This window comes from Pseudomonas sp. LFM046, from assembly GCF_000949385.2.
In the GTDB taxonomy this organism is placed as follows: Bacteria; Pseudomonadota; Gammaproteobacteria; order Pseudomonadales; family Pseudomonadaceae; genus Metapseudomonas.
Genome location: NZ_JYKO02000001.1, coordinates 4462193 through 4518333 on the forward strand (window position 1 = coordinate 4462193; position 56141 = coordinate 4518333).

General features: G+C 63.6%; 53 protein-coding genes, 2 tRNA genes and 1 pseudogene (1 of these 56 cut by a window edge). 18 read left to right on the forward strand and 38 right to left on the reverse strand.

The features are described 5' to 3' along the window. Positions 1–98: 98 nt before the first annotated feature. Genes TQ98_RS20445 through TQ98_RS20455 form a run of 3 tightly spaced genes read left to right on the forward strand, consistent with a single transcriptional unit; the run spans position 99 to position 3617 of the window. A complete protein-coding gene (locus TQ98_RS20445) occupies positions 99–965 on the forward strand; it encodes a M24 family metallopeptidase (RefSeq protein WP_044871439.1) in 867 nt (288 codons plus the stop codon). Then, positions 962–2725, forward strand: a complete 1764-nt coding sequence (locus TQ98_RS20450; protein ID WP_103103026.1) for an SDR family oxidoreductase — start codon at positions 962–964, stop codon at positions 2723–2725. The genes TQ98_RS20445 and TQ98_RS20450 overlap by 4 nt, the downstream gene beginning before the upstream one ends. 10 nt (positions 2726–2735) lie before the next feature. Then, positions 2736–3617 carry a metal-dependent hydrolase gene (locus TQ98_RS20455; protein WP_103103027.1) on the forward strand — a complete coding sequence of 294 codons (882 nt, stop codon included), beginning with the start codon at positions 2736–2738 and terminating at the stop codon, positions 3615–3617. A 389-nt stretch (positions 3618–4006) separates the two neighbouring features. Here the strand turns inward: TQ98_RS20455 and rmuC are convergent, their stop codons facing one another. Together rmuC and TQ98_RS20465 are read right to left on the reverse strand one after the other, a co-directional pair. Then, positions 4007–5488 (reverse strand): DNA recombination protein RmuC, encoded by a 1482-nt coding sequence (rmuC, locus tag TQ98_RS20460; RefSeq protein ID WP_103103028.1) that lies wholly within the window; start codon positions 5486–5488, stop codon positions 4007–4009. A gap of 52 nt (positions 5489–5540) precedes the next feature. Continuing rightward, positions 5541–5861, reverse strand: coding sequence for a hypothetical protein (locus tag TQ98_RS20465; RefSeq protein ID WP_044871495.1), 321 nt, complete (start codon positions 5859–5861; stop codon positions 5541–5543). A 574-nt stretch (positions 5862–6435) separates the two neighbouring features. Between TQ98_RS20465 and TQ98_RS20470 the strand changes: the two genes are divergently transcribed. Together TQ98_RS20470 and TQ98_RS20475 are read left to right on the forward strand one after the other, a co-directional pair. Beyond that, complete coding sequence (locus tag TQ98_RS20470; protein ID WP_044871443.1) at positions 6436–6918, forward strand: GreA/GreB family elongation factor; 483 nt, start codon at positions 6436–6438, stop codon at positions 6916–6918. 29 nt (positions 6919–6947) lie between these two features. Further along, complete coding sequence (locus TQ98_RS20475) at positions 6948–7376, forward strand: hypothetical protein (protein WP_044871444.1); 429 nt, start codon at positions 6948–6950, stop codon at positions 7374–7376. Positions 7377–7842: 466 nt separating this feature from the next. Here the strand turns inward: TQ98_RS20475 and TQ98_RS20485 are convergent, their stop codons facing one another. The 4 genes from TQ98_RS20485 to TQ98_RS20500 all read right to left on the reverse strand — a co-directional run bounded on the left by TQ98_RS20485 (position 7843) and on the right by TQ98_RS20500 (position 14774). After that, complete coding sequence (locus TQ98_RS20485) at positions 7843–10920, reverse strand: error-prone DNA polymerase (protein WP_044871446.1); 3078 nt, start codon at positions 10918–10920, stop codon at positions 7843–7845. Beyond that, positions 10917–12332, reverse strand: coding sequence for a DNA polymerase Y family protein (locus TQ98_RS20490; protein WP_044871447.1), 1416 nt, complete (start codon positions 12330–12332; stop codon positions 10917–10919). The genes TQ98_RS20485 and TQ98_RS20490 overlap by 4 nt, the downstream gene beginning before the upstream one ends. A gap of 7 nt (positions 12333–12339) precedes the next feature. Further along, positions 12340–12954: a translesion DNA synthesis-associated protein ImuA gene (gene imuA, locus TQ98_RS20495; RefSeq protein ID WP_044871448.1), complete on the reverse strand. Its 615-nt coding sequence runs from the start codon at positions 12952–12954 to the stop codon at positions 12340–12342. 206 nt (positions 12955–13160) lie between these two features. Further along, the gene (locus TQ98_RS20500; RefSeq protein ID WP_044871449.1) at positions 13161–14774 is read right to left on the reverse strand and encodes a M28 family metallopeptidase; all 1614 of its coding nucleotides are present in this window, start codon (positions 14772–14774) and stop codon (positions 13161–13163) included. 268 nt (positions 14775–15042) lie between these two features. Between TQ98_RS20500 and TQ98_RS20505 the strand changes: the two genes are divergently transcribed. Then, the gene (locus tag TQ98_RS20505) at positions 15043–15750 is read left to right on the forward strand and encodes an SOS response-associated peptidase family protein (RefSeq protein ID WP_044871450.1); all 708 of its coding nucleotides are present in this window, start codon (positions 15043–15045) and stop codon (positions 15748–15750) included. A gap of 19 nt (positions 15751–15769) precedes the next feature. Here TQ98_RS20505 and TQ98_RS20510 read toward each other — a convergent pair whose 3' ends face one another. After that, entirely contained in the window at positions 15770–16630 is an 861-nt protein-coding gene (locus tag TQ98_RS20510) for a LysR family transcriptional regulator (RefSeq protein WP_044871451.1), read from the reverse strand. 302 nt (positions 16631–16932) lie between these two features. Here TQ98_RS20510 and TQ98_RS20515 point away from each other — a divergent pair, with 302 nt between their 5' ends. Further along, positions 16933–17319 carry a hypothetical protein gene (locus TQ98_RS20515; RefSeq protein ID WP_044871452.1) on the forward strand — a complete coding sequence of 129 codons (387 nt, stop codon included), beginning with the start codon at positions 16933–16935 and terminating at the stop codon, positions 17317–17319. A gap of 80 nt (positions 17320–17399) precedes the next feature. Here TQ98_RS20515 and TQ98_RS27690 read toward each other — a convergent pair whose 3' ends face one another. Further along, a complete protein-coding gene (locus TQ98_RS27690; RefSeq protein ID WP_146036032.1) occupies positions 17400–17738 on the reverse strand; it encodes a hypothetical protein in 339 nt (112 codons plus the stop codon). A 355-nt stretch (positions 17739–18093) separates the two neighbouring features. On the opposite strand from TQ98_RS27690, the gene TQ98_RS20520 reads away from it, so the two are divergent. Further along, a complete protein-coding gene (locus TQ98_RS20520; RefSeq protein WP_044871453.1) occupies positions 18094–18768 on the forward strand; it encodes an SOS response-associated peptidase in 675 nt (224 codons plus the stop codon). A gap of 391 nt (positions 18769–19159) precedes the next feature. On the opposite strand, the gene TQ98_RS20525 is transcribed toward TQ98_RS20520, so the two are convergent. Together TQ98_RS20525 and TQ98_RS20530 are read right to left on the reverse strand one after the other, a co-directional pair. Continuing rightward, positions 19160–19390, reverse strand: coding sequence for a hypothetical protein (locus TQ98_RS20525; RefSeq protein ID WP_044871454.1), 231 nt, complete (start codon positions 19388–19390; stop codon positions 19160–19162). 217 nt (positions 19391–19607) lie between these two features. Next, the gene (locus TQ98_RS20530) at positions 19608–19877 is read right to left on the reverse strand and encodes a hypothetical protein (RefSeq protein WP_044871455.1); all 270 of its coding nucleotides are present in this window, start codon (positions 19875–19877) and stop codon (positions 19608–19610) included. 130 nt (positions 19878–20007) lie between these two features. Between TQ98_RS20530 and TQ98_RS28175 the strand changes: the two are divergent. Together TQ98_RS28175 and TQ98_RS20540 are read left to right on the forward strand one after the other, a co-directional pair. Then, a pseudogene (locus TQ98_RS28175) lies at positions 20008–20115 on the forward strand (DNA-binding protein); the annotation flags it as partial. A 71-nt stretch (positions 20116–20186) separates the two neighbouring features. Beyond that, positions 20187–20438 (forward strand): hypothetical protein, encoded by a 252-nt coding sequence (locus TQ98_RS20540; RefSeq protein ID WP_044871456.1) that lies wholly within the window; start codon positions 20187–20189, stop codon positions 20436–20438. A 194-nt stretch (positions 20439–20632) separates the two neighbouring features. On the opposite strand, the gene TQ98_RS20545 is transcribed toward TQ98_RS20540, so the two are convergent. From TQ98_RS20545 to dapA, 6 genes are all read right to left on the reverse strand, one after another. Continuing rightward, a complete protein-coding gene (locus TQ98_RS20545; RefSeq protein WP_044871457.1) occupies positions 20633–20890 on the reverse strand; it encodes a bacteriocin immunity protein in 258 nt (85 codons plus the stop codon). A gap of 3 nt (positions 20891–20893) precedes the next feature. Beyond that, positions 20894–22534, reverse strand: coding sequence for an S-type pyocin domain-containing protein (locus tag TQ98_RS20550; RefSeq protein WP_044871458.1), 1641 nt, complete (start codon positions 22532–22534; stop codon positions 20894–20896). Positions 22535–23093: 559 nt separating this feature from the next. Further along, positions 23094–23183 (reverse strand) — tRNA-Ser (locus tag TQ98_RS20555). Positions 23184–23342: 159 nt separating this feature from the next. Beyond that, positions 23343–24212 (reverse strand): phosphoribosylaminoimidazolesuccinocarboxamide synthase, encoded by an 870-nt coding sequence (locus tag TQ98_RS20560; RefSeq protein ID WP_044871459.1) that lies wholly within the window; start codon positions 24210–24212, stop codon positions 23343–23345. Between the two features lie 88 nt (positions 24213–24300). Next, positions 24301–25419 carry an outer membrane protein assembly factor BamC gene (gene bamC / locus TQ98_RS20565; protein ID WP_044871460.1) on the reverse strand — a complete coding sequence of 373 codons (1119 nt, stop codon included), beginning with the start codon at positions 25417–25419 and terminating at the stop codon, positions 24301–24303. Between the two features lie 19 nt (positions 25420–25438). Continuing rightward, the gene (gene dapA / locus TQ98_RS20570) at positions 25439–26317 is read right to left on the reverse strand and encodes a 4-hydroxy-tetrahydrodipicolinate synthase (RefSeq protein WP_044871461.1); all 879 of its coding nucleotides are present in this window, start codon (positions 26315–26317) and stop codon (positions 25439–25441) included. A gap of 178 nt (positions 26318–26495) precedes the next feature. Here dapA and TQ98_RS20575 point away from each other — a divergent pair, with 178 nt between their 5' ends. Both TQ98_RS20575 and TQ98_RS20580 read left to right on the forward strand, forming a co-directional pair. Continuing rightward, positions 26496–27053: a glycine cleavage system protein R gene (locus TQ98_RS20575; protein ID WP_044871462.1), complete on the forward strand. Its 558-nt coding sequence runs from the start codon at positions 26496–26498 to the stop codon at positions 27051–27053. 13 nt (positions 27054–27066) lie between these two features. Continuing rightward, on the forward strand, positions 27067–27540 hold the full coding sequence (locus tag TQ98_RS20580) for a peroxiredoxin (protein WP_044871463.1): 474 nt from the start codon (positions 27067–27069) through the stop codon (positions 27538–27540). A gap of 49 nt (positions 27541–27589) precedes the next feature. Here the strand turns inward: TQ98_RS20580 and TQ98_RS20585 are convergent, their stop codons facing one another. Continuing rightward, on the reverse strand, positions 27590–28660 hold the full coding sequence (locus TQ98_RS20585) for an AI-2E family transporter (protein WP_044871464.1): 1071 nt from the start codon (positions 28658–28660) through the stop codon (positions 27590–27592). A 36-nt stretch (positions 28661–28696) separates the two neighbouring features. Beyond that, a complete protein-coding gene (locus TQ98_RS20590) occupies positions 28697–28948 on the reverse strand; it encodes a sulfurtransferase TusA family protein (protein WP_044871465.1) in 252 nt (83 codons plus the stop codon). A 156-nt stretch (positions 28949–29104) separates the two neighbouring features. Between TQ98_RS20590 and TQ98_RS20595 the strand changes: the two genes are divergently transcribed. Further along, positions 29105–30538, forward strand: coding sequence for a M48 family metalloprotease (locus TQ98_RS20595; RefSeq protein ID WP_044871466.1), 1434 nt, complete (start codon positions 29105–29107; stop codon positions 30536–30538). Between the two features lie 109 nt (positions 30539–30647). Here the strand turns inward: TQ98_RS20595 and nadA are convergent, their stop codons facing one another. From nadA to TQ98_RS20615, 4 genes are all read right to left on the reverse strand, one after another. After that, positions 30648–31706: a quinolinate synthase NadA gene (gene nadA / locus TQ98_RS20600; protein WP_103103030.1), complete on the reverse strand. Its 1059-nt coding sequence runs from the start codon at positions 31704–31706 to the stop codon at positions 30648–30650. Positions 31707–32243: 537 nt separating this feature from the next. Then, on the reverse strand, positions 32244–32537 hold the full coding sequence (locus TQ98_RS20605; RefSeq protein WP_044871469.1) for a hypothetical protein: 294 nt from the start codon (positions 32535–32537) through the stop codon (positions 32244–32246). A gap of 54 nt (positions 32538–32591) precedes the next feature. Further along, positions 32592–33599: a hypothetical protein gene (locus TQ98_RS20610; RefSeq protein ID WP_044871470.1), complete on the reverse strand. Its 1008-nt coding sequence runs from the start codon at positions 33597–33599 to the stop codon at positions 32592–32594. Positions 33600–33930: 331 nt separating this feature from the next. Then, positions 33931–34542 (reverse strand): response regulator transcription factor, encoded by a 612-nt coding sequence (locus TQ98_RS20615; protein WP_242443168.1) that lies wholly within the window; start codon positions 34540–34542, stop codon positions 33931–33933. 323 nt (positions 34543–34865) lie between these two features. On the opposite strand from TQ98_RS20615, the gene TQ98_RS20620 reads away from it, so the two are divergent. After that, entirely contained in the window at positions 34866–39158 is a 4293-nt protein-coding gene (locus TQ98_RS20620; protein WP_044871472.1) for a response regulator, read from the forward strand. 58 nt (positions 39159–39216) lie between these two features. Then, entirely contained in the window at positions 39217–40362 is a 1146-nt protein-coding gene (locus TQ98_RS20625) for a response regulator (protein ID WP_044871473.1), read from the forward strand. Between the two features lie 399 nt (positions 40363–40761). Here the strand turns inward: TQ98_RS20625 and TQ98_RS28325 are convergent, their stop codons facing one another. From TQ98_RS28325 to aspS, 16 genes are all read right to left on the reverse strand, one after another. Further along, the gene (locus tag TQ98_RS28325; RefSeq protein WP_158249368.1) at positions 40762–40926 is read right to left on the reverse strand and encodes a hypothetical protein; all 165 of its coding nucleotides are present in this window, start codon (positions 40924–40926) and stop codon (positions 40762–40764) included. A 747-nt stretch (positions 40927–41673) separates the two neighbouring features. Further along, positions 41674–41749 (reverse strand) — tRNA-Lys (locus TQ98_RS20635). A 58-nt stretch (positions 41750–41807) separates the two neighbouring features. Continuing rightward, positions 41808–42482 carry a 7-cyano-7-deazaguanine synthase QueC gene (gene queC / locus TQ98_RS20640; protein WP_044871475.1) on the reverse strand — a complete coding sequence of 225 codons (675 nt, stop codon included), beginning with the start codon at positions 42480–42482 and terminating at the stop codon, positions 41808–41810. 70 nt (positions 42483–42552) lie between these two features. Next, positions 42553–43200, reverse strand: a complete 648-nt coding sequence (gene queE / locus TQ98_RS20645) for a 7-carboxy-7-deazaguanine synthase QueE (RefSeq protein ID WP_044871496.1) — start codon at positions 43198–43200, stop codon at positions 42553–42555. A gap of 126 nt (positions 43201–43326) precedes the next feature. Continuing rightward, positions 43327–44151, reverse strand: a complete 825-nt coding sequence (gene ybgF, locus TQ98_RS20650) for a tol-pal system protein YbgF (RefSeq protein WP_044871476.1) — start codon at positions 44149–44151, stop codon at positions 43327–43329. A 6-nt stretch (positions 44152–44157) separates the two neighbouring features. Further along, on the reverse strand, positions 44158–44655 hold the full coding sequence (pal, locus tag TQ98_RS20655; RefSeq protein ID WP_044871477.1) for a peptidoglycan-associated lipoprotein Pal: 498 nt from the start codon (positions 44653–44655) through the stop codon (positions 44158–44160). A gap of 57 nt (positions 44656–44712) precedes the next feature. After that, positions 44713–46017 carry a Tol-Pal system beta propeller repeat protein TolB gene (tolB, locus tag TQ98_RS20660; protein ID WP_044871478.1) on the reverse strand — a complete coding sequence of 435 codons (1305 nt, stop codon included), beginning with the start codon at positions 46015–46017 and terminating at the stop codon, positions 44713–44715. Further along, positions 46014–47024, reverse strand: a complete 1011-nt coding sequence (gene tolA / locus TQ98_RS20665; protein WP_103103031.1) for a cell envelope integrity protein TolA — start codon at positions 47022–47024, stop codon at positions 46014–46016. The genes tolB and tolA overlap by 4 nt, the downstream gene beginning before the upstream one ends. Then, positions 47024–47482: a protein TolR gene (gene tolR / locus TQ98_RS20670; protein ID WP_044871481.1), complete on the reverse strand. Its 459-nt coding sequence runs from the start codon at positions 47480–47482 to the stop codon at positions 47024–47026. The genes tolA and tolR overlap by 1 nt, the downstream gene beginning before the upstream one ends. A 34-nt stretch (positions 47483–47516) precedes the next feature. Next, positions 47517–48212 carry a protein TolQ gene (gene tolQ, locus TQ98_RS20675; protein WP_044871482.1) on the reverse strand — a complete coding sequence of 232 codons (696 nt, stop codon included), beginning with the start codon at positions 48210–48212 and terminating at the stop codon, positions 47517–47519. Between the two features lie 2 nt (positions 48213–48214). Next, the gene (gene ybgC / locus TQ98_RS20680; protein ID WP_044871483.1) at positions 48215–48661 is read right to left on the reverse strand and encodes a tol-pal system-associated acyl-CoA thioesterase; all 447 of its coding nucleotides are present in this window, start codon (positions 48659–48661) and stop codon (positions 48215–48217) included. 92 nt (positions 48662–48753) lie between these two features. Continuing rightward, a complete protein-coding gene (gene ruvB / locus TQ98_RS20685; RefSeq protein ID WP_044871484.1) occupies positions 48754–49806 on the reverse strand; it encodes a Holliday junction branch migration DNA helicase RuvB in 1053 nt (350 codons plus the stop codon). 6 nt (positions 49807–49812) lie between these two features. Beyond that, positions 49813–50418: a Holliday junction branch migration protein RuvA gene (ruvA, locus tag TQ98_RS20690; protein ID WP_044871485.1), complete on the reverse strand. Its 606-nt coding sequence runs from the start codon at positions 50416–50418 to the stop codon at positions 49813–49815. Between the two features lie 21 nt (positions 50419–50439). Then, entirely contained in the window at positions 50440–50964 is a 525-nt protein-coding gene (gene ruvC, locus TQ98_RS20695; protein ID WP_044871486.1) for a crossover junction endodeoxyribonuclease RuvC, read from the reverse strand. Between the two features lie 136 nt (positions 50965–51100). After that, positions 51101–51850, reverse strand: a complete 750-nt coding sequence (locus TQ98_RS20700; RefSeq protein ID WP_044871487.1) for a YebC/PmpR family DNA-binding transcriptional regulator — start codon at positions 51848–51850, stop codon at positions 51101–51103. A gap of 62 nt (positions 51851–51912) precedes the next feature. Next, complete coding sequence (gene aspS, locus TQ98_RS20705) at positions 51913–53688, reverse strand: aspartate--tRNA ligase (RefSeq protein WP_103103032.1); 1776 nt, start codon at positions 53686–53688, stop codon at positions 51913–51915. Between the two features lie 263 nt (positions 53689–53951). On the opposite strand from aspS, the gene TQ98_RS20710 reads away from it, so the two are divergent. From TQ98_RS20710 to TQ98_RS20720, 3 genes are all read left to right on the forward strand, one after another. Next, positions 53952–54770: an SDR family NAD(P)-dependent oxidoreductase gene (locus tag TQ98_RS20710; RefSeq protein WP_044871488.1), complete on the forward strand. Its 819-nt coding sequence runs from the start codon at positions 53952–53954 to the stop codon at positions 54768–54770. Between the two features lie 134 nt (positions 54771–54904). Then, positions 54905–55375 carry a Dps family protein gene (locus tag TQ98_RS20715; RefSeq protein WP_044871489.1) on the forward strand — a complete coding sequence of 157 codons (471 nt, stop codon included), beginning with the start codon at positions 54905–54907 and terminating at the stop codon, positions 55373–55375. 103 nt (positions 55376–55478) lie between these two features. Beyond that, on the forward strand, positions 55479–56141 hold the 5' portion of the coding sequence (locus tag TQ98_RS20720) for a GGDEF domain-containing protein (RefSeq protein ID WP_044871490.1). The gene runs 405 nt beyond the window's last position; 663 of the gene's 1068 nt are visible here — the first part of the coding sequence; it begins with the start codon at positions 55479–55481; the stop codon falls past the right edge of the window.

A 56141-nucleotide genomic window follows, 5' to 3' on the forward strand; every position in this document is an offset into this window, starting at 1 on the left:
TGATCCCGACGCGGCCGAGTGCTGGCCAGGGCCGGATTTCCTGTTCAAGAATGACTGTGACATTGACTGATGTAACAGTCCTGCAACCGGAGATTCCCATGCCTGCTCCCGCCCTCGGCGCCCAAGACCTGTCCGAATTTCGCACTGTGCAGCAACTGGCTTATCGCTGCGCGGAAACCATCGCCGGTGAACTGAAGCCCGGTATCACCGAAAAGGAAGCCGCCAGCCTGATGAAGAGCTGGCTGCAGGATCACGGCGTCCGGGACTGGTTTCATCAGCCTTTCGCCTGGTTCGGCCCGCGTACCGCCTTCAAGGGTTTCGACGGCCTGCGCCACCTGGGCGGCTTCAACCTGGCGTTCTATCCGGGCCGGCAGCGGCTGGAAGAAGGCATGCCCTTCATCCTCGACTGCGCGCCCACCCTGGGCGCCTACACGGCGGACATCGGCTACTCCGGCGCCCTGGGCGACAACCGGGTGGTGGAGCGGCTGATGGACGACCTGATGGAGCATCGCCAGCTGATCCTCGACCTGGTGCGCCAGCGCATGCCGCTGGCCCGGGTCAGCCAGGCCGTGGACAGCCTCTGCGCCCGCCAGGGGACCCTGCCCCGGCACAAGGCCTATCCGTTCGAGGTGCTGGCCCACCGGGTGGAAAAACTCGGCGAGCGCAAGCAGGGCCTGTCCATCGCCCGCTTCGGCGTGCGCAATATCTACACCCTGACGCGCAACGCGCTGATCACCGGCCGCCGCGAGGGCTGGTCGCCGCTCTGGTCGAGCAACAGTCGCTCCGAGCACCCGCCGACGCCCGGCCTCTGGGCGGTGGAGCCGCACCTGGGATTCCGGGGCGTCGGCGCCAAGTTCGAAGAATTGCTGGTGGTGACCGCCGACGGCGCCTTCTGGCTGGATGACGACCTGCCCCACGTCCGCCGCTGGCAGGCCCGCCAGCAGGCCAAGCGGGTGGCGGCATGAACGCGCCCCTGCTGCTGGAACCCCAGCGCTTCGCCGTCAAGGGCGACGGCGTGGAGCTGGCCGCCTACCGCTGGGGCAATGCCGCCGGCCCTACCCTGCTGCTGGTGCATGGCTACCCGGACAACCACGAGGTCTGGCTGCCGCTAGTGCGCGAGCTGGCCGCGGACTACCAGATCATCGCGTACGACGTGCGCGGCGCCGGTGCCTCGGATATCCCGCGCAAGACCCGCGACTATCGGCTGGAGAAACTGGCCAACGATCTGGAAGCGGTCATCCAGGCCGTAAGCCCCGAGCGTCCGGTGCACCTGGTGGCCCACGACTGGGGCTCGATCCAGTCCTGGGAGGCGGTGACCGAGCCGCGCATCCAGCCGCTGCTGGCGTCCTACACCACGGTTTCCGGCCCCTGCCTCGACCACGTCGGTCACTGGATGCGCGCGCGCCTCGCGGAGAAACGCCCGCGCGCCCTGGCCCGGGTAGTCGGCCAACTGGTCAGCTCCTGGTACGTCGCCTTCTTCCATACCCCGCTGCTGCCGGAATTGCTTTGGCGCGCCGGCCTCGCCCGCGCCTGGCCCACCCTGCTGCGGCGCCTGGAAGGCGTGCGCGTCGCACGGCCAAACCTCACCCAGGCCTCCGATGGCCAGCACGGCGTGAAGCTCTATCGCGCCAACTTCATCAGCAGCCTGTTCCGCCCGCGCCAGCGGCCTACCCAGGTGCCGGTGCAGTTGATCGTCGCCACTCGCGACCGCTTCGTGCGACCGCAGTTGTTCCAGGACCTGCATCAGTGGGTTCCGCGCCTGTGGCGCCGCGAGGTGGCCGCCGGGCACTGGCAACTGCTGGCCGAGCCCGGCCGCCTGGCGGGCTGGATCAGGGCGTTCGTCGACCACCTGGAAGGCGCCGAAGCCACCCGTGCCCTGAGCCTGGCACAGGTGCGCCCCGGCTCCGGCGAGTTCGCCGGCAAGCTGGTGGTGGTGACCGGCGCTGGCGGCGGCATCGGCCGCGCCACCCTGCTGGAGTTCGCCGAGCGCGGCGCCAGCGTGCTGGCCGCGGATATCGACCTGGCCGCCGCCGAACGCAGCGCGGAACTGGCCCGCGCCCTGGGCGCCGAGGCCTGGGCGCGGCAGCTGGATGTCAGCGACAGCGCGCAGATGGAAGCCTTCGCCAAGGGGGTGCAGGCGGAATTCGGTTGCCCGGATGTCCTGGTCAACAACGCCGGCATCGGCATGGCCGGCGCCATGCTCGACACCCGCCCGGAAGACTGGGAGCGCCTGCTGCGGGTCAACCTGTGGAGCGTGATCGACGGCTGCCGCCTGTTCGCCCGGCAGATGGTGGAGGCCGGCAAGGGCGGGCATATCGTCAACGTCGCCTCGGCGGCGGCCTTCGTGCCCTCGCGCAACTACGCCGCCTACGCCACCAGCAAGGCCGCCGTGCTGATGCTGAGCGAATGCCTGCGCGCGGAACTGGCGGGCAAGGGCATTGGCGTCACCGCCATCTGCCCGGGGCTGGTCAACACCGGAATCATCCAGGCCACCCGCTTCAACGGGCTGGACGCCGAAGCCGAGGCCCAGCGCAAGGCCAAGGTGCAGCGCCTCTACCGGCGCCGCAACCTCAGCGCCGAAACCGTGGCCACCCGCATCGCCCAGGCGGTGGAACGCAACAAGGCGGTGCAGGCCGTGGGCAGCGAAGCCCATCTCAGCGTCGCCCAGTGGCGCTTCGCCCCCTGGCTGTCGCGCCTGCTCGCACGCCTGAACCTTTCCGCCTGAGGACCGCCCCATGAGCCACGAGCATCACCGCCTGGAACAACGCAAGGTGCGCTTCGACTTCGCCGACACCCCGCTGCACTGGGTGCCCGGCGAGCCGGAGGCCTCGCACATCATGAACACCCTGCACCTGATCCTGCCGGCGGGGGAATTCTGGTTCTGCCGGGTCTACAACAAGGCGCTGCCGCTGATCACCGACGAGCGCCTGCGGGAGGACGTGCGCGGTTTCGTGCGCCAGGAGGCGCAACACGCCCGCGCCCACGACAGCGCCCTGGTGCCCTACCTGGAACGCCACGGCATCGATCCCACTCCTTTCACCCAGGGCATCTACTGGCTGTTCGAGAAGGTGCTGTGCGATTACCCCTTGGGCGAGAACGCCGTTTCCCGCTGGCTGCAGCCCTGGTGGCTGCGGCAACGGGTCGGGCTGATCGCTGCGGTGGAGCACTTCACCTGCGTGCTGGGCAACTGGATCATCACCACCCGCAGCCTGGACGACGCCGACCCGGTGATGCTCGACCTGCTGCGCTGGCACGGCGCCGAGGAAGTGGAGCACCGCTGCGTTGCCCATGACCTGCACGTGCACTTGAAAGGCAGCCTGCTGATGCGCTGGTTCTACATGCTGGTGGCCAGCGGGGCGCTGATCTTCCTGTTCAGCCGCTCCATGCGCACGCTGATGCGCCAGGACCCGGCCACTCGCTACCACTGGGGTTTCCTGCGCCTCTGGCGTGCCTTGGGCAAGCGCGATCTGCTGCCGCCCATGGGCAGTATCGGGGTGGCGGTCCTGCGGTATTTCCGGCCGAGTTTCCATCCGCGTACCGAGGGGGATCTGCAGGTGGCGCTGGACTATCTGGCGCGCTCGCCTGCCGCGCGGAGGGCGGCGGGGGTTGGGGTTTAGGTTGGAATGGATGCGAAGGGCGGGGGGAAGGGTTGCCCTTGGGAGTCCGAGCAGGGCACTACTACCCTCACCCCCGGCCCCCGCTCTGCGCCCCGGCCTGATCGCTTCGCGCTCAGTCGTTCATCGGCGCCGGAAGCGGTGCTTCCGAAAGCGTGCCTCTTCACCCCAGAGGGCGAGGGGTGACTCGCGCCGGCAGCTCTGTGCCATCCGGCTGGCACTGTCCCTTGTAGGGGCGAATTTATTCGCCAAGCAGAACGCCGTTCTGCCGTAGGTTGGCGTCGAGGAACGAGACCCAACGATGAACACGATCGTTGGGTGTCGCTTCGCTCTACCACAACCTACGCCGATGCCGTGCAGGCCACACAGGCCCGCCGGGGGGGGGGGGGAGTTCAACCCTCGAACTGCTCATCCAGCAGCGGCAATCCCGCTGCCCTTTCCAGCAGGTCATTGGGCAGGCTCTTGCTGGCGCGGGCGCCGAGGAGTTTGAGGTTTTCCACGCGGCCGATCAGGTTGCCGCGACCGTCCACCAGTTTGTTGCGGGCGTTGGCGTAGGCTTTGTCCAATTGCTGCAGGCGGCTGCCCATCTCGTCCAGGTCCTGGACGAAGGCGACGAACTTGTCGTACAGCGCCCCGGCGCGTTCGGCGACCTCGCGGGCGTTCTGGCTCTGTCGCTCCTGGCGCCAGAGGCTGTCGATCACCCGCAGGGTGGCCAGCAGCGTGGTGGGGCTGACGATCACGATGTGCTGCTCGAAGGCTTCCTGGAACAGGCCCGGATCGGCCTGCAGGGCGGCGGCGAAGGCGGCTTCGATGGGGACGAACAGCAACACGAAGTCCAGGCTGTGCAGGCCTTCCAGGCGCTGGTAGTCCTTCACGGACAGGCCCTTCAGGTGGCTGCGCAGGGACAGCACGTGCTGCTTCAGGGCCTGGCTGCGGGCCGCCTCGTCATCGGCCGCGATCAGCGCCTGGTAGGCGGTGAGGCTCACCTTGGCGTCGACCACCACCTGCTTGTCCCCCGGCAACTGGATCAGCACGTCGGGCTGGAAGCGTTCGCCTTCGGCGCTCTTCAGGCTGACCTGGGTCTGGTATTCGCGGCCCTTCTCCAGACCGGCATGTTCCAGCACCCGCTCCAGCACCAGCTCGCCCCAGTTGCCCTGGGTCTTCTGGCCTTTCAGGGCGCGGGTGAGGTTGGTGGCTTCATCCCCCAGGCGCTGGTTGAGCTGTTGCAGCCGCTCCAGTTCCTTGCCCAGGGAGAAACGTTCGCGGGCTTCCTGTTGATAGCTCTCTTCCACCCGTTTCTCGAAGGCCTGGATGCGTTCCTTCAGGGGGTCGAGCAACTGGCCCAGGCGCTGCTGGCTGGTCTCGGCGAAACGCTGCTCGCGCTCGTCGAAGATCTTCCCGGCCAGTTCGGCGAATTGCGCGCGCAGGTCGTCGCGGGCCGCCTGCAGGTCGCCGAGGCGCTGTTCATGGGCTTCGCGCTGCTCCCGCAACTCGGCCTCCAGGCCGGCGCGGTCGGCGTCCAGGCGGCGCAGTTCGCCGTCCTTGCGCTCACGCTCCTGGTTCCAGGCCAGCAGGGCTTCGCGGGCGCTCTGGCGTTCGACGCCAAGCAACTCCGCCTCGCGGCGCAGGGCGGCCAGTTCGGCCTGCTGGGCCGCGTTGAGCTGGCTGAGCTCGCGGTTTTCCTCGCGGCTGTCGTCCAGCTGCACGGTCAGGCCGTCCTGGGCCAGTTGGGCGTTGGCCAGGCGTTCTTCGAGGAGGGTGTGTTCGGTCTGGAGGGCGGCGAGTCGGCGCTGTTGCTGCCAGATCAGGCCGCATAGCGGCACGGCGGCGGCGAGCAGGCCAATCAGCAGGTTGGGGAGATCAAGGGTGGGCATGAGCGGCTCCGCGCTGAGATGGCGGGAGTATAACCAGCCGCGCCTGGTGCGATCAGGGTTGCAGCGGGAGGCGGTCGAGCAGGCGATCCAGCTCCAGCTGCGCGCGGCGGTCACCGGCGCGGGCGGCCTGGCGCAGCATGTCCAGGCCGATGCGGCGGTCGCGGTTGTTGCCGCAATCCCGGCAGAGCATCTGGCCCAGGCGGCTCTGGGCTTCCACCACGCCGTCCCGCGCCGGCTGCTTGAGCAGGTTGCCGGCAATCCGCTTCACGCTCGGAGCCTGGCCCAGGCGCGGGCTATCCAGCAGCCAGACGGCGACTCGGGTGGGCAGGGTCTGCGGGGCGGAGGACGATGCGGCGGGGACGCGGAACTTCATGAAACAGGGGCAGGTGGCCGGAAAGGCGCGCAACTCTACTCCTTTTTCCCGGCAGGTAAAGTCTTGCAATTGTCGCAGGTCGCGATCTAGAGCAAGTGCTCGGGACAATCCACAGAAGCTGTGGATAACTCTGTGTAGAACGTGCTCGAAAAGTCACCAAGTGCTTGTGGATCGTGGCCTCCGCTCAAACTGACGATTTTTTCACCAATCAAAAAATTCCTTATTTTTCATGTAGTTACGAATTCACCATCAAGAATCAAGCGCTTACAGGGCTTTCCAGCGGACTTTTGTGTGGCCGCCTCGCTACTGTGCACAACTTGAATCTGTCAATACCCTCCTTGCTCCGTTACAGGGCATTTCCCCTGGGAAAGCGGCTGGAATCGGTGTTGTACGGGCGTTCAAGGCGACGATCGGCGGAACAAAAAAGCATTTTTGAGGTCTCTGCGAAGCTGGTACGAAGGTCCTTGTGCGCCAACTCTGTGCACAAGTTCGTCGCCATCTTGTACATCGCCATCTCCCTTCCCGGCAGGAAGGCCCCTAGAATGGCTCGCCTAGCCCATCCGACCCCGCCTCCATGGACAAAGCCAGAATCCACCGCCTCATCCTCGAACGGCTCGCCGCCGACCTGCAGCTGCTGCAGCGCGCCGCGCAATCCGCCTACGAGGCGGCGACCCACGAGGAAAACATCGCCGAGAACAAGTACGACACCCTCGGCCTGGAGGCCTCCTACCTTGCCACCGGCCAGGCCCGCCGCGCCGCCGAGATCAAGCAGGCGCTGGGCCTGTTCGAGAACCTCAGCCTGCGCCCCTTCGACCCCGCCCGGGGCATCCAGCTCAGCGCCCTGGTGGTGCTGGCCGCCGAAGATGGCAGCGAGCAGCGGTTGTTCCTCGGGCCTGAAGCCGCCGGCCTGAAAGTGGTGGACCAGGGCGAGGAAATCACCGTGATCAGCCCCCGCTCTCCCCTGGGCCAGGCCCTGCTGGGCAAGGCCCAGGGCGCCGAGGTGACCCTGGTGATCGGCAATGGCCGTCAGACCTTCGAGGTGCTGGAGGTACACTGAAACTGATGCCCCATCGCTCTGGAGGCCCCATGACTCGCCAACGCCGCGTCCTGCGCATCAGTTTCAGTCCCCTGGCCCTGACCCTCAGCGTTGCCCTGGGCGTCTGGCTCGGGTTCATCGCCATCGGCATTACCGGCTACGTCGGCTACCGGCTCTACACGGCCAGCACCGGCGCACCGGTGGCCGAGATCTCCATCCCACCACAGGCTTCGCCACAACCGGCCCCAACGCCCTCCCCGGCTCCGGCTCCGGCGCCTGCCCAGCCCGGTTATGACGAGGAGCGCCTCCGGCAGTACGAAGAGCGCTACGACGCCGCCCAGCGAGCGGAGAACGACCGCGTGGAACGGCAGGAGCAGCAGCGCCGCCTGAACGACGCCAAGTGCCAGTTCTGGACGGAGCAGTACCGCAACGCCCCGACCGAGAAGGCCAAGCGCAACATGGACCAGGAGTGCGGGTAACGGACGTCCCGTCTGATTTCATTGCGCCAGCCGACCAAAGGCAGCCGGCTTCGACCGACCGTCACATGGCTACGGCTAGACTCAGGTCGTGCGCCCTTCACTTTGGCGCCTGAGGCGGTTCGCAATGGGTCCCGAAATCTTCATAGCCTTGATGATCATGGGCTGGCTGCTCGCAGCGGTTGCGTTGCTCTGGGCCATGCTCAGGATCTCCCACCACCATCACCACCATCGGCCTTCGCCCCCTCACTCCTCCCGCTCGTTCCGGCGGCACAAGGTGAAGGACTCCCCGGCCACACCGCACTGACGGCACGTCCGCAAGCACGTGGTAGCACCTTGCGGGCAACGTGCGGCCATTTGTCTTGATATTTCAGTCAATCCAATGAATTTTGGGATGGCTGATGGCGGGCTGAAGCCACCCTACGAAACTGATGGGTATCGCTGCAAATGGGCGGCCATCGTCGTCGATCTAGCGGAAATCCCGGCTGCGTATATCGAGCTCGGCGAGCAGTGGCGTCAGGTCCTGCATGCGCCGGGCGATGAGGTGGCGCACGCCGTCCACCGCTTCCAGGCGGCCGTCCACCTGCATCATCCGTGAGCCCACCAGCACACGGCGCTGGCGTTCGGCCAGGTCGTGCCAGACCACCACATTGACCATGCCGTACTCGTCTTCCAGGGTGACGAAGATCACCCCGCTGGCGGTCTGCGGGCGCTGGCGGCCCACCACCAGGCCCGCGACGCTGACCTGCCGACCATGCTCCACATCCAGCAGCTCCCGCGAGCTGCGACAGCGCCGCTTGCGCAACTCGCCGCGCAACAGGGCAATGGGGTGCGGACCCAGCGTGGTGCCGACGGTGGCGTAGTCGGCGTGCAGGTCCTCACCCACGGTGGGCAGCGGCAGGGCCACCTGCACTTCTTCCTGTTCAGGCAGGCCGGCGAAGAGCGGCGCCTGTACGTCCACCCCCGCCACCGCCCAGCGCGCCCGATGGCGATGCCCGGCCAGGCCGCGCAGGGCACTGGAATCGGCCAGCAGTTCGCGGGCGCGGGCATCCAGGTGGGCACGCTGGCAAAGGTCGCCGACACCGCTGAAGGCCCCGAACCGTCGGGCGGTCTCGATGCGCTTCGCGTCTTCCTCGCGGAATCCGCGCACCATCCGCAGCCCCAGGCGGATGGCCAGTTCGCCCGTCTCCCCCACCGGCTCCAGGGAGCAGTCCCAATCGGAATACCGCACATCCACAGGACGCACGTCGAGGCCATGCCGGCGGGCGTCCTGCAGCACCTGGTCGGGGCTGTAGAAACCCATGGGCCAGCTGTTGATCAGGGCGCAGGCATAGGCGGCCGGCTCATGGCATTTCAGCCAGCAACTGGCGTAGGTGAGCAGGGCGAAGCTGGCGGCATGGGACTCGGGGAAGCCATAGCTGCCGAAGCCTTTGATCTGCTCGAAGATCCGCTCGATGAAGTCCAGCTCATAGCCCTTGGCGAGCATCCGCGAAGTCAGGCGTTGACGGTGGTGCTCCAGGCCGCCGTGACGTTTCCAGGCGGCCATGTTGCGACGCAGTTCGTCGGCCTCGCCCGGGGTGTAATCGGCGGCAACGATGGCCAGTTGCATCACCTGTTCCTGGAACAGCGGCACGCCCAGGGTGCGCTCGAACACCTTCTTCAACGCTTCGGAGGGGTAGGTCACCTCCTCCAGCCTCTTTCGCCGGCGCAGGTAGGGATGGACCATGTCGCCCTGGATGGGGCCGGGCCGGACGATGGCCACCTGGATCACCAGGTCGTAGAACGTTTCAGGCCGCAGGCGCGGCAGCATGGCCATCTGTGCCCGGGACTCGATCTGGAACACGCCGATGGTGTCGGCGCGCCCGATCATTTCGTAGGTGGCCGGGTCATCCTGGGGCAGGCTGGCCAAGGTCCAGCGGGTGCCGCGATAGTGCTCGATCAGGCCGAAACAGCGACGCAATGCGCTGAGCATGCCGAGGGCCAGCACATCCACCTTGAGCAGCCCCACCAGGTCGAGGTCGTCCTTGTCCCACTGGATGACCGTGCGATCGGCCATGGTGGCGTTTTCCACCGGCACCAGGCTGTCCAGCGGCGCTTCGGAAATGACGAAGCCGCCGGGGTGCTGGGACAGATGGCGGGGAAAGCCGATCAATTCGCCGGTCAGCGCCAGCACCCGGCGCAACACCGGGCTGTCGGGGTCGAAGCCGGCTTCGCGCAGGCGGTCCGCTGGCGGGACATGGTCGCTCCAGCTGCCGCAGCAATCGGCCAGGGCGTTGACCTGGTCCGGCGGCAAGCCGAGGGCCTTGGCCACATCACGCACCGCGCCGGCGCCGTGGTAGGTGTTGACCACCGCGGTAAGCGCCGCCCTGCCCCGCCCATAGCGACGGAACACGTATTGGATGACCTCCTCGCGACGCTCGTGCTCGAAGTCGACGTCGATGTCCGGCGGCTCGTTGCGCTCGCGGGAAAGGAAGCGCTCGAAGAGCATCTGTATATGCGAGGGGTCGATGGCGGTGATCCCCAGGACGTAACAGACCAGGGAGTTGGCCGCCGAGCCGCGGCCCTGGCAGAGGATGTCCTGGCTGCGGGCGAAGTTGACGATGTCGTGCACCGTGAGGAAGTAGCTTTCGTAGCCCAGTTCGGCGATCAGCCGCAGTTCCTTCTCCAGCATGTCCCGGGTTTGCGGATCGACGCCCCGGGGCCAGCGCCGGGCCATCCCTTCCTCGGCCAACTGGCGCAACCAGCTGCTGGGGCTGTGGCCGTCCGGCACCAGTTCGTGGGGGTACTGGTAGCGCAGTTGGTCCAGGTCGAAACGGCAGCGGCGGGCGATGCGCACCGACTCGGCCAGCAGTTCCGCCGGGTAGAGGCCGGCGAGCACGTCGCGCTGGCGCAGGTGGCGCTCGCCACTGGGGAACAGGCGGTAGCCGGCCTCGGCCACCGTGCAGTGGTGGCGCACGGCGGTCATGCAGTCCTGCAGGGCGCGACGGCCACGGGCGTGCATATGCACATCGCCCGCCGCCACGGCCGGGATGCCGAGGCGTTCGGCCAGGGCCAGCAGGCGCCTCAGGCGTCCGGCGTCATCCGGCCCCTGATGCAGCTCCACCGCCAGCCACAGGCGTTCGGGGAAGCACTGGCGCAGCCAGGAACCGTCGCAGCCGTCGTCATCCAGGTCGGGCACCCAGAGGGCCAGCAGGCCATCCACAGGGCCGGCCAGGTCCTCGCGCAGCAGGCGGTATTCGCCCTTCTTCGCGCGCCGCCGGGCCTGGGTGATGAGACCGCAGAGGCGCTGGTAGCCGGCCAGGTTTTCCACCAGCAGCACCAGCTTGGGCCCGCCGTCGACACGCACCTCGCTGCCGATCACCAGGGGCAGCCCGCAGTCTTTCGAGGCCTGCCAGGCGCGGACGATGCCGGCCAGGGTGCATTCGTCGGTGATCGCCAGGGCTTCGTAACCGTGGCTCGCGGCGCGTTGGAACAACTCGGTGGCGCTGGAGGCCCCGCGCTGGAAGCTGAAGTTGGACAGGCAATGCAGCTCGGCATAGGCGCTCATGCGAACCAGCCCTGCAACAGCAGCGGCCCCTCCCCCTTCAGCGCGCGGAAGGCCCAGCCACGCTGGCCGCTGCGGGTTTCCACGAGGTAATAGTCGCGGCGCACGTCGCCGCCGTCCCACCAGCCGGATTCGATGCGCTCGGGCCCGGCCAGGATCTGCACGGAGCCTTCCCGCAGGGGCACCGGCTCACGCAGCAGCCAACCGGGACGCGGAGCGCCAGGCGGCAGGGGCGCCCGGGGAAGATCGCCCCCCAGTTGCCAGGCACATTCGGGGCGGTGATCGGCGCGGGCGACAAGGTTGTGCACCGCGTCGTCCCCCAGGCGTGCCCGCAGGCGTTCGCGCAACTGTTCCCAGGGCAGGGATTGCTGCGGGCGCTCGTCGAACAGTTCGCGGCGCTCCGGCACGAAAGCCGGCAAGTCCCGCGCCTGCAGACGGAAGGCGCGCACCGGCGCCGGCACCTGCAATTGCTCCAGCCGGCCACGGGCCAGCTCGAAGAGCATGGCCGCCTCGCGCTCGGCGCTGAGCAGGCCCACCGGCACCAGGGTGTCGGCAAGCTCACGGTGCTCCAGGTGCAGGGTGAAGCGCTGCACGCCGCTGTCGCGACCGGCGAGGAAGGCGGCCAGGTCGGCGGTGAGGCGGCGCAGGGGAAAGAGCAGCGCCTGGTGGGATTCCACCTCGAAATTCAGCTCGAGGCGCACATCGAACTCATCCGGCGGCCGGTAACACTCCAGGGCCAGGGGTCGCTCACCCAGCAGGCAGTCGAGGTGTTGCAGTACCTCGGCCGGAAAGCGCCGGGCCACGGTTTCCCGTGGCAGCGCCAGCACCTGCTCCAGGTTGCGCAGGCCCATGCGGGCGAAGGCGGTGGCGGCCTCGCGGGCCAGGCCGGCGCGATCCACCGGCATCCGCCCCAGGGCGTCACGCAGTTCCTCCCGGCTCGCCACCGCCAGGCCGTCGTAGGCATTGGCCAGCACCCGCGCCGCCGCCGGGTTGGGTGCGGCGACGATGCGGTGGCGGAAGCCCAGGGCCGCCAGTTCCCGGCGCAGACGCGCCTCGAAGCGCGGCCAGGGGCCGAACAGGCTGAAGCTGGATTCCACTTCCATGAGCAGGGTTCGCGGGTAGCGCAGGCTGACCTGGGAGCTGAAGCGATAGGCCCAGGCGGCGAGCAATTGCTGCCAGTGCTCGACCTGCGCCGGGTCGTACTCCACCAGAGCAAAGTCGCGGCTCAGGGCGTGGGCGGCGGTCAGCGACTGGCCGGGACGCAGCCCCAGGGCCCTGGCCGCCGGATTGAGGGCGCGCAGCACACGGCGCTGGGGCGTGCCGGTCACCAGTGCCAGGGGCGCGTCGGGATCGGGGTGACCCCGCAGCACGCCATCCAGCGCCAGTTGCGGCAGCAATATGCAGGCCCAACGCATGGCGGCTTCACCGGGCCAGGGCAATGGGCGCCGCTGGCGGCAGGCCGCCCCGGCACTTGAGCACCCGCAGCTGCGCCGGACGACCGTCGACGGCGATGCGCAGGGCCGCCGGCGAAGGGTTGAGGGCGGCGTCCAGGGGGCGGTAGGCGAAGGCCAGGGTCTGGCCGGTTTCGGCGGCTACTTGCAGGCGGCGCAGGGCACGGTCATCCGCCTGCTGCGGCCAGCAGAGCACCGCGCCGCAGCTGCCGGAACGCAGGCATTGCTCGGCCGCCCAGAGGGCATCGCGGCCGCTGGTCTCCACCAGCGCCAGCCAGCGCAGGTCCACCCCGGCCGCCTGCCAGGCCTGTGGATAAGGGATATGGGGCGGCGCTACCAACACCACGCGCTCGGCGCGGGCCGTCAGCCGTGCCAGTGTGGGCCAGAGCAGGCGCAACTCGCCCAGGCCCGCGCCCGGAACGAGGATTTCGCTGAGAGCGGCTTCAGGCCAGCCGCCGCCAGGCAGGACCGCATCCAGCCCGGCATGGCCAGTGGGCTGCTCGCTGCCGGCCGGCTGTGCACCGGACTGACCCTTCCACACCCGCCGCTCGTTGAGCAGGGCGTCGAGGGCAACGACAGCGCCCATCAGGCCCGTCCGTTACGCAAAGAGAAAAACGGCAGCCCTTGGGAGGGGCTGCCGAAAGGGCCAGGAACAATCATCAAGGCCATTGGGGGAAATCCTACGCATACTGTATTTATATACAGTAAATCGCAGAGACTTCCTACGGTCAATTCGGAAAAGACGGAAGGCTTGCGAACGTACGGAACATCTGCAGACCTGCCGCCCCTTCGTCATTTCACGAAGTGATTACCCCAGCGCTCGGCCTGGCGTACCGACTGCATGCGCAGGGTCTTCGCCCCCTTCGCCTGCTCGGCGGCCGCGGCGATCTCGTCGTCGATGACCTTGGTCGACAGCGCCAGCCAGCTGGTGGCGAAGGCCATGGCGTCCCCGTTGATCTCCAGGGCGTTCAGGTCGAGGTTGGCGGTGTTGTCACAGCCCTGGTGGTAGCAGGGGTCGAAGGGCTGACCGGCGGCGCCACCGTATTGCTGTGCCTGCTCCTCGCTCTTGATGTCTTCGGCGCCGGTGAACAGGCCGCCGAAGGGGATGCCCACCTCGAAGAACTGCGCATAGTCGGAACGGAAGTCGATCTGGGTGCCCTCGGACGGCTCGCCGCGCAGCCTGAAGTAGGCCTCGAACAGGCGCTCGATGGCCGCCGAACCGGGCGGGCCCTGCAGGCCGAAGGACGAGCCGTCGCCGTCATAGATGAAGTTGGCGAAGTTCGGCGAACCGATCATGTCGAAGTTGAGGTACGCCTTGATCTTCTTCTTCTCCTCGTCGCTCAGGTTGTCGACGTAGAAGGTCGAACCCACCAGCCCGGACTCCTCCGCTCCCCACCAGGCGAAACGCACCTTGTTCTGCGGGTGCGCCTTGCGCAGCAGCACGGCCATTTCCAGCAGGGCTGCGCTACCCGTGCCGTTGTCGTTGATACCGGGGCCCTCGAACACCGAATCCAGGTGGGCGCCGACCATCACCACATTGTCCGGGTTGCCACGCTGGGTTTCGGCCACCAGGTTGAAGGTCTCGGTCTTCTTGCGGATCACGTCCGCCACCATGCGCAGCTGCAGGCCGGCGGTCTGCGACCAGGCCGCGCCGTTGTCATAGGTGGCGAAGAGCACCGGGATGCCGCCTTCGTAGCCGTCGCCCAGGGTGACGTTTTCCAGGCCCTTGCGGTCCTCGGTGTTGCCCTGGTTGAAGATGATCACCCCCGCCGCACCGGCGGCCGCGGCGTTCTCCGCCTTGATTTCGAAGGTGCAGCTGCCGCGCTGGATCAGGGCGATGGCACCACTGGGGAAGCCGGCGAAGTCTTCCGCCTCACAGCCGCTGGACGAGGTGTTGCCGGCGCCCAGGACCACATCCACCGGCACCACCGGCGCGCTGACGTCGCCGGGATCGGTCTGCGACAGGTAGTTGAAGTCCTCCTCCCAGACATAGCCGGCCGGCTGCGGCGCCAGGGCCTGCAGGGTGCCCGGCCCCTTGGGGAAGAACGCGGTGAAGGGGAACGGCTGGACTTGGACCTGGTAGCCGGCGCGCTCCAGGGTGCTCTTCACGTAGTCGATGGAGGCCTGATAGCCCGGCAGGCCGGCGGCTCGATTGCCGTCGTTGAGGGCGGCGATGTCCTGCAACGCCTGCAGCCGGCTCATCACATTGCTCGCCTCCAGGCAGCGCGGCAGGCCCAGGGGCGTGCCCACCAGGACGGGCGACTTGCACAGGCCGGGGTTGGGTTTGCCGGGGCTCCAGAACTCGCCGAAGGCATCGCCTTCAGGCGCCGGGGCGGCAAGGGTGGACGTGGAAGCGGCGAGAACGAGGGAACCAACAACGCGTCTGACGCGGTTCTTGTGGGTCATGACTTCAATCCTTTTGAAGTGGTTGTAGGCAGACCTGCCGTGGCATTGCGCCACTGTCCTGTACGACTTCCTCGGGAGCAGGCCTAGGAGAAGAGACTGGCAGCCAATGATTCGGTTCTTGCCGTTTATGTGAAAAACGTGCGTTTGGTCGCCTTTTTCGAAGATTTTCACAGGTGTTCGTGCCAGCAAGAGGCCATCACCCAGCGACGGAGACGACCTGCGCGGGGCAGTCCTATGCTGAAAACTGTCCCCTTCCCTGGAGCCAGTCATGTGCGGACGCTTCGCCCAGAACCGCAAACCCCACCGCTATGCGGAGGCCCTTGGCCTGCTGCCGGAGCAGGTGCGCCTGAGCGGGCTGGAAGAACCCATCGGCCGCTTCAACGTCTGCCCCGCCACCCGCGTCCACCTGCTGCACCTGGATGACGATGGCCTCTACGACGATGAAGTGATGTGGGGCTGGAAACCTCACTGGGCCACCGGCAAACAGCCGATGCCGCGCCATGCCCAGATCGAAACCCTGGCCAGCGGCAGCTTCTTCCGCGCCATCTGGAAATCCGGCCGCGCCCTCGTGGGCGCCGATGGCTGGTACGAATGGAAGACCAGCCCGGACGACCCCAAGCTCAAGCAGCCCTACTACTTCCGCCGCAAGGGCGACCTGCCGCTGCACTTCGCCGTGATCGGCCAGTTCCCCCGCAATGGACGGGCGGAGCGTGAGGGCGACGGCTTCGTGATCCTCACCGGCGCCTCCGACGGCGGCCTGGCCGGCATCCACCCCCGCAAGCCGCTGGTGCTGCCACCGGACCTGGCGCGGGTCTGGCTGGCCCCCACCACCCTGCCCGAGGAAGCGGAAGAAATCGCCCGCCTGCACAGCCTGGCGGCCGAGGATTTCGAGTGGTTCCCGGTGGGCCGGGAAGTGGGCAATTCGCGCAACGACCATCCGGGGCTGATCGAGCCGATCACCGATCCAGTGGTTTAGGTTTGGGGGTAATGGCGCGTCAGATGACCGGGTCCCAACGCTGGGACCAGTCCGTCTCCTGGCGCACCAGGTCCCGCAGCAGCCCCATGGCCTGCTGCAACGCCGCCGAATCCCGATTGCGCGAATAGACCAGATAGACCGGGTAGCTGAATTCCGGGGTTCGCGGCACACGCTCCAGCGCGCCACTCTCCAGGTAGCTCTGCACGACCCGGGTACGGAAATAGCCGGAGCCGCCATGTTCGAGGATGTACTGCAGCGCCAGCGGTCCCAGATTAAAGCCGATGGCGGGCCGGGCCCTTTCCGGAAGCGCGAAGTCGTGCTGCCGGCGGAAGGCTTCGCCCCAGTCCACATAGACGTAGGGTTCCGGCTCCCTCGCCTTCACCATGATGAGTTTTTCTTCCAGCACCTCTTCCACCTGCAGGCCGGGCCAGTAGGTGGGCTGATACACCAGCGCCGCATCCAGGGTCCCCAGTTCGAGTTGCTTGAGGAGCGATTGCCCATCTGCGATTTCCGCCCGGACGCCGTGGGTGCCGATGGACTCACGAATGCTCCGCACCCAGTGCAGCATCAGCGGGTTGCAGAGGCTCACCTCGCCGCCGACATGCAGGATGTTGTGGAAACCCTCGGGTAGCGGCAGGTCGCGCTGGGCGGTTTCCCAGGCCTGGAACATCTGGTTCGCATAGACGAGGAACGCCTCGCCATCCGGCGTGAGCCTGGCGCCCGAGCGATTGCGAACGAAGAGCGTGCACTTCAGATGACTTTCGAGTTTCTGGACGCGCGCGGTGATGGCGGTCTGGGTGATGTGCAGGTTCTCTGCCGCAGCAATGAAGCTGCCGTGGCGCGCAATCTCGAGAAAGGTGCGGGTCAGGTCGATATCCATCGGGGTGGGGGCCGCCAGGGTTTTCCGGATTGTATCCGAAGGTTTTCGTCGACGCCGGATGGGGCTCGCCATCATCACGCCCTGCACGCTGGCGGCAGCTAACGGCCTGCGAGCACCGCCCCCTCCAGACCAACGTGCATCCGCAGGGTCAATGACGGCATACACTTGTTCGGCACAGGCAGCGGCCAACTTGGGGGAGGATTCGCCCCCGACGTCGACGGCCTCCGCTCCCAGGCGCCCTGCCCCGACGGCTGACCGACAACACGCCGGGCAGCCAAATGCACCAGCCTGGAGCAATAACCATGAAAAACACGACCCCTGGCCTCTCTTCAGCGTCGATTCGCAGCGGCAGTTTCGTGCTTCTTTCCACCCTGCTGATTGCAACAGGCTGCGCACAAAACCCCGACATCCGAGCCAGCCGCGACGGAACGTCCGGCATCACGGCCAGCGGCAATACTGACTACATCGCCTGCGTGAAAGAAGACGCTGGGCAGAACGCCCCGACCTTTATCCAGGAAGAGAACGGCAAAACCCTGCTGTTCATTGGCAGCACCAATCCTGAAAAGGCTTCAGGGCTTGTCGAGCTCTCCAGCACCGGCAGCCAGAGCCAGTACTCCGTCTACCAGCGCCATGCCTGGCAGGACAAAGGGCGGCTGATCAATGCAGCGGTGATGTGCTCCAGTACATGAGGTGCTGGAAACGTTCGGGTTAGCGTGTGACGGGCCAGCGGGCGCTGGCCCGTCAACTTTCGGGGACTTTTCCCTACCCATCAATAATTCAAGTATTGCTCCAGTGTTGCCCAGCCTTTTTCACGGGCTTTGGAAATCGTCTCGCTGGCATTCTCCACGGCTTTAATCAGGTCGCCTTTTGTACAGACCTTGCTGACTTGTACTTCCCCCTTATCAAATCGCGAGACGAATCGCTTGGCTTCATCGATAAGCCTGGCACATGAATCATCAGGTTTCAGTTTCGGCCTCCATTCATTCTCTAGCTCCAAAGTGCACATGCTTGTTCTTAATTCAAGATCGTATGTGTGGTTGCAGCCTGCCCCGTATGTCACACCTACAAAGAACAAGAATGGAAGCAGAGTCAATGATGATGGTTTCATATCGATTGATTCCTGCTGAGTCACATATGAGTATAGATCAAGCACTTACATGACCAGAAAGGGCACTCAGGAAATCGATCGCATAACAAAAGTCACTGGCATCGCTCTGAATTATTACGCCATCTCTCAGACCTGAATACATAGCGACGCACTCGCCACCCAAGTCAAAACTGACAACTTCACCAGAACAGAAAACTGCTAGAGGTTAAGTTTCACTGTGGCGACAGTAGGACCTGAAATTGCAGGAACCCGTCGCGTGAACCGCCCCTCAATACGTTATGGGAAGTTCAAAAAGCAAAGGGGCGATAACACTGGCGCCTAGTGGGCGCATTCACGCTAGGGCTGGAGGACCATCATGTGTAACCGCTACGTTTCCCCGTCAGATGCTGCCATCGAGCGGTACTGGCACATCGGCAGTCACAGCTTCGGGCGTTGGATCCAATCCTTCAATGTGGCACCCACCACTACCGTTCCGATGGTAAGGCTGAGTGATGCCGGGGAGCCGGAAGTCACCGCTGCCCGATGGGGACTGATCCCACCGTGGTGGTGGGTGCCCAAGCTTCCAACCTTGTCATTCACTGCGCGCAGCGAAGAGGCCGCAAGCAAGTCCATGTGGAAGATGAGCCTCCGCACGCACCGGTGCCTTCTGCTCGCCAAGGGGTGGTATCAGTGGAGATACCAACAAGGCCACCAGCAACCCTATTTCATCCACGGCGCCGACAGCGACGATGTGTTAGCCATCGCAGGCCTGTGGAGCGAATGGATCGCCCCGGATGGGCGGTTCATCACCTCGTGTGCGTTGCTGACGAAACCCGCAGCCCCAGCCATTCACCGGATTCATAGACGGATGCCTGTCGTCCTTGCGCCTGAGCAATTTGACGGGTGGCTGTCGCCTGGTACGCCCAGCAGCAACGTCCAGGCCTTGATGGCCAACTCTCGTCATGAGTTCACGGGCTACGCGGTGAGTACGCGGGTAAACAACACGCGGAACGATGATGTGGGGCTGCTGGAGCCAGTGGATGCGGGGTAGCTCTCCCCCTGCCAGCTGAGTGCATTAGCCATGTGCGGCGGACAAACAAGAAGCCCCGTGAATCGTTGATCTACGGGGCTTTTCATGTATGGCGGGAAGATGGGGATTTGATCCCTACTGACTTGTGGCTCAGTCCGTCGCAACCCAGCTCAATTCAGGGCTTCCAGAAAATCGCCCGTGTCGATATTCGACAGTTCGTGTCTGTGAATTCGAAACTTTTTCGACATCCATTACTTTGCCGACTAGCAGGAAAAAAACCGGCGAGGCAGGAGCTTAGAGGCAGACCTACCAACGAAGGAGTTTCAGTATTCAAAATCCACCCGATACTGCCACGCCCCCCTGGCTATCAAGGCTCACCCAGTACGTCACTTTCCTCCAAGGCTTTGCTGCTTTAAAAAACATCAGAAAGCTGATACAGGCCCTCGTAAATTTCGTCAGTTGGACCGATCAGATCTCTTTTTCCTTCCGGGTTACTAATGACTATTGTCATCCGCCCCTGCGCTCCCGTTTGCTCCCGCGAAACAATCATCTCAGCGGAATTCCATGTCTCGGGTGTAGCGGTAATTAGTTCCTCGACGATTTTTCTGTCAATTGGAGCTTGTAATTCCTGCAAAGTCCGCATGATTCTCACTCATTTGCTGAAGATGCTGACGGCGTCATCCGCGAGGTTTAGCGAAGCGAACAGGAAAAATAAATCCCCTTTCTTCTCGAGGAAGAACTGATGGTGGCGAAGTGGCCGGAAAGATGTCGATCCATGACGGGCTACTGATTTCCCGTTCCTTGGATTAAGTAATGGCTCCCTTTCGCGAGCTACGGCTTTGTCATTTCGGCAGTGGTTGCTATCCCGCGTTGGGAGTCGCCAAGCTTGAATGGGCTTCGCCGTAATCCGGTGAGACCTGGCCCTTTTCCAAGTCCGTCTCTCCTTTCAAAAGCCAAAGCTCGTACTGAGGGAACGCCTGCAGCAGTTCCTCCAGGTCCTCAACACGAGCCTTCACCTTCCGGTTCGTAGCGACTGTCTGCCAGCGCTGACGCTCTTTGATGGCGGTCACCTCAGCAAGCCTGGTCGCACCGATATGGCGGACAAGCATTCTAAGACGCTCTTCAATCATTCCTAAAAGCTCTAATAATTGATGAATAATTTATTGATAAACTATTCATCACGATTATCATGTCTACGGTTGATAAATTATTTATCAACCTGTATCCCTGTTAATAGCGACGAATAGTGACGGAACGAGCATGGAACTGGAAGAGCTCCCCCCGGCCAACCTGGTCGGCCCGCAACAGGACGTAGGCCCCATCGCCGCCCAGGCGGATCGCAACGGCGTCACCAGCGACACCGCCCGCCTCCCCTGGCTGGCAACTGCCACACGCAGAGCCAGCCAATCCCGCGCCTACCTGCTTTAAAGGAAGAAAGCATGGCTGAGTACGATTTCCCCAGCGCCACGTCCCTGATTGGCAGGACCGTGCTGGTAGAACTGAGCTGGCCGGATGATCCCATTTCGGTCTGGTCTTGCGTCCATATCGTGGGCGTTGTCCTGTCGCTCGAAGGGGTTTATGAGCATCCCCATTTCCTGACCATGGATATCGATGAACCCCAGCCTTTCCCGAATGAGATGTTCTGGTCGAATATCCGCAGCCTGCTGGACCTGGGTGGAGCCAAGCGCTAGCCGGCGTCGCTAGGCCTTCCAGAAATCCGGAGAAAGGTGCACTGGGCGACATCGAGGCATGTGTGAGGAGGTGGCAGGTTTGGCATAAAAGGGGGTGGGGCCGGAAGAAAGGGGAAGAGCCGGGATGAGCCAGGAACGGCGCGGGTAGCGATAGCCGAGGGCCACCGGCCCTCGACTACCCTGCGTCTGTTAGGTCAATTGGACTTAAATCCGGGAAGCCCGTTCGCTGCACGCCACTCTTTCACTGTGCGGGTGATGCCTTCCGCCGAAGTGTCCGCCCCATCCTCTGGGTAGTAGATAAGGTCTGTTCCGTCCGGATGCCCTGTGGCTTCACAAAACTGTTCCAGCAGCTCCCCCAGCACATCATCTGATGCGCTCTTGCTGGCCTTGCGAATCTCTTCCACAAACTGCACGAACTGCTGCTCGGTGTAATCGGTAATCGACTTGCTCATGTTCTACCTGTGAAGATCAATATGATTCTTGGGAGTGACGACCCGCAGGTTATCTAGGCCGTAGACCTCACCTCCCTGCGACACCAACTCAATATGGTGCAACTCGAATGACTTCCGCCTGCCAACCGTATCCCGGTGCCGTGCAATAGGTGCATTTCCGCCGCTCATACGGTCGATGTTATCGGCCTTGAACTGACTCGCAAGCTCCGCGTCATTCGCAACAGCCTTCCAAAATGCAGCCCTAAAAGAATCGAAGCTATCGAAGCTTCTGCCGCGTAGCTCATCGGCGATTCGCGTTGGGATGGGAGCGCCAACTCCTTGGCTCGCCCCGGCCAGCCAAGCACCGAATACATTCTCACCCGCCCCGGTGACTGTCCCTGAATCATGCCGGGCATTCGTCACGATGTAGAGCGGCGCAATTCCGGATCCTGCCGGGAATACCAAGATGAAATCCCGATATTCTGGCGGGTAGATTGGATTGACGATGAGATTGTCAGCCTGCTCTACAGGCGGGTAAATCGAGATGTGCGGGGCTTGGGGAGCCGCTTCAAGGGCGGGAATGCCCAGTGTGTCAGAAGGATTCGCGGCAGGCGTCCAGATCAGTTCAACACCACCGCCGAAATCAGCCACCATCTGGTTGCAAGGTAAGCCGGCTGGCTTGAATTGCACGACAGGAATCGTTTCCCAATCGCTGCGTAGCTGAGTGTTGTAGCCGTAGCCCTTCAGGGTGCCGTCTGGCTGCTGTTCAACACGAATTCGAACTCGGGTTCGCCCCTGCTTCATCGTGCGAAGCTGCTCTTCTGTGTAAAGAGCGCTATCGCCCAAGCTGGACGGCCAGAGCATCGCCACAACACCAATGAGTGCACCGCCAACCACCCCACCAGTGAGGATGCCGCCGCCAACTACACGGCCACCAGTCCCGACAGCTACACGCCCACCGCTGGCCACCGCACCACCAGCAGATGCGACCTCGCAGAGCCCACCACAAGATTCCCCAGCACCTGAAGGAGCAAGTCCACGCAGCGCCAAGGAGCCAAAACCAGCAGGAATATTCCCGCTGATCTTCTGGAGCTGCACCTTGCCGCTGTCGTCCACCTCACGACCACCCAATAGCACCAGGTTGCCGTAATCGCTCACGTTATCGACCGGGAAAGTGCCTGACGACGTGTTGTAGTCGATCACCGAGTTGGGCAGCTTGCCGCACTTGGCGAAGACGCAGCTCTTCGGCAAGTGCGACCTAGTCGGACTCCCGGCAGATGCATTCTCGGCGAAAGATGCGCGCTCTGGCGGTCTGGTTAGGGGGTGCTGAGCGTGCCCCGTAGATGCTGCTGGTGAGGGGGTGGCCGCTGCTCTCGGGGCAGGCTTGGGAGCCGACTCATAGGTCGCACTTGGCAACGAGTGGATTAAGCGGGCTTGGCAAGGGCAGGTGCTAAAACTATCCAATGTGCCAGCCACACGCCCCTTTGCCATGAAGTGCTGAATACCTCCAGCTATCACATAGCGTTTACCATCCTTACCGCACGTAACCGGATCTCCCTCACGCGCAACAGAAATACTGTGCATGCGAAAGCTCGGATGACCATCCAAAACCACTCCACCGCAGGTAGTTTTATCGCCTCGGCGGATGAAATAACCAACTGCCATACCCTTTCCTTGGTTGTAGGAATTGAGCGGCAAGCATTCGCATATGTCGCCACTTGGCGGCCATAGGACAAATCTGAACTTCAGGAAAGGAAATCCGTATGCTTTCCCAATCCCTTGCGACCCTTGTCCCCATTACTGCCTGACGCCAACCCCGGGGTCAGAATCATCAGCGTGGTGGATCACAATCGCTGGAATAGGGTGTCGGCATCACTGGAATACACATGATGTTCTCCCGGCCATACCGCGCAGCTTGCAGCGGAGGGCTATGTAAGGCTTCCGGCTTGCCCGGACTGGGAGGCCCTACCATCCGCCTCTTCCCGTTTCGTTTGGCGCTTTCGCTGAAAGTGCCAAGAGTCGCGCAAAATTCTCATCTGCGGCTCCCGAACTGCGGTGCCAAACATCCCGTAAGAAGGTGCCAAATCCGACGCCAGCTCACATCAAGACGTGGCGCGAAGCCGAAGGACTACCGGGCTTCAAGAAAAGCCGAATCGCCAAGCAACGCAGGGAACCCGGAAAGCAAAAAGCCCCGCAGACTCTCGTCTGCGGGGCTTTTCATGTATGGCGGGAAGATAGGGATTTGAACCCTAGGTGCCATTGCTGACACAACGGATTTCGAATCCGTCCCGTTCGGCCACTCCGGCATCTTCCCGAACGGCGCGCATCATACCAGTTCATGGGCCATTGGCGAAGCCCGTGGGGCGATTTTTTCGCGTGGTTTCAGATGGTTGCGTTGCGAAGGGCAGACCGAGGCGCCGGGGACATCCCTCTCCCCCGGCCCCTCTCCCGGAGGGAGAGGGGAGAAAGCGGATCAGGACGTCAGCTTGGTCAGGGCTTCGCGGTACTTGTCGGCGGTTTTCTGGGCGACTTCGGCGGGGACGGCCGGGGCTGGCGGTTCCTTGTTCCAGCCGGTGGATTCCAGCCAGTCGCGGACGAACTGCTTGTCGAAGCTGGGCGGGTTCTTGCCTTCGACGTAGCTTTCCACCGGCCAGAAGCGGCTGGAGTCGGGGGTCAGCACTTCGTCCATCAGGGTCAGGGTGCCGTCTTCGTCGATGCCGAACTCGAACTTGGTGTCGGCGATGATGATGCCGCGGGTGGCGGCGTATTCGACGGCGGTGCTGTACAGGGCGATGGCGGTGTCACGGACCTTGGCGGCCAGTTCCTTGCCGATGATGGCTTCGCACTGTTCGAAGGAGATGTTCTCGTCGTGGTCGCCGACGGCGGCCTTGGTCGAGGGGGTGAAGATGGGCTGCGGGAGCTTGGAGGCTTCCTTCAGGCCGGCCGGCAGCTGGATGCCGCAGACGGTGCCGGTCTTCTGGTATTCCTTCCAGCCGGAGCCAACGATGTAGCCACGGACGATGGCTTCGACGGCTACGGGCTTGAGGCGCTTGGCCACCACGGCACGGCCTTCCACCAGGGGCAGCTCGGTGGCCGCAACCACATCTTCCACCTTGTCGCCGGTGAAGTGGTTGGGAACGATGCCTTTGAGCTTGTCGAACCAGAAGTTGGAGATGGCGGTGAGGATCTTGCCCTTCTCCGGGATCGGCTCATCGAGGATCACGTCGAACGCGGAAAGGCGGTCGGTGGCGACCATCAGCATGCGCTTGTCGTCGATTTCGTAGAGGTCGCGGACCTTGCCCGAGTAGATCTTCTTCAGGCTGAGGGTGGTGGGTGTGCTCATGTCGTTTTCCGCCTTTATCAAACGAAACAGGCGAAACCCGGGGGTTTCGCCTTGTTGTGTTCCACGCTGCGCCGCTTAGCGGCGCTACTTAGCCGAGGTTTTCCTGGATCAGGGTCAGCACGCGGCGCGCCACATCGGCGGGAGCCACGGTGTTGATGTCCTTCTCTACAGTGACCTGCACGCTGTCGCCAACGCGGGTCAGACGAACCTGGTAGCGCTCGGCGCGCGCCTCGATTTCTTCCTCGCTGGCGTCGCTGCCCCACAGTCGGCTGAAGAAGCCGGGCTTCTCGTCCTTCTTCACCGCGCCTTCGGCGAGGTTGATGTAGTAGACGCCCAGGCTGCGGTTGATGTCGTCGATACGCACGTCGCCCGCTTCCAGGGCGCGGCCGACGCTGGACCAGGAGCGGTCGAAGTCGGCGCCGAGGCTGAGCATCGGGTTGCCGTTGCCGTCTTCGGACAGGGTCACGCGGCTCGGGGCATCGAAGTCACGGGCGGCGAGCAGGGACACGGAGCCGCCTTGCTCAGCGCTGCGGGCCATGCTGGCGAGCATTTCATCCAGCAGTGCGGCTTCCATAGCCGGGTTGTCGGAACGGCTCGGCCAACCGGTGTCGGCGGTGCTGCCGGCCGGACGGGAAACGGTGGTGACGAAGATTTCGCTGGTGTTGCGCTGCACGCCCGGCTCGATGCGGACGCGGGCACGGAGTTCGCTGTCCGGCTCGACGCCACTCACGCGGCTACCCAGGCGGCGGGCCAGGGGGCCGGAAAGCTGGTCGAGACGCTGCCAGTCGGTGCTGAATTCACCGGTCTGCGGACGCTCGTCGGCGATGCGGAAGCCGCCGTCCTCGAAGAACTGGCGGGCCACCGGCCAGGCTTCAGCCGGTACGCGTTGGGCCACGACCCAGCGGGAATCGCCGCTCTTCTGCAGGCTGTAGTCGCTGACCTCGCCCTTGGCCTGGAGGGCCTGGGGACGCGGTACTTCAAATTCACCTTCAGCACGGCTGTCGGCAACGTTCATCGGTACCGGCAGCAGCGGGTCGAGGCGCTTGGCGTCGACATTCGGCGGGAGCTGCATGGGCGCAGTCTGGCGCGATTCGAGGTAGTCGCTGCCACGGTCACGGAAGTAGCCATCTTTGCCCCAGAGCCAGCCGCAACCGCTGGTGCTGGAAATGATCAGGGCGAGTGCGGAGAGTCCGGCCAGTCGCTTCATGCGCAATGTTTCCTTGGAATTAGGCCAGGATGCCGGACTGGCGCATGGCCTGACGCAGCGGTTCGTGGCAGCGCGGGCTGAGCCAGGTCAGCGGCAGGCGGATGCCATCGGGAATCAGACCCATTTCGTGCAGGGCGAATTTCACCGGAATCGGGTTGGACTCGATGAACAGGGCCTTGTGCAGCGGCATCAGCTTGTCGTTGATGGCGCGGGCGGCTTCGGCTTCGCCACGCATGGCGGCGGCGCAGAGGTCGGCCATGGCGCGCGGGGCGACGTTGGCGGTCACGGAGATGTTGCCCTTGCCGCCCATCAGCATCAGCTCGACGGCGGTGGCGTCGTCACCGGAGTAGACGAGGAAGTCCTTGCTCACGCGGTCCAGTACTTCCTGGCCACGCTGCAGGTCGCCGGTGGCTTCCTTGATACCGATGATGTTGCTGATCTTGGACAGGCGCTCGACGGTCTCGGGCAGCATGTCGCAGACGGTGCGGCCCGGTACGTTGTAGAGAATCTGCGGGATGGCCACGGCTTCGGCGATGTGGCGGAAGTGCTGGTACAGGCCTTCCTGGGTCGGCTTGTTGTAGTACGGGGTCACCAGCAGGCAGGCATCGGCGCCGACACGCTTGGCAGCGGCGGTGAGCTCGACCGATTCACGGGTGGAATTGCCACCGGTGCCGGCGATGACCGGAATGCGGCCGTTGACCTGGTCCACTACGCGACGGATCACCTCGACGTGCTCGGAGACGTCCAGCGTGGCGGATTCGCCAGTGGTGCCGACGGCGACTATGGCGTTGGTGCCCTCTTGAAGATGGAAGTCAACGAGTTTGGAAAGGCTGTCCCAGTCCAATTGACCCTGCGCATCCATGGGCGTAACCAGTGCCACCATACTGCCCGCAATCATGCAACCGCTCCTGCCGGAAAAAGAGAGCCGTAATGGTACTGTCGGCTCAGGCCTTGCACAAGGTGAACGCAAGCGCCGTCAGGCGGTTCCGGCATTCCCCCCGGCGGCGCTTTTCGCTAACCTTCCCGGTTTGAACAGCGCGGCCCCGGCCGCCCTCCCCTCGCTCTAGGAATGCTGCATGTCCACCACCCCGCCCCGCGAACAATTCCTCCTGATCAGTGCCCTGGGCCGCAACCCGATGGAGCTGACCAACGTGCTGTGCCGCGCCAGCCAGGAGAACCGCTGCGCCGTGGTCAGCAGCCGACTGACCCGCCACGGTGAGTACTGCGCCCTGGTGCTGCAGATCTCGGGCAGCTGGGACGGCCTGGCACGACTGGAATCCGGGGTCACGGCGCTGTCCAAGCGCCATGGCTTCACCGCCAACATGACCCGCAGCAGCGCCCTCGACGTACGGCCCCAGGCCCTGCCCTACGTGGCCTACGTCAGCGCCGCGTACCGCCCGGACATTCTCAACGAGCTGTGCCAGTTCTTCATCGATCACCGCGTGGAGCTGGAAAACCTCACCTGCGACACCTACCAGGCGCCACAGACCGGCAGCACCATGCTCAATGCCACCATCACCGTGACCCTGCCGGCAGGCACCCAGATCAGCTGGCTGCGCGACCAGTTCCTCGACTTCGCCGATGCCCTGAACCTGGACGCCCTGATCGAACCCTGGCGCCCGCAACACCCCTGAGGAGCAAGCTGACATGGCCGTTTCCCTGAACCAACCCGTCGCCGACTTCACCGCCCAGGCCACCAGCGGTCTGGAAGTCAGCCTGTCGGCCCTGAAGGGCAAGCAGGTGGTGATCTATTTCTACCCGAAGGACAGCACTCCAGGCTGCACCACCGAAGGCCAGGGATTTCGCGACCAGCACGGCGCCTTCCTGGCGGCCAACACCCTGGTGTTCGGCGTATCGCGCGACGGCATGAAGTCTCACGAGAACTTCAAGTGCAAGCAGGAGTTCCCCTTCGAGCTGATCTCGGACAAGGACGAGGCACTCTGCCAGCTGTTCGACGTGATCAAGCTGAAGAAGCTCTACGGCAAGGAATACATGGGCGTCGACCGCAGCACCTTCCTGATCGACAAGGCCGGCGTGCTGCGTCAGGAGTGGCGCGGTGTGAAGGTGCCGGGCCACGTGGATGCGGTACTTGCAGCCGCCCAGGCACTGAACAAGGGCTGAGGCTCGCTCCAATAAAAAAGGCCGCGATTGCGGCCTTTTTTCTTTCCCCTCAGCGCCCTGCCTCCAATGGCGGACCCGCGCGGGGCCAGGCGTCCAGCACGGCCTTGAACAGGGTCGCCAGCGGGATGGCGAAGAACACGCCCCAGAAGCCCCAGAGCCCGCCAAACAGCAGCACCGCGCAGATGATCGCCACCGGGTGCAGGTTCACCGCCTCGGAAAACAGCAGCGGCACCAGGACATTGCCATCCAGGGTCTGGATCACGGTGTAGACCACCATCAGGTAGATGAACTGGTCGCTCCAGCCCCACTGGAACAGGGCGATCAGCGCCACCGGCACGGTCACCACCACTGCGCCGATGTACGGCACCACCACCGAGAGCCCCACCAGCAGGCCCAGCAGCGCCGCGTAGTTGAGCCCCAGCCAGACGAAGGCCACGTAGGTCACGCCGCCGCAGATGACAATCTCGATCACCTTGCCGCGAATGTAGTTGGCAATCTGGAGGTTCACTTCTTCCCAGACCTGGGTCATCAACCCGCGCTCGCTGGGCAGGTAACCACCGAACCAGCGCCCGATCAGCTCCCGGTCCTTGAGGAAGAAGAACACCAGGATGGGCACCAGCACCAGGTAGATCATGATGTTGACCAGCAGCGGCAGGCTGGACAGGGAGAAGGTGAGCGCCCACTGGCCGAACTTGCCCACTTCGTTGCGGGTGAGTTCGATCGCCCTCAGCACCTGCTCGTCGGTCACCAGGTGCGGGTAGCGCTCGGGCAGGAGCAGCAGCAGCGATTGCCATTCGGCGAGCATGCCCGGCACTTCCTTGAACAGGGTGCTGACCTGCTGCCAGAGCAGCGGCACCAGCACCCCGAGGATCAGCGCCAGGGCGCCGATGAAGAGGGTGAAGACAATCCACACCGCGAACGTCTGCGGCAGGTGAATGCGCTCCAGCAGGTTGACCATCCCCTGCATGAGGAAGGCCAGGACCATCCCCGCCAACACGGGTGCGAGCATGTTGCCGAGGGTGAGTACAGCGGTGAAGCCGAGAACCAGGACGACGGCCAGCACCACGGCTTCTTCATCGGAGAAGTAGCGCTGCACCCAGTCGCGAAGCACCTTGAGCATTGGAAATCCTTGGAGGGCCCGGGAACCGGGCAGGTGTCAGGCCTTGCGCAGCCAGTAGCGGAATACGCCGTCTTCGACCTCTTCGCGCAACAACTGGTGCCCGGCCAGTTGGGCGAAAGCGCGAAAATCGCGCTGGGAGCCGGCGTCGGTGGCGATCACCTTGAGCACAGCGCCGCTGGGCAGGCGATTGAGCTCGAGCTTGGCCTTGAGCAACGGCAACGGGCAATTCAGGCCGCTGGCATCCAGTTCGACGTCGAAAGCGTCGGCTCGACTGGCGGTGTCAGTCATGGGGAAATCTCCGGGGAAGGTGCCTTGCGGGGGCGCGGGGTGGTCGCGGGCGGAAATTCTTGAGCGGGTGGTTAGGATACCCAAGGCAGAGCGTCGCTTTCCAGTTGGCCGGCATGGAAGCTACAGTTAGGCCTTTGCCGCCAACGAGCCCAGTGCATGACCTTTCTGCGCCCCACTCTGCTGACGCTTGCCTGCCTTCTCGCTACCCCCGTCATGGCTGACGATCTGCCTGCCCTGGGGGACTCCAGTTCTTCCATCGTTTCCCCGGAACAGGAACATCAGCTCGGTCGCGCCTGGCTGGGTCTGCTGCGCGCCCAGGTGCCGCAACTGAACGACCCGCAGCTCAAGGACTATGTCGAGACCAGCGTCTACCGACTGGCTGAGACCAGCCAGTTGCAGGACCGCCGCCTGGAGTTCGTGCTGCTCAACAGCCCGCAGCTCAACGCCTTCGCCGCCCCCGGCGGGATCATCGGCGTCAACGGCGGTCTGTTCCTCTACGCCCCCACCGAGGCCGAATACGCCTCGGTACTGGCCCACGAACTGGCGCACTTGTCGCAACGCCACTTCGCCCGTGGCGTCGAGGCCCAGCAGCGCATGCAGGTTCCGGTGATGGCCGCGATGCTCGCCGGCATTGTCGCCGCCGCCGCAGGCGCCGGTGATGCCGGCATCGCGGCGATCATGGGCACCCAGGCCGCGGCCATCCAGGAACAGCGCCGCTTCTCACGGCAGAACGAACAGGAAGCCGACCGCATCGGTCTGCTCAACCTGGAAAAGGCCGGCTATGACCCGCGCGCCATGCCCCGCATGTTCGAGCGCCTGATGCGTCAGTACCGCTATGACGCCAAGCCGCCGGAATTCCTCCTCACCCACCCGGTGACTGAAAACCGCATCGCCGACACCCGCAACCGCGCGGAACAACTGCCCCCCGGCGGCGTCGAGAACAGCCTGCGCTACCAGTTGATGCGCGCCCGCGTGCAGCTGATGTTCGAGGAAACCCCAGGCATCGCCACCAAGCGTTTCCGCGCCCTGCTTGAGGAAGACCCGAAGCAGGATGCGGCCCGCTACGGCCTGGTCATCGCGCTGACCAAGGGCGGCCAGCTCAACCAGGCGCGTGAGAACCTGGCGCCCCTGCTGGCCAAGGCGCCCAACGAGATCGTCTACAACCTGGCCCAGGTGGACCTGGACATCACCGCCAACCGCCTGGCCGAGGCCCAGCAGCGCGTCGACCGGATGCTCAGCCTGTACCCCAACAATTACCCGCTGAAGCAGATGCGCAGCGACCTGCTGGTGAAGCAGAACAAGCCCAAGGACGCCGAGAAAGCCCTCGACGACCTGCTCAAGAGCCGCCCTGCCGACCCGGATGTCTGGTACGAGGTGGCCGAGGTACGCGGCCTGGCCGGCAACACCATCGGCCTGCACCAGGCCCGCGCCGAGTACTTTGCGTTGGTGGGCGACTTCGACCAGGCCCTTGAGCAGTTGGACTTCGCCAAGCGCCGTGCCGGTAGCAACTTCCCCCTGGCCGCACGCATCGACGCCCGCCAGCAGGAGCTGATGGAACAGCAGCGGATGGTCAAGCAGATGATGCGCTGATCGCGCCTCGCCGCAGTGGTGGGCCGAAGCGGAACGCTGACCGCCCCACCCTGCTGGGGGACGGAAACAAAAAAGCCCGGACAGGTCCGGGCTTTTTTCTGGGCGGGGATCAGGCGTTGCCGGCCTGCTTCAGACGCGCCGCTTGAGTGAAATCGAGCATGCGCTTGAGCGGTTTGACCGCCCGCGGAACCAGCGCCGGATCGACGAAAATCTCGTTGGTGCCTTCACGCAGGGCCTGCAGGGTGCGCTCCAGGGTGTTCATGGCCATCCACGGGCAGTGGGCGCAGCTGCGGCAAGCGGCGCCGTTGCCGGCGGTGGGCGCTTCGATGAACTGCTTGTCCGGGCATAGCTGCTGCATCTTGTAGAAGATGCCGCGGTCGGTGGCGACGATGAACATCTTGTTCGGCAGGGTCTGCGCAGCCTTGATCAGCTGGCTGGTGGAACCCACGGCATCGGCCAGTTCGATCACCGCTTCGGGCGATTCCGGGTGAACCAGCACGGCGGCGTCCGGATAGAGCGCCTTCATGTCTTGCAGCTGCTTGGCCTTGAACTCTTCGTGGACGATGCAGGCACCGTCCCAGAGCAGCATGTCGGCACCGGTTTCACGCTGGATGTAGCGGCCCAGATGCTGGTCCGGTGCCCAGATGATCTTCTCGCCGTTGTCCATCAGGCTCTCGACGATTTCCAGGGCGCAGCTGGAGGTCACCACCCAGTCGGCACGGGCTTTCACGGCAGCCGAGGTGTTGGCGTAGACGACCACGGTGCGCTCCGGATGCTGGTCGCAGAACGCCGAGAACTCGTCCACGGGGCAGCCCAGGTCGAGAGAGCAGGTGGCTTCCAGGGTGGGCATCAGAACGCGTTTTTCCGGATTGAGGATCTTCGCGGTCTCGCCCATGAACTTCACGCCGGCGACCACCACGGTCTGAGCCGAGTGCTGGTTGCCGAAACGGGCCATTTCCAGGGAGTCGGAGACGCAGCCGCCGGTTTCCTCGGCCAGCGCCTGGATCACCGGGTCGCAGTAGTAATGAGCCACCAGAACCGCGTCTCTCGCCTTCAGCTCGGCGGCGATGGCGGCACGGTAGTGCGCCTCCTCCTCGGCCGTCAGCTGCTTGGGCTGTTTGGCAGCAAGGTGGGCCTGGACCAGAAAGCGTTCGGAAAGCTGTGTCATAGGGCTGGAACCTGCGAGCGCGGTGGCGCGGAGTCAATTATACACCCGCCCCCTGGAGCCAAGGCGCCATGGGGGTTAGGGGCGCGGATGATATCGCAGATTTGGCGGCTCCGGGACCACCGTGGCAATCCCCGTTTGTCCCTTTCCCGTTAAACATTTCTCCTTCGCATTTCAGTCTTCAGGACTTACGAATTCCGGACACAAAAAGGTTCATCGCGGATTTTCGGGGGGGGGGGTCGTAGGATGGGTAGAGCGGAGCGAAACCCATGCTGTCGGCGCGGTGTCGATGGGTTTCGCAGGCTCGCGGAGCGCCGCCCGGCCATCCTACTTGAGCGCCTGAGCCGCCAGCGGGCGCATAAAAAAGCCCGCCTCGAAAGGCGGGCCCGGACCAGTAGTGCCTGTATGACTCCCTCTACGAACCCCGGTGCGCCCCGCACCGATACAGCCCTACAGACACGCTAAAGTCCCAACATCAGCACCAACTTGTGATTCGGCCAAACCGTGGTTGCCTGAGCGTGACCGAATTGAAAAACAGATCTATCGCTTCCCCTTCATGCAGAGCATGGCCAGGTAACCACCCCAGAGCACGCTTGCCAGAGCGACCAGCTCGTTGAAGTCAAAATCGCTTCGGTTTAGCAGCACCTGGGAAGTCTCGACAGACAAGCAGAACGCGCCCGCCGCCAGAGCAAGCAAGTACGCGCCCTTGGTTCTGGTCCGACGCAACATGAGCACCTTGCTCATGCCGTCGGCTTTCCACTCCCGAAGGGGGATGCACTGGACTTCCTCCAACAGCACCAAACCCCACAGCAAGGCACACAGCCAGTAACCCATTGTTCACCCTCCTGCTTGCTCGTTCTCGTTCGCTCGACATGATTGCCGCACCCGTCAGGGCGAGACGCCCGGTACAAACCCGTCCCTGGTCGTGAGTCGTCTCACTGACGCGCATGGCTGCGTCGGCGAAGACGAACTCAACACGTTCAGCGACGGCGCATCCACACCGTCGACCGGCAACTCAAGCCGGACCCGCTCGGTCTCGACACCCGTGACAGCGTCCCGCCGCACCAGCTCCCGGGTGTCGAAGTCGTATTCCCAGTGACCGGGCTCGTTCCATTTCTGCAGGAAGTAGCTATAGAAGGGTACGAACAGTCCCTGAGTCGGGTCGGCGTGATGGAGCCCGAAGACGTACTCGGTCTGATCCTTTATCTCGCGGCCGCTCTGGCAGTGCTGGACCCAGACCCGGTCATCCAGGACCACCACCTTCCAGAAAGGGTCTTCGTCATAGAACTTCAGCGACACCTTCTTGCCGCGCGTGCGGCAGCGGTCGAGGAACTCGATGCTGGCCGAGAGTTCCTCTCGATAGCTGGAGGCCGTGCACTCCACGGGGAGCGTCGCCAGCCGCCTGCGCGCCGCCTCGCTGCAGGGGTTGAGCAGCATGACGCGGACTTCGTAGGCATTGTTGAAGACGTCCCGTAACAGGCTTTCCGGCGAGGTCAGCGTCTCGTAGCCGGTGAGCGACAGGACGGACGCATCACGGGCCGCTGGCAATGAGCGCTTCAGGTTGCGCTCCTGCAGCTTGGTCAGCCAGCTCCTTTGGGTCTGCGGACTCCTGGCGAACAACAATGAAGCTACCTTGGCGCTCGCGATGCGGTAGCGGCTGTCCCAGACACACTTGCCCAGGGTGAGCAGCAGCATCAGTGCCGAAGCCAGGCCGATTTCCGAGGCGAGTAACAGGTTGGAGTCCAGCTCCACCCGCGGCCACCACTCGAAGAGGATGAACCGTGCGATATCCGGCGCGGTGAAGGCGATGCCGACCGCGAGAAGGGTAATGCAACCGTGCGACATGACGTGTCGAAGCACGGTAATGAATTCGTGTTCTTTGATGACGGGTTCCATGATGCGTTTTCCTCACTTTGAAAGGTTTCTCGTGGCGATGACGCTGCCGGGACCGACAGGACGGCTGTCGATTCGGCCCATGGATCTTGTTTGGCGGCTCGATTTCCCGGTCTCGGGAAAAGGTTGTTCGCTGGTGGCTTGCAGGTTCCGCCTCCGTTCGACAGGTCGTTGTGAACGGATTTACGGACGAATCTCCCTTCTCCAGAAGCGTGTCCAGCAGTGGAAGTAACTATGCGGAATCGAGACAAGCGCAGGTATCGTCGTTTGCGCGCACCTGTTGTCGTGTAATCGGCCAGTGCTGTGTAGGGGTTCGACTACAAGGAGATGGCGTTCAGTTCAGGAGGTCGTTTTCGAGGGCGTAGCGCGCCAGCTTGGCATTGCTGTCCATGCCGGTCTTTTCCAGGATGCGCGCACGGTAGGTAGTGACGGTACTGGGGCTGAGATGCAGGAGTTCGGCGATGTGGATGATCCGCGCACCCGAGGCGAGCAGCTTGAGCACTTCCAGCTCCCGGTCCGAGAGCGATTCGTGGGGCGCCCCGCCACCGCTCCCAATGGCATTCACCAGCTGTTCGGCCAGTTCCGGGGTGACGTGCTTGCCGCCCTGGGCCGCCTTGCGCACCGCATCGATCAGCGTGGAGACGGAAATGTCCTTGGTCAGATAGCCCGCCGCACCTTGTTTGATGGCGCGCACGGCATAGGCCTCGATGGAGTGCATGCTCAGCATCAGCACCGCCATTGCGGGCTTCTGGGTCCGCATCATCCTGAGGAGGTGGAGGCCGCTCTTGTCGGGCAAGCTGATATCCACCAGGGCCACATCGAACTCCTGGTCCTGAAGGAGGCGAATCGCGTCCTCTGCTGTTCCCGCCTCACCCGCGACTTCCATCTCGTCGGCAGTTTCCAACATGCGCCGTACCCCATTGCGCACGATGTTGTGGTCATCCACCAACAAGATCCTGATTTTTCGGTCAGCCATGGAACGCCTCGAAGCGGGCCCTGCCCTCCACATAACGCATTGCAGACAAGATTTAACAGTATGCCTGCGACCAGTACCCGGCAAGTCGTGGAAACACGCTGGGGGACTGATGGTATGGACGGCCTACCCGGCAGCTATAGTTTCAGGGTGCGAGCACGGGTAATACCGGGTGTGCGGCAGTGCCGCCGGGACTTGTGCACGCTCTAGTCCGGGGCAGCTCCATTCCTGGCGCATGGGTTTTAGCCGACGCAAACGCTCCGGGAAGAGGATTTCTCAACCTTGCGGGGCGGACCATGACTACTGCGAGGCTACCCGAACAACTGGACCTGGCGACCCTGCTCGCGACCCTGAAGGCATTCCGCAAGGGCGACTTCACCGCTCGCATGCCGGAAGACTGGACAGGCACGCCGGGCAAGATCGCCGACACCCTCAACGACATCATCGACATGGCGGCCGACACCGTCAGCGAGCTCGAACGCGTGGCACGGCTGGTGGGCAAGCAGGGCAAGGTCCATGAGCGCGTTGGGCTGCCGATGCTCCGAGGCTCTTGGCGCACCATCGCCAACTCGAGCAATGCGCTCATGGATGATCTCGTCAGCCCCATGAGCGAAATGATTCGCGTGATTGGCTCGGTCGCCGAAGGCGATCTGCTCCAGCAGATGCCGACCGAGTTCGACGGCCTGAAACTGAAGGGGCAGTTCCTGCGCTCGGCCGACACTGTGAACACCATGGTGATGCGCCTTGGCGCGTTCACCGCCGAGGTGACCCGCGTGGCGCGCGAAGTGGGCACTGAAGGGATCCTCGGCGGTCAGGCACAGGTACCCGGCGTATCCGGTACCTGGAAGGACCTGACCGACTCGGTCAACAGCATGGCCGCCAACCTCACCAACCAGGTCCGCAATATCGCTGAAGTCACCACCGCTGTGGCGCGCGGCGACCTGGGCAAGAAGATCACGGTAGAAGCCAAGGGCGAGATCCTCGAGCTGAAGAACACCGTGAACACCATGATCGAACAGCTTTCGAACTTCGCCGACGAGGTGACCCGGGTGGCTCGCGAGGTGGGCACCGACGGCAAGCTGGGGGGCCAGGCCACGGTGACCGGTGTCGGCGGTACCTGGAAGGCCCTGACCGACTCGGTGAACAGCATGGCCGCCAACCTCACCAACCAGGTGCGCAACATCGCGGACGTCACCACGGCCGTGGCCAAGGGCGACCTCGGGCGCAAGATCACGGTGGAAGCCAAGGGCGAGATCGTCGAGCTGAAGAACACCATCAACACCATGGTGGACCAGCTGAACAGCTTCGCCGCCGAGGTGACGCGGGTGGCCCGCGAAGTGGGCAGCGAGGGCAAGCTCGGCGGCCAGGCCCAGGTGGAGGGTGTGTCCGGAACCTGGAAGGACCTGACCCAGAACGTGAACTTCATGGCGGGCAACCTCACCAACCAGGTGCGTGGTATTGCCAAGGTGGTGACCGCCGTCGCCAACGGCGACATGAAGAAAAGACTCACGCTGGAGGCCAAAGGCGAGATCGCCGAGCTGGCCGACACCATCAACGACATGACCGACACCCTGGCGCTGTTCTCCGAACAGGTCACCTCGGTGGCGCGGGAAGTGGGCGTCGAGGGCAAGCTGGGCGGCCAGGCCAATGTGCCGGGCGCTGCCGGTACCTGGCGCGACCTCACCGACAACGTGAATGGCCTCGCGGCCAACCTGACCAGCCAGGTGCGGGCAATCGCCGAGGTGGCCACTGCAGTGACCAAGGGCGACCTGACCCGAGAAGTCCTGGTGGAAGCCAAAGGCGAAGTGGCGGAGCTGAAGGACAACGTCAACGAGATGATCCGCAACCTGCGCGAAACCACGCGGCAGAACGCGGATCAGGTCTGGTTGAAAGCCAACCTTGCGAAGTTCACCCGCCTGCTCCAGGGCCAACGTGACTTGTACGCCGTCGGCAGGCTGGTGCTTTCCGAACTGGCACCGCTGATCGAGGCCCAGCACGGCGTGTTCTACATGATGATCGAGAACCCGCTCGAAGCCCCGAAGCTGAAGCTGCTGTCCACCTATGCGTTCAAGGAGAACATCAACGTCAACGATGAATGGCGCCTGGGCGAAGGGCTGGTGGGGCAATGCGCCTATGAGAAACGGCGCATCCTGCTGACCGACGTTCCCAGCAGCTACGTCGCCATTTCCTCGGGCCTGGGGGCGGCCGCGCCGCTGAACATCATCGTGTTGCCCATCCTCTTCGAGGACAAGGTGAAGGCGGTGGTCGAAATCGCCTCGCTGACGGCGTTCAGCACGATCCACCAGAACTTTCTCGACCAGCTCGCCGAGTCCATCGGCATCGTGCTCCACACCATCGAGGCCAACTTGCGCACCGAGGAGCTGCTCGCCCAGTCGCAGTCCCTGGCCGAAGAGCTGCGCAGCCAGCAGGAAGAACTGAAGCAGACCAACGAAGAACTGGAGCACAAGGCCCGACTGCTGGAAGAGCAGAAGGCCGAAGTCGAACGCAAGAATCGGGAGGTGGAGATCACCAAGCTGTCCTTGGAAGAGAAGGCGGAGCAGTTGATGCAGACGTCCAAGTACAAGTCCGAATTCCTCTCCAGCATGTCCCACGAGCTACGGACCCCGCTGAACAGCCTGCTGATCCTGGCCCAGCAGTTGAGCGACAACGCGGAAATGAACCTCACGCCCAAGCAGGTCGAATACGCCCGGACCATCCACGGTGCCGGCAAGGACCTGCTGGAGCTGATCGACGAAATCCTCTATCTGTCCAAGATCGAGTCCGGCACCGTCAGCCTGGATCTCAACGACACCCAGCTTTCCGACCTGCACGACCAGATCGAACGCACCTTCCGCCCCGTTGCCGAGAGCCGTGGGCTCAACTTCACCATCCAGCTGGCGCGGACCTTGCCACCCACCATGTGGACGGACGGCAAACGCCTCCTGCAGGTGGTCAAGAATCTGCTGTCCAACGCCTTCAAGTTCACCGAGAAAGGGGGCGTGAAGATCGCCATCGCTCCCGCCGCTTCGGGTTGGAGCGCGAACCACGCCACGCTCAATCGCGCCAGTTCGGTGGTGAGCTTTGTAGTGACCGACTCTGGCATCGGTATTTCCGCCGAGAAGCAAAACCTCATCTTCGAGGCGTTCCAGCAGGCCGACACGGGCACCTCGCGGAAGTACGGCGGCACCGGCCTCGGCCTCTCCATCAGCAGCGAACTCGCGCGCCTGCTGGGAGGCGAGCTGCGGCTGCTCAGCAGCGAGCTCGGCAAAGGCAGCAGCTTCGCCCTGTTCGTACCGGTTCGGGCCAGCGACATCAGCCACCCGGCCCCCGAAGAACCGGCGACGGAAATAGAGGCCGACCAGCCACAGTCCCAGCCCGAGCAGGTGGTCGACGACCGTGACAGCGTGCAACCCGGAGACCGGGTGCTGCTGGCGGTTGGGGCGGACACCCGCCTCTCCGCCACCTGGCTTGCCACTGCGCGGCAGCAAGGGCTCAAATGCATCGTCAGCCCCCGTGGCAGGGAGGCGCTGGAACTGACCAAACGCTTCGCGCCCGTCGCCATCACCCTTGACCTCGACGTACCGGACATCGACGGGTGGCTGGTGCTCGAGCAGATCAAGCTGGACCTGGCCACGCGGCACATCCCGGTGCAGATCGTCTCGGCCGATGATGATCGTGCCCAGGGACGGCGCCACGGTGCATTCGACCACCTGGCCAAGCCGGTTGCGGCCAATGACGCCAAACAGGCCCTGACCAGCCTGACCAAGCTGGCGCAGCGCAAGACCCCCAACCTGCTGATCGTCGAAAGCGACGAAGGCCAGCGTGCTCGCATCCTGGAACTTCTCGGCGACGGGAACATCCACCTGGAAGCGGTCGCGAGTGGCACCGACGCCCTGAAACGGCTGGGCAAGAAGCGCTTCGACTGCCTGGTGATCAATCTGAAGCGTCCTGGCGGCTCCGAGATCGATTTCCTCGAAGCGCTGCTGGAGAACAGCGCCACCCGCGACCTGCCGCTCATCGTTTTCGGCTCGGAAGCGCTGCCCAAGCCAGACAGGCAAAAGCTCAGGACCCTGCTGGGCAAGGGCGTGATCAAGGAGGTCCGCTCCCTGGAGCGCATGCTGGATGAAACGACGTTGTACCTGCACCGCGACGCTTCAAAGATGCCGGAGGCCCAGCGCAAGGTACTCGAGCACCTCCATGAAACGTCGATGAGCCTCGACGGCAGGAAGGCCCTGGTGGTGGACGACGACGTGCGCAACATTTTCGCGCTGACCAGCGTCCTGGAGTCCAATCGGATGCAGGTGACATCGGCGGAAAATGGCCGGACCGCGATCGAACTCCTGCAGCAGCAACCGGACATCGACGTCGTCCTGATGGACATCATGATGCCCGGCATGGATGGCTTCGAAACCATGCGCCAGATTCGCCGGCACAAGAAGTTCGATGCCTTGCCAATGATCGCGTTGACGGCCAAGGCGATGAAGGGCGACCGGGAACGCTGCATCGAGGCGGGTGCATCCGACTACGTCAGCAAGCCGGTGAACGCCGAGCAGTTACTGTCGCTGATACGCAAATGGCTCTATCGCTGACGCGTTGGCGACGGGGCTTGATCGCGCCACAGTGGCACAAGCGAACAGGACGATGAATATGGGGACCGAGCAAAAAGACTCACCGGTTTTCAAGGAGGAAATCCAGCTACACCACCTGGCGCCCCCCGATGGGGTACCAGCCTCGATCCTGTTGGTGGACGACAACCCGGCCAAGCTCGTCGCACTCCGTGCCATGGTTGCCGACATGGGACTGGACGTCACCTCCGCCACCTCGGGGCGCGAAGCCCTGCGCCAGCTGCTGCAACGCGATTTCGCCGCCATCGTGCTGGACGTGAGAATGCCGGACATGGACGGCTTCGAGGCCGCAACCCTGATCCACGGCCGGCCGAAGTCGGCGCACACGCCCATCATCTTCGTCACCGCCGAAGCGAATTCGGACGCCGAGCGGGTCCGCGGATACGGTTCCGGCGCAGTGGACTTCATCCTCTCGCCGATCCTCCCGGACGTGCTGCGCGCCAAAATCCGGCGCTTCGTCGATTTTTTCTACCTGCAACGCAAGCTGACTATTCAGGCCGAAGAATTGCTGCGCTCGAAGCTAACGCTGCGCGAACTGGCCGCCTACCAGGAGCGAGTCAAGGAGGACGAGCGCAAACGGATCGCCCGGGAAGTCCACGACCAGTTGGGGCAGAGCCTCCTGGCGCTGCGGATGGATATCTCCATGCTGCAGGAACGTGCCGACGAACTCCCCCCGGAACTTCGCGAACGGGTCACCGACGCGATGAATCACATCGACACGGCCATGCGGAGCGTGCGCGCCATCATCAACGATCTCCGCCCTCCGGTGCTCGACCTGGGGCTGGTGGCCGCCATCGAGTGGCAGCTGGAAGAATTCCGCCAGCGCACCGGCATCGCCTGCACCCTGCAGGTCCAGGAGGACGATTTCCACAGCGATCAGGACGACAAGCGTGCGACATCACTGTTCCGCATCGTTCAGGAAGCCATGTCCAACATCACCCGACACGCACAGGCGACGCGCGTCCACATCGCGCTCTACAAGGAAGGGAACAGGCTGCACCTGCGGATCGAAGACGATGGCATCGGCATTACCGGCAGGAAGAAGGCAGAGTCGTTTGGGCTGGCCGGCATGAAGGAGCGGGTCAGCATGCTGGGTGGGGATATCACTATCCACAGCGCCCCCGAAAAGGGAACGACACTGGTCATCACCATGCCGCTTGATGCGTGACTGACAGCAGCGCGAAATCCGGAGAACGGCGGGCCGATTTCCAACTCTCACCGCCTGCACACCAAACGCTGATCCATTGATTCGGTTCTGTGAACTCAGGTTTCTCCCGATGCCCTTTTAGCGACCAGCGGGCGGAAGCCGTGTCAAATGATGAACTTTTGCGCACTATCAAAACTCCACCGTTTGGTTGCTTTTTTTGTAGGGAGGGGGACCCAAGCGAACTAAGCAAGATGGAGGCTGATTATGCCTATTAACAAGTGCTTACTTGCTCTGGCCATCGGTGGTGTCCTTTCAGCGTCGACTGTTTTGATACCGGATTACCTTTCACATTCATCAAGTGCCTACGCTATGGACGGTGGCAGCGGCGGCCATGGTGATGGCGGCGGTGGGCACGGCGGCTCAGGCGGAAGTGGCGGCCATGGCGGTGACGGCGGTGACGGCGGTGGACATGGCGGCCACGGCGATGCCGGTCACGGAGGTGACGGCCATGGCGGACCTGGCAACGGTGGCGACGACGGCGAGCATGGCGGCATCGCCGGAAATAACGGTCCAGGCAACGCCCATGACAACGATGCCGATGACAACGACGCCAACGATAACGATGCTGCTGATGCCGCCAGGGACGCGGCCCGAGAGGCCGCTAATGCAGAGCGAGACGCTGCCAGAGAGGCCGCCGATGCAGCCAGAGAGGCTGCCAGGGAAGCCGCTGATGCAGCCCGGGATGCAGCCAAGGCGGCTGGCGACCCGAACGCAGACGCGAACAGAGAAGCTGCCAGACAGGCTGCAGATCTAGCCAGAGATGCTGCCAGAGCGTCCGCGGATGCGGCCAGAGACGCCGCCAAACAAGCGGCGGATGCAGCCAGGGACGCGGCCAAGGCGCCTGACGACGATGCTGCGGATGCTGCCCGAGAGGCTGCCGAAGAGGCTGCAGATGCCGCCCGTGAGGCAGCCGAAGAGGCCGCAGATGCGGCCAGAGAAGCGGCAGAGGATGGTGGAGGCGCCGTAGCGGCCAGCACCGTTCCGACACCTTGATCGCGTCAGATGACGATCACAGAGCCTGAAGGACAAGACTCTGTGATCGCCGGACGGATCCTGTCGCCCGGAGCGATCAGACCCACTGCGGTCGCGTTCCCCAAACGAGGTCGGAGCGCGGCCCTGCCCGATTCTTCGCATCGCGAAAACAAAAAAGCCCACCTGATCAGGTGGGCTTTTTCATGTTTTCGAAGCGGTGTTATGACTCGCTTCTCGCGCTTGCAACCTCTGGAATCCGGCTTTTCAACCGCTTCCCGAACCTTGCACCCGCTGCTTGTATGGTGGGTCGTGTAGGATTCGAACCTACGACCAATTGGTTAAAAGCCAACTGCTCTACCGACTGAGCTAACGACCCAACGCGAGGCGCATGATACTGATTTTATTCAGGAATTCAACACCTCTTTGAAAAAATTTTACTGATAGCGCGTAGGATCATTCACACCGGCTGCAGCAAAGCCCGCTGCACGCAATCTGCAGCTATCGCACTTACCACAGGCGCGGCCGTCATCATCAGCCTGGTAGCAGGACACCGTAAGCCCGTAATCAACGCCATGGCGCATGCCGGCCTGGACGATTTCCGCTTTGCTCAGGTTCTGCAGGGGCGCACGGATGCGGAAGCCCTCCCCTTCTACGCCGGCCTTGGTCGCCAGGTTGGCCATGCGTTCGAAGGCCTCGACGAACTCGGGGCGGCAATCCGGGTAGCCGGAGTAATCCACCGCATTGACGCCGATGAAGATGTCCTGCGCCCCAAGGACTTCGGCCCAGCCGAGCGCCAGAGACAGGAACACCGTGTTGCGGGCCGGGACGTAGGTAACCGGAATCCCCTCGGTGGGGCTTTCGGGTACGTCGATGGAGGTGTCGGTGAGGGCGGAGCCGCCGATTCCATTCAGGTTCAGACCGATCACCTTGTGCTCCACCACGCCCAGTTGGCGGGCCACTCGCTCGGCGGCATTCAGCTCGGCGCGATGGCGCTGGCCATAGTCGAAGCTCATGGTGTAGCAGGCGTAGCCTTCGGCGCGGGCCAAGGCGACCACGGTGGCCGAATCCAGGCCGCCGGACAACAGGATGACCGCTTTCTTTTCGCTCATGGGATATCCCTCGAAATCGGCCCGCCCAGGCGCTGGGCACGGGCAGGCCAGGTGCGCAATCGCGCCGGGGTCAGTGGCCCGGCTCGTCGTTCCAGAGGATCTTGTGCAACTGCAGTTGCAGACGCACGGGCAGGTTGTCGGCCACGATCCAGTCCGCCAGGTCGCGGGCGTTCACTTCCTTATGACTGGGAGAGAACAGCACTTCGCCGGCACGCTGGTCGAGGCGATACTCGATCAGCTTCGAGACCGCCCAGTCATAGTCCTCGCGGGAGCAAATGACGAACTTCACCTGATCGTTGGCCGTCAGGTGGGCGATGTTCTCATAGCGATTGCGACCGACCTCGGCGGAGCCCGGGGTCTTCAGATCGACCACCTTGCTGACACGCGGGTCTACGGCGGACACGTCCAGCGCACCGCTGGTCTCGATGGAGACGTCGTAGCCGGCGTCGCAGAGACGCTGCAGCAGCGGGATGCAATTGGGCTGGGCCAGCGGTTCTCCGCCAGTCACGCAGATGTAGCGCGGCTTGTAGGCGGCGACACGTTCGAGGATGGCGTCGAGCGACATGATCTCGCCGCCGCTGAAGGCGTAGGCGGTGTCGCAGTACTGACAACGCAGGGGGCAGCCGGTCAGGCGCACGAAAACCGTCGGCAGGCCGGCGGTACGTGTTTCCCCCTGCAACGAGTAGAAAATCTCGGTGATTCGCAGGGTTTGATGCATATCAGCCACGGGCGTGACGGCGAAACAGGCCATCCGCCTCCGTTGCGGGAAAGAAGGGTGGAGGCCGGGGATTCTAACGAAAAAACCCGCGACTAGCGCGGGTTTTCTTGATCCTGGGTTCAGGAATCAGGGCAGGCGCTGTAGATCGCGCTGTGCCAGCTGGGCCGCCGAGCTGCCGGGGAACTGGGCAATGACCTGCTGGAGGATGGTCTTGGCCTTGGCGGTGTTGCCCATGCGCTGCTCGACGTCGGCAAGCTTGTACAGGGAGTCCGGTACTTTCGGGTGCTGCGGGTAGGCCTGGCCAACGCGAGCAAAGGCCTGGCTGGCGCCTTGCAGGTCGCCCTTGGCGAGGTTCACTTCACCCAGCCAATACTGCGCGTTGCCGGCGTACTGGCTGTTGGGGTACTTGCGCAGGAAAGCATTGAAGGCCTGGCTGGCCTTGTCGAAGTCCTTCGCCTTGATCAGGTCGAAGGCAGCATCGTAGTAGAGCTTTTCCTTGGCGGGATCGCCCGGTTCGCTGCTGGCAGCCGGTTGCTGCGCGGGTGCGGCCGGGGCGCCGTCGGCGGCAGGTGCACCAGCGGCTGGGGAATTCGGGGCTACCGGTGCGCCAGCAGCGGCACCACCGGAAAGACGGCGATCGAGGTCCTGGTAACGCTCCAGGCTTTCCTGCTTCAGGCGCTGGATTTCGTACTGTTGCTCCTCGACCATGCCGCGCAGGCGAGCAATCTCTTCCTGCATCTGCTGGAGCTGCATGAACAGCTCGCCCTGCGCTGAAACAGGGGCCGCGGGGGCTCCTGTTCCAGCGTAGGCAGCGCCAGTCGTACCGTAACCGGCCGGCGGGTAACTGCCGCCGTAACCGGCGTTGTTATCCACCACGGGAACCTCGGCCAGCGCCACGAACGGCAGGCTGGAGAGGGCCAGGAAAGTCAGAGCACGACTGGATTTGCGCATAGTGAATTACTTGCGCAGTTCGACGCGGCGGTTCTGGGCCCAGGACTGCTCGTCGTTGCCGGTAGCAACCGGACGCTCTTCGCCGTAGGAAACCAGTTCCAGCTGAGCCGGGGAAACGCCCTGCAGAACCAGGTAGCGCTGAACGGCCTTGGCACGACGCTCACCCAGAGCCATGTTGTACTCGCGGGTACCACGCTCGTCGGTGTGGCCTTCCAGGACAACGCGGTTGCCGTTGGCCTTCAGGTCTTTGGCGTGTACGTCCAGAGCGCGCATGGCTTCCGGCTTCAGGTCGGAGCTGTCGTACTCGAAGTAGAAGGTGGTGATAGCGCGCAGAGCGGCTTCTTCGCTCATGCTGCCATCTACACCGCTACCACCGGCGTTGTAGCCAGCGTTCGGGTCAACGGCACCTTCGCCAGTGCCTTCGCCGCCTTTGGACGAGCAACCAACAGCTACGGCCATGGCCAGAGCGAGAGCGGCAAATTTGCCGAATTTCAGCATTTCCATCATGTAACTCCTAATGAACCCCAGGTGTGTTTAGCAAAGGTATTTTTAATGACCGCTTCAGTTCAGGTACGGCGACCAGGAAGGTTCGCGAATGTCGCCCTGAACTGTGGGAATCGGGACTCGTACGCGCCCGTTTGTAGACACGAGCATCAGCACGCCGCCCCCCTGCTGGCGAGTTGCGTAGATTAGCATGGTGCCATTAGGCGCAACAGTGGGCGAGTCGTCCAGGGTGGTGCCGGAGAGGATGCGCGGGGCCGAGCCAGAGCGGGTCAGATCCTGTGCAGCCACCTTGAAGTTGGTGAAGCCGTCCTGACGGTGGATCATCACCAGCATTTTTTCATCGGCCGAGAGCTTCGGGTTGGCGTTGTAGTTGCCCACGAAAGTCACACGCTGCGGCTCACCGCCGCCGATGCCGGTCTTGTAGATCTGCGGCTTGCCGGCACGATCCGAGGTGAAATAGATGGTCTGGCCGTCCGCGCCCCAGAAGGGCTCGGTGTCGATCGCCATGTTGTTGGTCACGCGGCGGATCTGGCGGCTGCCCAGGTCCATCACGTAGATCTCCGGGTTGCCATCGCGAGACAGCACGAACGCCAGGCGGTTGCCGTCCGGCGACCAGGCCGGGGCGCCGTTCAGGCCCTCGAAGTTGGTGATCTGCTCACGGCGGCCGGTGTCGATGTGCTGGACGAAGATGCGCGGGCGCTTCTGCTCGAAGGACACATAGGCGATGCGGCGACCGTCCGGCGCGTAGCGCGGCGACAGGATGGGCTCACGGGACTGCAGCAGGGTCACGGCGCGCTGGCCGTCATAGTCGGAGCGCTGCAGGGTGTAGCGGGTGTTGTTCACCGAGAAGCGTTCGGCGGTCACGTACAGCATACGGGTGGAGAAGGAACCCTTGATGCCGGTGAGCTTCTCGAAAGACTGGTCGGCGATGTAGTGCGCCATGTCACGCAGCTGGTCGGTGGAGCCGCTGACGTTGCCCGCCATGACCTGTTGCTCAGTGGTGACGTTGAACAGGGCGAACTGCACCTGCAGGCGGCCGCCGGCAGGAACGATGCTGCCTACCAGCACGTACTGGGCGCCCAGGGCCTTCCAGTCGCGGTAGATCACTTCGCTGGCCTGGCTCGGCAGGCTGATCATGTTCTGGCGCGGGATCGGCTCGAAATAGCCCGAGTTGCGCAGGTCATTGCCGACCACTTCGGAGATGTCGGTGGGCAGCACGGTGCCGCCCTGCCAGCCAAAGGGCACCACGGCGATCGGGGTCGCCCGGTCGGTACCGCTGGTAATTACCAGCGGGTCGGCGGCCTGGACGGAGCCGACCAGCATGGCCACTCCGAGCAGGACGATACGAATCAGGTTGTTCACAGACTCAAGTCCTCCGGTTTGAAGATGACGCGGCGCTGCCTGTACATCTGGTCAAAGGTCGCGCGGTCAAGTTGTTGCATTTCGGGGATGCGCCCGACGCTGCGGACGGCACTGACGGCCGACTGGTCGAAGGGCGAATCGCCGCTGGAACGGGTCACGCTGGCGTTGGTGATGGTGCCATCCGGCAACATCTCGATCAGCACTTCTACGCTCATGCCATTACGCGCCGATGGCGGACGACGCCATTGTTCGCTGACCAGCTTGATGATCAGGTCATCGAGACTGCCAGCGACCTGGTCACCGACCTCGTCAGCTAGTGTTGCTTCGCGCTCCACGTCGTCAGAAAGCAACTCAGCCAGCGCAGCGGCTTTCTTGTCATCGACGGCCTTGCGCTTGGCTTCCTCTGCCGCTTTCTTCTTCGCGGCGTCGGCGGTGGCTTTCTTCTTGGCCTCTTCCGCAGCCTTCTTCTTGGCTGCCTCGGCCACTGCCTTCTTCTTCGCCTCTTCAGCGGCCTTTTTCTTGGCCTCTTCGGCGGCTTGTTTCTTCGCCTCTTCAGCGGCCTTCTTCTTCGCGATGTCAGCCTGCTTTTTCTCTTCGGCCTTCTTCGCCTCTTCGGCTTTCTTGGCCTCGGCTACCTGCTTGGCTTCCTCGGCCTTCTGCTCGGCTTCGGCCTTTCGAGCGTCGTCAGCTTTCTTTTGTTCCGCCGCCTTGGCCGCCGCTACCTTCTGCTCGTCGGCCTTTTTCTGCTCCAGCTGCTCAGTTTCGAACTGTGGCGCAGCGGTCTTCTTGGCCTCGCCAGCGATCTTCTGATTAGTTTGCTTGGTAGCCTGGCTTTGGGACTTCAGCTGGTAAAGGGTGGCCTGGACGATGGGCCGGGCGGGCGGCAGTTCCGGGGTGAAGGCGAAGCTGACGAACAGCATGCCGAACATCAGGGCGTGCAGGGACACGGCCCAGATGGTCGGCCAGAAGTAGCTTTCCGAGGAGGAGCGTTCGCTCTGCTGTTGCATCAGGGCGCCTCGGTGATCAGCCCGACGTTGGCCACACCGGCCTTCTGCAGGCCGCCCATCACGGCCATTACGGCGCCGTAGTCGACCGATTTGTCGCCGCGGACGAAGACCTGCACGGTCTTACCCTGGCGGCTGTTCTCGGCCATGATGCCGGAGGCCGCCTGAACCAGTGCGTCCAGCGAAACCGAGGTCTCGCTCTTCTTGCTCTGATCGGTGTCGACCTCTTCACCCATGTTCCAGTAGTAGGACTTGTCGGCCTTGATCGAGATGGTCAGGACGCGGGCGTTGTTGTCCTGCGGCAGGGCCTCGCTGGAAACCTTCGGCAGGTCGACCTTGACACCCTGGTTGAGCATGGGTGCGGTGACCATGAAGATCACCAGCAGCACGAGCATGACGTCGATGTAAGGCACGACGTTCATCTCGGCGACCGGTTTGCGTTTGTGGCGAATTCTGGCCATGGCTTGAAACCTTTCCTCTCAGGGTCCCGGCGACTTACTCGTCGCTGGTGTGCACTTTGCGGTGCAGGATGGCCTGGAACTCGTCGGCGAAGGTGTAGTAACGACCGATCAGGGTCTCGCCACGAGCGGAGAAGCGGTTGTAGGCGATAACAGCCGGAATCGCGGCGAACAGGCCAATCGCGGTGGCGATCAGGGCCTCGGCGATGCCGGGGGCCACGGTGGCCAGAGTCGCCTGCTGCACCTGGGCCAGACCACGGAAGGAGTTCATGATGCCCCACACGGTACCGAACAGGCCGATATAAGGGCTGGTGGAACCCACGGTGGCGAGGAAGGGCAGGCTCTGCTCGAGCTTCTCTTCTTCACGGGAAATGGCGACGCGCATGGCACGGGACACACCTTCCATCACGGCATCCGGATCGACACCGGCCTGCTGACGCAGGCGGGAGAATTCCTTGAAGCCGGCGCGGAAGATCTGCTCGACGCCGCAGTCCGGGTCGGGGTTGCTGCCTGCCTGACGGTACAGCTTGGACAGGTCGATACCGGACCAGAAGCGCTCTTCGAAAGTCTCCAGGGACTTCTTGGCGGCACGCAGCAGGTTGCTGCGCTGGAAGATCATGATCCAGGAGGTGACCGAGGCGGCCACCAGGGTCAGCATGACCAGCTGCACCACGATGCTGGCGTTGCTGATCAGGCTCCACATGGAGGTATGGTCGACGACGTTGGCTTCCACGCTTAATCTCCTGCTGGGAATAGACCCGGGTCGGCGGCGAAGGCTTCACGCAGCGCTTCGGGAATCGCCCGGGGTTTCAAACTGTCGGCACGCACACAGGCGACCAGGAACTGCCCTTCGCATAGCAATGCGTCATCGGCGGCTCGTCTCACCTGTTGACGAAAACGCAGGCTGGCACGGTTCAACTCCATGACCTCGGCACTGACATTCAGCTCGTCGTCCAGCTTGGCGGGCGCCACATAGCGCGCCTCGGCTGAATGAACGACGAACAGCAGGTTCTCCCCGACCAGCTCGGACTGGGCAAAGCCCAGGCTCCGCAGACGCTCGGTTCGAGCCCGCTCCATGAACTTGAGGTAATTGACGTAGTAGACGATGCCGCCGGCATCGGTGTCTTCGTAATAGACACGACAACGATGCTGGAATGGCTGGGCCCCATTTTGCGCGCGCATACTCTAGTGCTTACTCCTAAGGTTGCCAATCCGGCCAGGCAACTGTTTTTTCATGAATGCGTCCCTGCCGAGCGCTTCGACCACAAAAGTCGCTATTCGTCACCCGAACCGAACAAATCAGCGGTCGGATTGTCCGCCATGCGCTTGGGCAGGTTGAGCCCGAAGTGCAGGTATGCGTGACGGGTCACTACCCTCCCCCGCGGCGTCCGCATGATGTAGCCCTGCTGGATCAGGTAGGGCTCGAGGACATCTTCGATGGTGTGACGCTCTTCGCTGATGGCCGCCGCCAGGTTGTCGATGCCCACCGGACCGCCATCGAACTTGTCGATCATGGTCAGCAGGAGACGTCGGTCCTGGTGATCGAAGCCACGTTCATCCACATCCAGCAGATTCAGCGCCTTGTCGGCGATGGCACAGGTGATCTGGCCCTGTCCGCGCACTTCGGCAAAGTCCCGCACGCGGCGCAACAGGCGGTTGGCGATACGCGGCGTACCACGGGCGCGGCGGGCGATTTCGAAGGCACCTTCCGGCTCGATATGCAGGCCGAGGATGCCGGCAGAACGGGCGACGATGGTGGCCAGGTCCTGGGTGCTGTAGAACTCCAGGCGCTGGACGATACCGAAACGGTCCCGCAGCGGGTTGGTCAGCATGCCGGCGCGGGTGGTGGCGCCCACCAGGGTGAAAGGCGGCAGGTCCAGCTTGATGGAGCGGGCCGCCGGGCCTTCACCGATCATGATGTCGAGCTGGAAGTCTTCCATCGCCGGGTAGAGCACTTCTTCCACGATGGGCGAGAGGCGGTGAATCTCGTCGACGAAGAGCACGTCGCCGGCTTCCAGGTTGGTCAAGAGCGCCGCCAGATCGCCTGGGCGCTCCAGAACGGGGCCGGAAGTGCTCTTGATCGCCACACCCATTTCGCTGGCGATGATGTTGGCCAGGGTGGTCTTGCCAAGGCCGGGAGGGCCGAAGATCAGCGTATGGTCGAGCGCCTCGGCCCGCCCCCTGGCAGCCTGAATGAACAGCTCCATCTGCTCGCGCACCACCGGCTGGCCGACGTAGTCAGCCAGCTTCAGCGGACGGATGGCACGGTCCAGTTGCTCGTCGCGGTCACGGCTGCTGGAAGTGATGAGGCGGTCGGCTTCGATCATGCGGGTTTACACCATTCCTTTCAGGGCGCGGCGGATCATTTCTTCGCTGGACAGCCCTTCTTCCTTCACGGCGGAAACGGCGCGGCTGGCTTCCTGGGGCTTGAAGCCGAGGGCGATCAGCGCACTGAGCGCGTCATTCTCAGCGCTGGAGACTGCCACGCCGAGCCGGGGTTCGACCACCAGGGGAGCGATGACCGGCATGCTTTCCCAGGCCTTGAATCGGTCCTTCAGCTCTACCAACAGGCGTTCGGCAGTCTTCTTGCCGACACCCGGTATCTTCACCAGGATCGAGGTGTCCTGGGCTTGCACGCAGCGCACCAGTTCGTCCACTTCCAGGCCGGACATCAGCGCCAGGGCCAGTTTCGGCCCCACGCCATTGAGACGGATCAGCTCACGAAACAGCTCACGGTCCCGTTTCTCGTAGAAGCCGAAGAGCAGATGGGCGTCTTCGCGCACCACCAGATGGGTGTGCAGGGTCACCGGATCGCCCACCGACGGCAGGCGATAGAGCGTGGTCATGGGCACTTCCAGCTCGTAGCCGACGCCGTTGACGTCGAGGATCAGGTGCGGCGGCTGTTTCTCCGCCAAGGTGCCACGCAAACGTCCAATCACGAAGTGCGTCCTTAAATGAAATTACAAACGAAGCCGGCCGCCCCGCCGCTTGGCGGTGGCGAGGCCGTGGGGAATCAGGCTCTGCCGGTGGTGCGCATGGCACAGGGCAATGGCCAGGGCATCGGAGGCGTCGATCTGGGGCTTCTGCACCAGCTTGAGCAGGTGCATGACCATCATCTGCACCTGCTGCTTGTCAGCACCACCGGTACCGGCGATGGCCTGCTTGACCTGGCTGGCGGTGTATTCGGCGATCTCCAGCCCAGCCTCTGCGGCCGCGACGATGGCCGCACCACGGGCCTGGCCCAGCTTGAGCGCGGAATCGGCGTTGCGCGCCATGAACACCTGTTCAATACCCATGGTCACTGGCCCATAGGTGCGGATCACTTCGCTCACGCCACGAAAGACGATCTGCAGGCGTTCCGGCAACTCACCGGCGCCGGTGCGGATGCAGCCGGACGCGATGTACTCGCAACCGCGTCCGGTGTCACGGACCACGCCGTAACCGGTGATGCGGGAGCCGGGGTCGATACCAAGAATCAGGGTCATGCCGCCGTAGGTTCCACGGGCCGACCCGGGGTCGGCACACTGTCTATTTATCCAGCCGCGAGTATACGGAGTGGCCCGCCAACAAAAAAGCCGGAAGCGCGCGCGGCGACTTCCGGCTTCGGGATCACACCAGGGCTCAGCCCAGCTGCTCCATGATTTCGTCAGAGATTTCGGCGTTGTGGTAGACGTTCTGGACGTCGTCCAGGTCTTCCAGCATGTCGATCAGCTTCATGACCTTCTGCGCGGTTTCCAGGTCGGCGATGGGCGCAGTGATGGACGGGATCATCGCCACTTCGGCCTCGTCACCCTTGAAGCCGGCGGCGGTCAGTGCCTCGTTCACCGAGAGGAAGTCGGCGAAGGTGGTGTAAACCTCGACGGAGCCATCTTCTTCGGCCACCACGTCATCGGCGCCGGCTTCCAGCGCCGCCTCCATCAGGGCTTCTTCGTTGACGCCGGGGGCGTAGCTGATCTGGCCCTTGCGATCGAACATATAGGCCACCGAGCCGTCGGTGCCCAAGTTACCGCCGCACTTGCTGAAGGCGTGACGCACTTCGGCCGCGGTGCGGTTGCGGTTGTCGGTCATGGCTTCGACGATGATGGCCACACCGCTCGGCGCGTAACCTTCGTAGCTCAGCTCCACCATGTTGTCGGCGTCGTTGGAGCCGGCGCCACGGGCAATGGCGCGATCAATGGTGTCGCGGGTCATGTTCGCGGTCAGTGCCTTGTCCACGGCCAGGCGCAGGCGCGGGTTGTCCGCCGGGCTCGGGCCGCCGTGCTTGGCTGCAACGGTCAGCTCACGAATGAGCTTGGTGAAGATCTTGCCGCGCTTGGCGTCCTGCCGTTCTTTGCGGTGCTTGATGTTGGCCCATTTGGAATGACCAGCCATAACTGACTCCGTACTCTACTGAACGGACGGCGCCCTGTGGCGTCGTCTCGGGTTGGTTCTACTTACTCGGCCTTGGCCTGCTCGCGCAGGCGGATGTTCAGCTCGCGCAGGGCCTTGGCATCCACGGTACCCGGTGCCTGGGTCATGACGTCGCCGGCGCTCTGGGTTTTCGGGAAGGCAATCACTTCGCGGATCGACGAAGCGCCGGTCATCAGCATCACCAGTCGGTCCAGGCCAAACGCCAGGCCACCGTGCGGCGGCGCGCCGTACTTCAGCGCATCGAGGAGGAAGCCGAACTTCTCTTCCTGTTCCGCATCGTCGATGCCGAGTACGCGGAACACCGCCTGCTGCATGGACTTGTCGTGGATACGGATGGAGCCGCCGCCCAGTTCGGTGCCGTTGAGCACCATGTCGTAGGCGCGGGACAGGGCCGCAGCCGGGTTGGCTTCCAGCTCTTCCGGGGTGCACTTGGGCGAGGTGAACGGGTGGTGCAGCGAAGTCAGGCTGCCGTCATCGTTCTCTTCGAACATCGGGAAGTCCACGACCCACATCGGCGCCCACTCCTTGGTGAGCAGCTTGAGGTCGTGGCCGACCTTGATACGTAGCGCGCCCAGGGCGTCGCAAACGATCTTGGCCTTGTCGGCGCCGAAGAACACGATGTCGCCATCAACCGCGCCAACGCGATCGAGGATCACATTCAGATTCTCTTCGGGGATGAACTTGACGATGGGCGACTGCAGGCCTTCGACGCCCTTCGCGCGCTCGTTGACCTTGATGTAGGCCAGGCCCTTGGCACCGTAGATGCCGACGAACTTGGTGTAGTCGTCGATCTGGCTGCGCGGCATGGAAGCGGCACCCGGGACACGCAGGGCGGCAACGCGACCTTTCGGATCGTTGGCCGGGCCGGAGAACACCTTGAATTCCACTTCATTCAGCTGGTCGGCGACGTCAACCAGTTCCAGCGGGATCCGCAGGTCCGGCTTGTCCGAACCGTAGCGGCGCATGGCCTCTTCGAAGGGCATGTGCGGGAATTCGTCGAACTCGACGTTCAGCACTTCCTTGAACAGCTGGCGCACCATCTTCTCGGTGATGTGGATGATGTCGCTTTCTTCGAGGAAGCTGGTCTCGATGTCGATCTGGGTGAATTCCGGCTGGCGGTCGGCACGCAGGTCTTCGTCGCGGAAGCACTTGGCGATCTGGTAGTAGCGGTCGAAGCCGGCCACCATCAGGAGCTGCTTGAACAGCTGGGGCGACTGCGGCAGGGCGAAGAAGTGGCCCGGGTAGGTACGGCTCGGCACCAGGTAGTCGCGCGCGCCTTCAGGCGTCGGACGGCCGAGGATCGGGGTTTCCACATCGAGGAAGCCGTTTTCGTCCAGGTAGCGACGAATACTGCTGGTGATGCGCGCGCGCAGCTTCAGCTTGGCGGCCATTTCCGGACGGCGCAGGTCGATGAAGCGGTAGCGCAGGCGGGTTTCCTCGCCCACGTCGGAGTATTCGTCCAGCGGGAACGGCGGGGTTTCGGCCTGGTTCAGCACTTCCAGCTCGTAACCCAGCACTTCGATGGCACCGGACGCCATGTTGGCGTTGCGCGCGCCTTCCGGACGCAGACGCACCTTGCCGGTGATCTTCACCACATACTCACTGCGCACACGGTCGGCGCGGGCGAAGGTTTCTACGCGGTCCGGGTCGAATACAACCTGAGCCAGGCCTTCGCGGTCACGGATGTCGAGGAAAATGACCCCGCCGTGGTCGCGGCGGCGGTGTACCCAACCGCAGAGGGTGACTTCCTGGCCATCCAGGCTCTCGTTCAGTTGGCCGCAATAGTGGCTGCGCATCATGGTCGTGTTTCGCTTCTCTTGAGTCGTGAATTCGTCCGCCCCATGGGCGGCGGAGCATCCGGCGGAGGTGCAACCCCTTGCCGGACAGGCCGGGGTTCGCGGCAAAGAGCGGAATTATATAGAGATACATTGACAAAACACAGCCGCCCGGCCGCCACCAGAAGGCACGGCCCGGCCTGCCCGCCTTGCTGGGCCGAAGGGCAGTGACTAAGCTCGCCAGCACTCGCCCGACGGACGGAGGCGAGCGCACAGGGAGAGAAAGGATGCCATCGTTTGCAGGGAAGGTCGCCGTCATCACGGGTGCAGGTTCCGGTATCGGCCGGGCCCTGGCCGGCCAGTTGGCCGCCCAGGGTTGCCATCTTGCCCTCGCCGACATAGACGCCGACAGCCTGGAAGCCACCGCCGCACCATTGCGCCGCGAAGGCCTGCGACTATCCACCCATGTGCTGGATGTCGCCGACCGCGACGCTGTGCACGTCTTTGCCGACCGGGTCATGACTCACCACGGCGGCGCCCATCTGGTGATCAACAACGCCGGCGTGACCGTTTCGCAGACCATCGCCGAGCTCCGCTACGACGACTTCGAATGGCTGATGGGCATCAACTTCTGGGGAGTGGTCCATGGGACCAAGGCCTTCCTGCCCCACCTCCTGGCCCAGGGTGAAGGCCATATCGTCAATCTGTCGAGCATCTTCGGCATCGTCAGCGTGCCCACCCAGGGCGCCTACAACGCCAGCAAGTTCGCCGTACGAGGTTTCACCGAAGCGCTGCGCCAGGAACTCCACCGCACGCCCATCAAGGTCACTTGCGTCCATCCTGGCGGAATTCGCACCAATATTGCCCGCTCTGCGCGCTTCTACCAGGGTGCTGACGGCAGGACGGATGCCAGCCGGGCCGCCGCCCGGTTCGATCGATTGGCCCGCACCTCCGCCGAGCAGGCCGCCGGGATCATCATCAAGGGCGTCCAGTCTGGCCGGCCACGCATCATGGTCGGGGCCGACGCACGCTTCCTCGATCACTTGCAGCGACTGCTGCCGGCCGCCTACCCCCGCCTGCTGGGCAAGCTGATGAAAAAGGGCTGAATCGCGTAGAAGCCAATGACTTATAACCATCGCGATCATTGATGGAAGACAAGACAGACCCACGCCCGAGCCATGTTAGGCTCTGCCCATCACGGACCCGATCCGGGCCATAAGCTACCGACAGGAGAATTGGTATGGAAATCAACATCGGAATTGCCGAGCAGGATCGCGCAGCCATCGCCGAGGGCCTGTCCCGTCTGCTGGCCGATACCTACACCCTCTATCTCAAGACCCACAACTTCCACTGGAACGTGACCGGTCCGATGTTCAACACGCTACACCTGATGTTCGAGGGGCAATACAACGAACTGTCCCTGGCTGTAGACGCCATCGCCGAGCGCATCCGCGCCCTGGGCTTCCCGGCTCCGGGCACCTACGCCGCCTATTCCCGCCTGTCGTCCATCAAGGAAGAAGAAGGCGTGCCGTCTGCCGAGGACATGATCAAGCAACTGGTACAGGGTCAGGAAGCGGTGGTGCGTACCGCCCGCGGCATCTTCCCGCTGCTGGACAAGGTCAGCGACGAACCCACCGCCGATCTCCTCACCCAACGCATGCAGGTCCATGAAAAGACCGCCTGGATGCTTCGCAGCCTGCTCGCAGCCTGACTGAAAGTGCAGCAAAAGGCCCGGAAGGACGGGCCTTTTGCTATGCGCGAATGTCCGCCTGCTCTATGCTCTGGCAATTCGATATCTCCCCACAGTGAAGTGCATGAGCCAGCCTCCGAAACCTCCGTCGCTGCTTGAGCTTTTTCCCGAAGAAACCCGAGAAGCCGCCGACCTTTTGAAGCAGGCCGTACCTCACATGGTGCGCCACGCCATTCCACCGAATCCGATTCACTATGCGCTCTGGTACAGCTACAGCAAGGGCCTGGAACCGGACCTGAATCGCCGCCTGGACAAGATCACCAAGGACTTCGACGTCTTTCCGCCGGAATCGGCCATCAAGCTGTTTCGCGAATTCATTATTCGCGGCGAGCTGGAAGAGGCACGCCAGGGCCAGCAGCAAGTCATCGAACTGGTGGACGACATCGAGGTGGACGTCAGCCGCAGCGTGAGCGGTAGCCAGGCCTACCAGCAAAGCCTGACGGCGGGCCTGGCCGCCTTGCACGAACCCATCATCGATGACCTGCCCAGCGTGCTGAACCACCTCCAGGAAAGCACGCAGCTGATGCAGGAACAGCAGGAACAGTTCCTCTATCGCCTCCGCGCCGCACAATCGGAAATTCAGCACCTGCGCAACGAGCTGGAGCGCGCTCAACTGGCCGCCACCCTGGATGGACTGACCCAGGTATTCAACCGCCAGGCATTCACCCGTCTGCTGGAGCAATCCCTTAAAAGCGGACAGGAGCGATTGGCGCTGGTCATGCTGGAT

What these genes read in the sequence shown, in the direction of transcription:
- dapA (WP_044871461.1), bottom strand. Translation starts at nt 26,317, where the DNA reads ATGATTGCGGGCAGTATGGTGGCACTGGTTACGCCCATGGATGCGCAG.
- TQ98_RS20580 (WP_044871463.1), top strand. Translation starts at nt 27,067, where the DNA reads ATGGCCGTTTCCCTGAACCAACCCGTCGCCGACTTCACCGCCCAGGCC.
- TQ98_RS20560 (WP_044871459.1), bottom strand. Translation starts at nt 24,212, where the DNA reads ATGAGCACACCCACCACCCTCAGCCTGAAGAAGATCTACTCGGGCAAG.
- bamC (WP_044871460.1), bottom strand. Translation starts at nt 25,419, where the DNA reads ATGAAGCGACTGGCCGGACTCTCCGCACTCGCCCTGATCATTTCCAGC.
- TQ98_RS20490 (WP_044871447.1), bottom strand. Translation starts at nt 12,332, where the DNA reads ATGCGTTGGGCCTGCATATTGCTGCCGCAACTGGCGCTGGATGGCGTG.
- TQ98_RS20505 (WP_044871450.1), top strand. Translation starts at nt 15,043, where the DNA reads ATGTGCGGACGCTTCGCCCAGAACCGCAAACCCCACCGCTATGCGGAG.
- pal (WP_044871477.1), bottom strand. Translation starts at nt 44,655, where the DNA reads ATGGAAATGCTGAAATTCGGCAAATTTGCCGCTCTCGCTCTGGCCATG.
- TQ98_RS20700 (WP_044871487.1), bottom strand. Translation starts at nt 51,850, where the DNA reads ATGGCTGGTCATTCCAAATGGGCCAACATCAAGCACCGCAAAGAACGG.
- TQ98_RS20605 (WP_044871469.1), bottom strand. Translation starts at nt 32,537, where the DNA reads ATGGGTTACTGGCTGTGTGCCTTGCTGTGGGGTTTGGTGCTGTTGGAG.
- TQ98_RS20475 (WP_044871444.1), top strand. Translation starts at nt 6,948, where the DNA reads ATGACTCGCCAACGCCGCGTCCTGCGCATCAGTTTCAGTCCCCTGGCC.
- tolA (WP_103103031.1), bottom strand. Translation starts at nt 47,024, where the DNA reads ATGCAACAGCAGAGCGAACGCTCCTCCTCGGAAAGCTACTTCTGGCCG.
- ruvC (WP_044871486.1), bottom strand. Translation starts at nt 50,964, where the DNA reads ATGACCCTGATTCTTGGTATCGACCCCGGCTCCCGCATCACCGGTTAC.
- TQ98_RS20520 (WP_044871453.1), top strand. Translation starts at nt 18,094, where the DNA reads ATGTGTAACCGCTACGTTTCCCCGTCAGATGCTGCCATCGAGCGGTAC.
- imuA (WP_044871448.1), bottom strand. Translation starts at nt 12,954, where the DNA reads ATGGGCGCTGTCGTTGCCCTCGACGCCCTGCTCAACGAGCGGCGGGTG.
- ruvB (WP_044871484.1), bottom strand. Translation starts at nt 49,806, where the DNA reads ATGATCGAAGCCGACCGCCTCATCACTTCCAGCAGCCGTGACCGCGAC.
- TQ98_RS20455 (WP_103103027.1), top strand. Translation starts at nt 2,736, where the DNA reads ATGAGCCACGAGCATCACCGCCTGGAACAACGCAAGGTGCGCTTCGAC.
- TQ98_RS20540 (WP_044871456.1), top strand. Translation starts at nt 20,187, where the DNA reads ATGGCTGAGTACGATTTCCCCAGCGCCACGTCCCTGATTGGCAGGACC.
- rmuC (WP_103103028.1), bottom strand. Translation starts at nt 5,488, where the DNA reads ATGCCCACCCTTGATCTCCCCAACCTGCTGATTGGCCTGCTCGCCGCC.
- TQ98_RS20610 (WP_044871470.1), bottom strand. Translation starts at nt 33,599, where the DNA reads ATGGAACCCGTCATCAAAGAACACGAATTCATTACCGTGCTTCGACAC.
- queC (WP_044871475.1), bottom strand. Translation starts at nt 42,482, where the DNA reads ATGAGCGAAAAGAAAGCGGTCATCCTGTTGTCCGGCGGCCTGGATTCG.
- TQ98_RS20450 (WP_103103026.1), top strand. Translation starts at nt 962, where the DNA reads ATGAACGCGCCCCTGCTGCTGGAACCCCAGCGCTTCGCCGTCAAGGGC.
- TQ98_RS28325 (WP_158249368.1), bottom strand. Translation starts at nt 40,926, where the DNA reads ATGGGCGTTGCCTGGACCGTTATTTCCGGCGATGCCGCCATGCTCGCC.
- TQ98_RS20465 (WP_044871495.1), bottom strand. Translation starts at nt 5,861, where the DNA reads ATGAAGTTCCGCGTCCCCGCCGCATCGTCCTCCGCCCCGCAGACCCTG.
- TQ98_RS20715 (WP_044871489.1), top strand. Translation starts at nt 54,905, where the DNA reads ATGGAAATCAACATCGGAATTGCCGAGCAGGATCGCGCAGCCATCGCC.
- TQ98_RS20500 (WP_044871449.1), bottom strand. Translation starts at nt 14,774, where the DNA reads ATGACCCACAAGAACCGCGTCAGACGCGTTGTTGGTTCCCTCGTTCTC.
- TQ98_RS20545 (WP_044871457.1), bottom strand. Translation starts at nt 20,890, where the DNA reads ATGAGCAAGTCGATTACCGATTACACCGAGCAGCAGTTCGTGCAGTTT.
- queE (WP_044871496.1), bottom strand. Translation starts at nt 43,200, where the DNA reads ATGCATCAAACCCTGCGAATCACCGAGATTTTCTACTCGTTGCAGGGG.
- TQ98_RS20445 (WP_044871439.1), top strand. Translation starts at nt 99, where the DNA reads ATGCCTGCTCCCGCCCTCGGCGCCCAAGACCTGTCCGAATTTCGCACT.
- ybgC (WP_044871483.1), bottom strand. Translation starts at nt 48,661, where the DNA reads ATGCGCGCGCAAAATGGGGCCCAGCCATTCCAGCATCGTTGTCGTGTC.
- aspS (WP_103103032.1), bottom strand. Translation starts at nt 53,688, where the DNA reads ATGATGCGCAGCCACTATTGCGGCCAACTGAACGAGAGCCTGGATGGC.
- TQ98_RS20530 (WP_044871455.1), bottom strand. Translation starts at nt 19,877, where the DNA reads ATGATTGAAGAGCGTCTTAGAATGCTTGTCCGCCATATCGGTGCGACC.
- TQ98_RS20595 (WP_044871466.1), top strand. Translation starts at nt 29,105, where the DNA reads ATGACCTTTCTGCGCCCCACTCTGCTGACGCTTGCCTGCCTTCTCGCT.
- TQ98_RS20585 (WP_044871464.1), bottom strand. Translation starts at nt 28,660, where the DNA reads ATGCTCAAGGTGCTTCGCGACTGGGTGCAGCGCTACTTCTCCGATGAA.
- TQ98_RS20515 (WP_044871452.1), top strand. Translation starts at nt 16,933, where the DNA reads ATGAAAAACACGACCCCTGGCCTCTCTTCAGCGTCGATTCGCAGCGGC.
- TQ98_RS20470 (WP_044871443.1), top strand. Translation starts at nt 6,436, where the DNA reads ATGGACAAAGCCAGAATCCACCGCCTCATCCTCGAACGGCTCGCCGCC.
- TQ98_RS20710 (WP_044871488.1), top strand. Translation starts at nt 53,952, where the DNA reads ATGCCATCGTTTGCAGGGAAGGTCGCCGTCATCACGGGTGCAGGTTCC.
- TQ98_RS20625 (WP_044871473.1), top strand. Translation starts at nt 39,217, where the DNA reads ATGGGGACCGAGCAAAAAGACTCACCGGTTTTCAAGGAGGAAATCCAG.
- TQ98_RS20620 (WP_044871472.1), top strand. Translation starts at nt 34,866, where the DNA reads ATGACTACTGCGAGGCTACCCGAACAACTGGACCTGGCGACCCTGCTC.
- TQ98_RS27690 (WP_146036032.1), bottom strand. Translation starts at nt 17,738, where the DNA reads ATGAAACCATCATCATTGACTCTGCTTCCATTCTTGTTCTTTGTAGGT.
- TQ98_RS20575 (WP_044871462.1), top strand. Translation starts at nt 26,496, where the DNA reads ATGTCCACCACCCCGCCCCGCGAACAATTCCTCCTGATCAGTGCCCTG.
- TQ98_RS20525 (WP_044871454.1), bottom strand. Translation starts at nt 19,390, where the DNA reads ATGCGGACTTTGCAGGAATTACAAGCTCCAATTGACAGAAAAATCGTC.
- ybgF (WP_044871476.1), bottom strand. Translation starts at nt 44,151, where the DNA reads ATGCGCAAATCCAGTCGTGCTCTGACTTTCCTGGCCCTCTCCAGCCTG.
- TQ98_RS20510 (WP_044871451.1), bottom strand. Translation starts at nt 16,630, where the DNA reads ATGGATATCGACCTGACCCGCACCTTTCTCGAGATTGCGCGCCACGGC.
- TQ98_RS20590 (WP_044871465.1), bottom strand. Translation starts at nt 28,948, where the DNA reads ATGACTGACACCGCCAGTCGAGCCGACGCTTTCGACGTCGAACTGGAT.
- tolR (WP_044871481.1), bottom strand. Translation starts at nt 47,482, where the DNA reads ATGGCCAGAATTCGCCACAAACGCAAACCGGTCGCCGAGATGAACGTC.
- TQ98_RS20485 (WP_044871446.1), bottom strand. Translation starts at nt 10,920, where the DNA reads ATGAGCGCCTATGCCGAGCTGCATTGCCTGTCCAACTTCAGCTTCCAG.
- nadA (WP_103103030.1), bottom strand. Translation starts at nt 31,706, where the DNA reads ATGACACAGCTTTCCGAACGCTTTCTGGTCCAGGCCCACCTTGCTGCC.
- TQ98_RS20550 (WP_044871458.1), bottom strand. Translation starts at nt 22,534, where the DNA reads ATGGCAGTTGGTTATTTCATCCGCCGAGGCGATAAAACTACCTGCGGT.